This window comes from Pseudoalteromonas sp. Z9A4 (assembly GCF_011378845.1).
Taxonomy (GTDB): domain Bacteria; phylum Pseudomonadota; class Gammaproteobacteria; order Enterobacterales; family Alteromonadaceae; genus Pseudoalteromonas; species Pseudoalteromonas arctica.
In genome coordinates this window covers 1-57,671 of the sequence record NZ_WTLA01000015.1, presented here as the reverse complement: position 1 = coordinate 57,671, position 57,671 = coordinate 1, and the positions used below count along the sequence as shown (strand labels likewise).

The window sequence follows — 57,671 nt, the reverse complement described above, 5'->3', positions numbered from 1 at the left end:
ACGCTGTGATTTTTAAATACAAATACGTTGGTTGATTTGTAGACATTGGTTTAGTTAAGAGGCAACATACATAAAACAAAAAGGAGAGTGTTATGGAAGAAAATCAACAGGTTGAACCAGTTAATAAAGATGACCGTATGTGGGCTATGTTATGCCATTTGAGTGCGCTTGCCGGATTTATTGTGCCGTTTGGCTCAATAATTGGGCCATTAATTGTGTGGTTAATTAAAAGAGATGAGATGCCAGTTGTTGACGTGCACGGTAAAAAGGCGCTTAACTTTCAAATAACGATGGCAATTGCATATGTAGTTTGTTTTTTACTGATGTTTGTAGCAGTAGGCTTAATATTACTACCTATAGTGGCAATTTTTGGGTTTGTAATGGTTGTAATGGCAAGTATTAAAGCTAACGAAGGTAAAGAGTTTAATTACCCGTTTAGTTTAAATTTGATAAAATAAAACCTCAGTTATTTTTATACCAATTGCATTAAATTAGTGATCTATTATAGCGATAAGAAAATAGCTCAATAACAAGGCTAAAATTATGATACATAGTTGTTCTATATAAATAATTTTTAACGTCGTTAGTGAGTTATTTAATACGCTAGAATGATCATGTTTTTAATAAAATTGGTATTATAAACCCAGCTATAGGCTGGGTTTTTACGTTTAGCCATAAGGACATTATGCTTTATCTCACGTTATTTATTAGCGCATTTATATCTGCCACATTACTGCCTAGCTCTTCTGAGGTGATAATGGTGGGGATGATTGCCCAAGGTAAAGTTAATTTATGGCTTATGTGGTGTGTAGCAACACTTGGAAATGTATTGGGGAGCTGCGTTAATTACTGGTTAGGCACGCAGGTACTGCGTTTTAAAGATAAAAAATGGTTTCCTGTATCGCAAAAAGGGCTTGATAACGCACAAAAGCAATTTAATAAATATGGTGTATATAGTTTGTTATTTGCTTGGTTACCGGTTGTGGGAGACCCATTAACGGTGATTGGAGGCATATTTAAAGTGCGATTTAACACCTTTTTACTGTTAGTAACACTAGGCAAAGGCGCGCGCTATTTAGCGGTTATCGCCCTTGCCGTAGGATTCGAAAAGCTTTTTTAAATAAATTTTTTAAGGCCTTATTTAGCCCAATCAAGCGTTAACGACACCGAGTCGGCAAAACGCAGTGCATGCGGTTTATCAACACGTGCTTTAGCGTAATGAACACTTGGGTGTGAGTGACAAACCGCAAGAATTTCAGCCACTAATTTTTCGAGCAGTAAAAAGTGGCCTTGCTCTACTAAGCTAATTACTTCTTTGGTGATCACTTTATAATTAAGTGCTTGGTCAACTTCATCCGTTTTACACGCGTCATCAGCAGGGTAGTGAATCTCTAGGTTGATCACTACATCTTGCTTTTTTTCACGCTCATCGGGGTTAAAGCCAATAAACGTACGCAGGCGCAAATTAGTAACGTTAATAATTGCATTAGCCATAGGGTTAACCTTTTATAAGCTGCAAAAATTCGTTGCGTGTTTTAGGGTCGCTTCTAAAGTTACCTAACATTACTGATGTACGCATGCTTGAATTTTGCTTTTCTACACCACGCATCATCATACACATGTGTTTTGCTTCAACAATAACGCCCACACCTTTAGCGCCAGTAACTTCTTCAACTGCTTTAGCGATTTGATGCGTTAGCTGTTCTTGAATTTGAAAGCGGCGTGAAAACATATCAACAATACGTGCAAATTTAGACAAGCCCAATACTTTACCGTTTGGAATATAAGCAATATGGCAACGGCCAATAAAAGGTAGTAAATGATGCTCACACATAGAGTAAAGCTCTATGTCTTGCACTAACACCATGTCGTCAGCGTCAGATGTAAATACCGCTTTATTAGTTATTTCATCAAGCGTTTGACGATACCCTTGCGTTAAATATTCCATTGCTTTTGCAGCACGTTTTGGCGTATCAAGTAAGCCTTCGCGGTTAGCATCTTCGCCTACTGCGGTGATGATTTTTTCGTAACTTTCTTTTAATTCATTGTGCATAAATATCTCAGTTTATTTATATTTACTTTAAATGACGGCCGCCATCAACAGGCAAAGAGCGCCCTGTGATGTAGTGGCTTTGTAATAGTAAATCAATGCTATTGATAATTTCTTGGCATCCGGGTTCAATGCCCATTAATGATTTTTTAAGGGTCTTAGCTCGATATTGCTCATCGTCATGTTCATTAAAAATAATGAGTGATGGAGCAACCGAGTTCACTTTTATGTTTGGTGCATATTTAGCGCTAAACGATTTAGTTAAGTTATCGAGAGCTGCTTTACTTGCTGCATAAGCTAAGTGTTTAGGGCTGCCTGTTTCAACTACATAATCAGTAAGGTGAATTATATCAGCAGGTACTTTTTCACTTTGCTGATAGTTTATAAGCAGCTCAGCGCACATTAAATTAATTAAATACGGTGTTTTGGCGTGTATACGCATCATATTATCGAACAGTACTGCAAAGTCAGGATTGTTAGCTTCGCAGTCCCAGCTTGATGCATTGTGAACAACAGCGCGCAGCGATTTTGTATGCTCTTTAAGCGTATTTATAAATGCACTTATACCGTCATCGGTACTAAAATCGGCATAAATACATACAGCGCCTAGTTGCTCTAATTTATCAACAGCGTTGTGGCGAGTACGATACGTAATAATAACAGCCTGCCCTTGGGCTATATAATGCTGAGCGAGCGCTAAACCAATACGTTGGCCTGCGCCGGTAATTAAGATGGGCGATGTCATATAAGGCAGTGTTCTCTTTGGCGGGTAACTTATACCAATATTGTTAAAACATGATCGATCTATCGCTATTTTCTTAGGGCTATAATAGATCACTAATTTAACGCAATTGGTATTATAAAATTTAAAGCGTTAATTTATTAAAATATACGCAGTTTCTTAATCTGTCGATCAAAAAAGCAATTAATCCTCAAAGGCGTTAATTGCTTTATTTTATTTACTAAAACATTAATCGTAAATTGTCGGAATTGGTTGGCGCTTATGTTGTGTACGCATGTAAATACTCACAAGCTTTTGTTCAACATCATTAGACAGAGGTTTACCTTCTAAAAAGTCATCAATTTGCTCATAGCTCAAACCAAGTGCTTCTTCATCTGTTAAGCCTGGGCGGTCGCTTTCTAAATCAGCTGTAGGTGCTTTATCTACTAATAAAGCTGGGGCACCGAGTGCAGTAGCAAGTGCACGTACTTGGCGTTTTGATAAACCAAATAGCGGAGCTAAATCGCACGCGCCGTCACCAAATTTAGTATAAAAACCAGTAATGTTTTCAGCACTATGATCGGTACCCACTACTAAGCCTTGGCAAAAGCCAGCAATTTCGTACTGAGCAACCATACGTTGGCGTGCTTTAACATTACCTTTAATAAAATCTATCTGAGCTTGCTCAGGCAGTGCTTCACCACAGCCAACTACAGCAGCTATCGCTTGCTCATGCAGTGCATCAGCCGCAGGTTGTACGTTTACGGTCATACGTTTACTTGGCTGGATAAAATCAACCGCCATTTGCGCTTCGTCTTCATCGGCTTGTACGCCATAAGGTAAGCGCACAGCAATAAATTGGTATTTGTCAGTATCGTGTTCTTTATTTAGCTCGTTTACGGCAAGTTGACATAAGCGGCCACAAGTTGATGAGTCAACACCACCACTAATACCCAATATTAGTGATCGTGAGTGAGCTGCTACTAAACGTGCTTTAATAAAAGCAACCCGGCGAGTTATCTCAGTATTTACATCAATAGTTGGCTGAACCTTCATTTCAGCCATAATTTCGGCGCGCATTGCCAGATCCTTATAAAATTTAATATGTGATACGCAATAAACTTATTATGTGATTTAGTCTTAATTAATTAAAGTTTTAAATGAGCTTTTATTTTGCGAAGCTCTACTTTTAATTCTTCTACTTCTGCCAGTAAATCACTTAATTCTTTATCTTTAATTACTTCGCTTGGTAGAGCAACAAAGGCATCGGCGGGATTATTTTGTTGTTCGCCAAATAAATGAATGTATCGGCTGTCGCGTTTACCTGCTTCTCGTTCTAATTTACGGGCGTAATCGCTTTCAATCAGTTTATTGAGCGCTGTTTCTACTTCATTTACGTTATTAAAATCAGCAAGCCTAGCACTGCGAGTTCTTAATTCACCTGGGGTTTGGGCACCACGTAAAAGTAATAAACAAACAATGGCACGTTGCTGAGCAGAAAATTGCAGATTACTAAACTCAGTGTTGCAAAAGCGGTGGTCGTATTTATTTACGCGACCAGAAAGCCCTTCATCTATAGTTACCAAACGCATGTCTATTAGTTCATCAAGTGCGTTTTGCACGTCACTATCTGTAAGATTTAACACAGGATCGCGATTAGACTTTTGGTTACATGCGTTCACTAGAGCGTTTAACGATAGCGGATAATGTTCTGGCGTTGTGCTTTGTTTTTCTAGTAAGCAACCAAGAATACGTTGTTGATTTGCTGATAACTGCATAAATAATCTCAAATTAGTAAGCGTATTTTATTAGCTTACACCTTTATTGGATACCAAGCCATTGCTGGAGTTTAGGTTTTAGTGCGGCTAAATCGAGCGGCTTACTTAAATAGTCGTTCATGCCTGCTGCTAGGCATTTTTCTTTATCGCCCTGCATGGCATTGGCTGTAAGTGCAATAATAGTAATATTTTCATTACCCTTACCTGCATCGCCTTCTCTAATGGCTTTAGTGGCTTGGTAGCCATCCATTTCAGGCATTTGGCAATCCATTAAAACTAGTTTATATGGCTTACCTTGTTTTGCATTGAGTTTTACAATTGCCTCAAGCCCATTTTCAGCAATATCAAAAGTCACACCTGCTTGCTTTAAGAGCGCCGAGGCAACTACTTGGTTTATTTTATTGTCTTCAACGAGCAGTAGTTGTGGCTCTGATGAATCGAGTACCGGTGCTTTAGTTAGTTTATTTTGTAGTTGTGCTTGTTGCTGCTGTTGTTCAATGTATTTATCGTTAGTGAGTGAGTCAAACAAATCAGAAGGTGTGAGTGGTTTGAAAATCATACAGTCGACTTCCATACCTACTTTAGACTCCTCAGGTGAATAACTCATTGGCGCCATAAGAACTAGCTTGCAACTATGCATATTTATAAAGTTTTTAAGCGCAGTTATATGCGTTTGCGGCGCTTTTTCAAAAAAGTAGTAATCAACTAAAATAGCTTCAGGGTGGGTGGTTACATTATTTAAATAATCATCAACCTCAAGATAGTCATGTATGCAATTAACCTTTGCACCCCATACCGTGAGTTGTTTGCTGGCTGTATTTGCATTTAACGAGCACTCATCAATAATTAAAATATGTTTGTTTTTAATTAAATGACTCGGTAAATCTTGTTCTTTACTTAAGCGAGGCTGTATTTGTATTGTGAAAGAAAATGTACTTCCTTCACCTTGCATGCTGTTTACGCTTACTTCACCGTTCATCAGCTCACACAGTTGTTTTACTATGGCAAGGCCAAGCCCTGTGCCCCCAAACTGGCGTGTAGTTGAAGCATCGGCTTGTGTGAATGAGTCAAATAACGATGCTTGTTTTTTTGGGTCAATACCAATGCCAGTATCAATAATTGAACATTGTAGAAACGAGCCATCCGTTGTTTCATCTACTTTGGCGGTAATAACTACTTCGCCATCAATAGTAAATTTAACGGCGTTGCCAATTAAGTTGTTCAAAATTTGGCGTAAGCGGTTCGGATCACTAATTATTTCGCTAACTGTAATTTGAGTGGCATCTAAAATAAGCTTTGTATTGTTTTGCTCTACTTTTAAAGCAAACGATTCAACCACTTCTCCTAATAACCGAGGTAAATTAAATTGCACGTTTTCAATATCGAGCTTACCGGCTTCAATTTTAGAAAAGTCTAATATGTCGTTAATTATATTAAGTAAAGATTGAGCAGATGATTGAGCAAGTTCGATATGATGCTTTTGCTGCAGGTCTAGTTGCGTTTGCTTAACTATATTAAGCATGCCTAAAACACCATTCATTGGGGTGCGAATTTCGTGGCTCATACTCGCTAAAAATTCACTTTTAGCTTCAACAGCTTGTTCTGCAGTTTCTTTGGCGGCAACCAGCTTTTGTTCAGTTTCAATTCGTTGCTGGCTCGAGTGCAAGCTGCCTATTAACGCTGCAACGGCAATTAAAAAGCTTTCTTCGTTTTTAGACCAGTGGCGCTTGGATTGACATTGCTCGGCGCAAACAACGCCTATAGCACCACTTCCCGCAGGAATAATTACGCACAGCATTGATTTAATCTCGAGTGGCATTAAATACTGCTCTTTAATTGGTGCGAGTATTGGGTGTTCTAGTGCATCGGGTGCATTAAATACTGCTTGATGATCTATTGCATTGAAAAAGCCGGGGTTGTTTTTTCTTAGCCAAATAGAGTCAATTTTGTCACTAGACGAATATTTGCTATGTATGGCAAAGGGGCTTAGTTGAGACTTGTCTTCATTAAAAAACCAAATACTGGCACGTTTAATATCGAATGCTTGGCAGATTGCTTCAGTGATAATATCTTTCGATTGGCTAAGTTGCCCATTTAATATTAATTTATTAACGGTAAGAGAAGCTAAAATTTCGTTATGTAATGCGGTTTTATTATTTTCTAATTCAATTTTTTTACGGGTATCAATATTCTGTAGTGAGCCAAAAATGCGTGTGCATCGTCCATTCTTTCGTTCTGCTTCACCATGTACGAGTACCCAAACAGATTCACCTTCTGCATCCATTACTTCTAATTCAACTTCGTAGCTTTCACCATATTTTATGGCTCGTTCAATTAAAGGTTTAATTGTTTCTCGGCTAGCGCCTTTTTTAAAGTAGTTTAAATCTTTAGGCCATTCTGGTTGGTTATTTAATTGGTATTTAAATAGTTTTTTGGTCATATCAGACCAATACACTTGTTTAGTTTCTAAGTTAAATGACCATGCGCCTATTTGAGCTAGATCACTCATTGCTTCAAGCATTTTTTCGTTTTGTTGCTGACGATTAAGCATTTTCAAAAAGAATAAAAAGGCCCAAATTAATAATCCGCAAATAATAATAATCGATAACCGAAGTGGCCATATTGATGAAATAGGAGGGCTCCAACCGATTTTTGGCGCTACATATAACTGCCAGCTGCCGCCTTGAAAATTTAGAGTGAACTCAAGAGGATCTTGTTGAATAATATTTTGATTGCCGAAAAAAAACTCGCCTTTTTTACCTAAACCATTACGCCCTTGAATGGCAACGTTGTACTGTTTTTCTAATTCGTAAACACCAGAATTGATATAAACCTTGTCAATATCGAGTACAACCGACAACAACCCCCAAAACTCATTATTGGGAGGTGTATATACCGGAACCCTGGCGATTAATGCTTCCCCCCCCTGAACTAATGTTAGCGGTCCTGCCATAATAATTGTGTTGGTATCGCGAGCTCTAAGTGCATCAGTACGCTGATTTTTATTATCTAAAAAATTAAGGCCAATTGCTTTTTCGTTCCCTTTTAAAGGATAGGTCATTTGAATGACCATATTGGGAGCGCCACCAATATTACGAAGTTCATTTGATGTATCAAAAAGAGGAGCTGCGATTTGTTCAAAGCGTTCTTGTTCTAAACCCGGTTCTGCGGCAACGGCAACACCTAAACCCCGTACTAGTTGAATATTAGAAACTAAGGTTGATTCGAGTTGAGCTCTATAAGTACTTACTTCTGAAAGAATTTGTAGGCGGTGAGCATCTTTTACACGATTATAGTTAATACGATCAAGAACAACACCAACTAGTACAGTTAGCGTAAGCGATAACCAAAAGGTCAGCTTAAAGTTATGAATATTCGTTTTTTTGTTATTACTAGACGGTGGCATTAGCTACATCGTGGCGTTAATTTAGGCAAATTAACTATAGCTAATTTATGACATAAATGAAAACGGCGCATTAACAAATGCGCCGTTTATTTTTTATAATTAGTAGTTTAGCGAGTTACGAATCGCTAACTTCACGTGCCCAATGATTTTGCTTTGCTACGTGTAGCTTGCGGTAACCATCAAGTAGTGCCGCATGCTTTTTAAAGCCTTCAAGCGATAAACCTGGAAAAGTTAAACCGTTAAATTGCTTTTTACCTTCGGCAATTTCTATAGCCAGCGCTACATTATTAGCACCAAACATTAAGCCTAATGCATCTTGGTAATCAGCGTATTCGCGCTCGTCATCGTATTTAATTTCAAGAATCGCTTTTAAACAGCGGAAGTGGCGCATTGCATCTTCGTTTACTTGGCCCGTATGAAGTATCCAATCAACCCAATCAATGGCTTCTTCGCTGCCTGCGGCTAAGCATAGGTGCGCTTTAAGCTCACCTATACGCAGTGTGTGCCATGGTGTGTCGGCATCAGTTGCTAAGCCAATAAATTCTGCGGCGCGGATAATATCGCTATGACCGGCTTCTTCTAGGCTGTCGTAAATTTCCATCCATTGCTCTGCATCGTACTGATCAAGCGATAGGAATGCTTCGCGAAATTTTGCGCCTTCGTTGTTGTTGCGCCAAATAAGCTCATCAACAGGGTAAATATCTGACATGCCCGGCACTAAAATACGACATGCGTATACGTTTAAGTGCGTGTAATCCATGATGTATATATCGTGATCCATGCTGTGAATCAGGTCAGTACAGAAGTTATATTCTTGCTCTGTTGTGCCGCTAAAGTCCCAGTGTACAAATTCAAAGTCAGGTTTTGCACGGAAGAAATCATGCGAAATCAAACCGCTTGAATCAATAAAGTGCAGTTCAATGTTCTCTGGTGTTGCTACTTCATCGTTATCAAATGTTGCAGGTTGGAATACATCTAGCTGATCTAAACGACGACCTTGTAGTAACTCAGTAACGGTACGCTCAAGCGCAACTTCAAATGATGGGTGAGCACCAAAAGAAGCAAATACAGAACCATCAGTTGGGTTAATAAGCGTTACGCTCATTACTGGGTAAATACCCCCAAGCGATGCATCGGCAATACGTAAATGAAAGCCATGGCTGCGAAGCTCTTCACACGCTTCGTGAATTTTAGGATATTGCTTAACAACGTCTTCAGGCACGATTGGTAAACAAATGCCTTCGGCGATGATGCGGTTTTTAATAGCGCGTTCAAATACTTCTGATAAACCTTGTACGCGAGCTTCAAATTTTGTGTTACCTGCGCTCATACCGTTAGATACAAAAATATTACCAATAACGTTTACCGGAATGTATACGTCTTGGTTATCGCGCTGGCGCGTGTATGGCAGGGTACAAATGCCACGATCAATATTGCCTGAGTTAAAATCAAAAAGGTGTGATGCGTTAAGTTCGCGCTCTGGGTCAAAGTAATCCCATAAGCTTTCATCCATAATACCCTCTGGCACTTCATCGCCTTCAACTTTAAACCATTTTTCGGTTGGGTAATGAGTAAACTCGCCATTGGCAAATTCTTCACCTAGATAAAAGTCTGCAAAAAAGTAGTTACAGCTTAAACGCTCAAAGTATTCACCGAGTGCTGAGGCAATAGAGGCTTTGTCGGTTGCGCCTTTACCATTGGTAAACATAACACCGCAGTCACTGTCTTTTATATGAACCGAATAACAGTTAGCTACAGGATTAAGCCAAAGCGCTTCTTCAACATTAATGTGTAGGGCTTCAAGCTTGTTTTGCATGGTAGAGATTGACGATTCTAGGTCGCGGTCTTTACCTTTGATAAATGTTTTTTCAGTCATATTGATCTCAACTAGTTCTGCACGATGTGTGGAGCTGACATTATCGTGGATTTTGATGTTTATTTCACCCTTTGCGAGCAAGAACATTATTATTTAATAAAACTGTGGTTATTATATGCCCTTAACGCTTGGTCAAAACGTGCAAAGGAAAGGTTGATGTTTAAAGTAATCAAACGCTTGTTATTATTAATTGTGATTTTAGGGCTGGCAAGTACCGCCGTCGTTTATGGTGTGCTTAGTTTAAGTTTACCCGCCCTTGATGGAAACGGACGCAGTAATGCGGTAGTAGAGCCTGTAAAAATTTCGCGCGATGCACTAGGGCAAGCAGTGATAAATGCAAATAGCCGAAACGACGCCGCCTACGGTTTAGGTTATGCGCATGGGCAAGACCGATTTTTTCAAATGGATTTACTAAGGCGTAACGCCGCAGGCGAGCTAAGTGAGTTATTTGGCGAAGCCGCGTTGGGGCTCGATAAAAAGATGCGTTTTCATCAATTGCGTAAACGCAGCCAAATTATTTTACAAACGCTGCCTGATGCCGATAAGCAATTACTTAAAAGTTACGCTCAAGGTGTAAACGAAGGCTTAGCGCAAGTAGGGTATTCAAGCTTTGAATATTTACTAACAGGTGCAGCACAAAAGCCATGGCAAAGTGAAGACAGCCTACTTGTGATATTTAGCATGTACCTTGATTTGCAAAGCGCCACATTTGAACGCGACCAAGCACTTATTCAAATTGAGCAAGCGTACACAAAGCAAATGGTTGATTTTTTAACGCAACCGAGTAAGTACCAAGCCGCACTTGATGGCAGTAAATTAGCGCCTTATAACGCCGGTATACCCACCTTGCCCACTCAAACACAGCACACAGTTAAAAGCATTGAAGCCAATCAAGAGCGCGGTAGTAATAACTGGGCAGTTACAGGAACGCTTACTAAAACAGGTGCTGGTATGGTGTCGGATGATATGCATTTATCGATGGCAGTGCCGGTTATTTGGTACAGAGCACAATTAAATTATATACAAAATGGAAAAACCGCTCAGGTAACAGGTGTATCGCTGCCGGGAGCGCCTGCCATTGTGGTGGGCACTAACAATAATATTGCATGGGGATTTACTAACGGCTATTTAGATACAGCCGATTGGATTGCCTTAAATGATGACAGTAAAACATGGCAAGTTGATGAACCTATTGCATTACCCGACGGGGGAATCGAAAACTACTCATTAATACTTAGCGAATACGGACCTGTAAAATACATTAACGAAAAACCTTATGCATTGAGCTGGGCTGCACATCAGCCTTACGCCGTTAATATGCAATTATTAAAGTTAGAGCAAGCCAAAACAGTAGATGATGTACTTGCTGTAGCAAGCGATGTGGGCATTCCGGTGCAAAACCTAATGGTGGTAGATAGCCAAGGTAGCGCCGCGTGGAAAAACATGGGCGGTATACCGGCTCGTAAAACGCCAAGTGAGCTTGGCGTAAATGCCGATGACTACTCAGTGCTTTGGCAGCAAACCGAATTAGAACGTCCCTTTATTAAAAACCCACAAAGCGGCAGATTATGGACTGGCAACTCTCGCGTGGTATCGGCTGAAGATAACGCCCGTTTTGGCAATGGTGGCTATGCACTCGGTGCACGTTCGAGTCAAATCCGCGATAGATTATTTGAAAAACAAACATTTGCAGAGAGCGACTTTTACGCACTACAGCTCGATAATCAAGCTCGTTTTTTAATGCCTTGGCATGCTTTGCTGTTAAAGCAATTAAAAGCCGATAAAACTAAAAATCAGCAATATATAACAGCGCTCGAAAATTGGCAGCAATGTGCGTGTTCAACCTCCATAGGGTATACCTTAGTTAAGCGCTACCGCGATGAAGTGATTAATATTTTATTTAGTAATATTGAAAGCCAATTAAATAAACAGCAAGGCACGCTTAAATACGTAAAACGAGATTTAGAGCCCGCAGTTTGGCAGCTTATTAACAACAAACCCGACACATGGATAAACCCACAATTTAAAAATTGGGATGCACAATTACACGGTGCATTTAACCAAACTATCACTAAACTTACTGAGCAATTTGGCAATAACGTGCAAAGCTGGCAGTGGGGCAAGGTCAATGAGTTAGTGATAGAGCATCCGTTTGCAAAGCAAATGCCGTTACTTGCTAAGTTATTAAATATGCCCACAGCAGCGGGTTTTGGTGATAGCTACATGCCCGCCGTACAAGGGCGTAGTTTTGGCGCATCGCAGCGTTTTATTGCTCAACCTGGGCATTTAGAACATGCAATTTTAGCTATTCCCGGTGGGCAATCGGGGCATCCTCTTTCTGAATTTTATAGAGCGGGGTTTAGTGATTACGTAGAGGGTAAACATACACCTTTATTGCCGCAAGAATTAATACATCAAATAGTAATAAGTCCTATTAAATAACGTTTAAGTGATCAGTGAGTGAGCTTAAATAGTGATAAAAACGTTCTATATTTATTAATTCATACAACAGAGAACAAAAATGAAAAAAATACTACCCGCATTAATAACAGGTTTATTACTAAGTACAGCAGCGCAAGCAGACGAGGGTCCAGTAACAGCACAAAAGCTAAGTGAGCATGTATACGTACTATTTGGGCAAGGCGGTAATATTGCAGCAAGTGTAGGCGATGATGGCATTTACATTATTGATGATCAGTTTGCCAAGTTATCAGACGACATTAAAAAAACGATTAGCGATTTAAAGCCAGGCAGTGCAGAGTTTGTTATTAATACGCACCATCATGGCGATCATACCGGTGGTAACGAAAACTTTGCTAAAGCGGGTGCGCACGTTATAGCACACGACAATGTACATAAACGTTTAGAAGAGCAGCATGGAGAAGGGTCAGACTTTTTACCGCGCATTAGTTTTGGTAACGATTTAAAACTGCATTTTAATAATGAACACGCCCATGTAGTGCATTACGAACATGCACATACTGATGGCGACTCGGTTGTCTTTTTTAGTAACGACAACATAGTGCACATGGGCGACATTTACTTTAATTTTGGCAGCTTACCGTTTGTTGATGTAGATAGCGGCGGTAGCGTTGATGGTATTTTAGCGGCAGTAGACGATGTAGTTAAACAAATTGACGACAACACTAAAGTAATACCAGGACACGGTAAGGTAAGTGACCGTTCAGGACTGATAGCGTATGGTAAGCTAGTTCAAAATGCGAAAGATGTGATGCTAAAAGCAATGCAAAATAATGCAAGCTTAGAGCAAGTACTTAAAGCCGATCCATTGGCAGAACTTGGTCTTGAATACGCAGGCTGGTTACCAAAAGAGAAAGTAACCACACTTTTTTATCGCAGTTTAAAGTAGTACATCTAAAGTAAAAAACATGATACAAAGCTGAGTGTATTCTTGATTTAATCGAGCGTACATTCGGCTTTTATTTTCTTATGCCTAAAGGAGTTGTGTATGTCGGCAGAAAAAACCCATCTTGAAATTTGTAACTTAACCAGAGAGCAATATCCGCAAATTAAAACCTTGATGGATCAAGCGTATCCCGACTTAGGTGGTGCGTGGCCAAGTCATACCATTTTTAGATTAATAGACCAATTTCCTGAAGGGCAAATAGGTATTGTAGATGACGGTGTGCTGGTGGGCTTAGCATTAAGTGTACAAGTTGATTACACACGTTTTTCAAACCCGCATACATACGAAGACATCGCAGATGGTCACGACCGGGTATTTAGCGATACCGACGGCGATGCGCTATACGGCTTAGATGTTGCCATTAGCGAAACTCACAGAGGCATGCGCTTAGGTCGTCGCCTTTATGATGCCCGTAAAGAACTGTGCCGCCAATATAACCTACGCGCTATTTTAGCGGGTGGGCGTATTCCGCGTTATTACAATCACAGTAATGAAATGACGCCAATGGAATACATTGCAAAAGTAGATCAGAGAGAGCTATACGATCCTATTTTAAGTTTTCAGTTATCTAACGATTTTCAGGTAAAACGTTTACTTAAAAAGTACCTACCGGAGGATCAAGAGTCAGTTGGTTACGCCACTTTACTTGAGTGGAATAACATTATGTATGAACCAACCGACACGGTACTTGAGTCAACTAAATCAATTGTGCGCGTAGGTGCTGTGCAATGGCAAATGCGCTGTGTTGAATCGGTTGAAGAAATGCTAAAGCAGGTTGAATACTTTGTAGATACCGTATCTGACTACAAAAGTGACTTTATACTCTTCCCTGAGTTTTTTAACGCGCCATTAATGGGGCTAGGAAATCAAAGCAATCAAACTGAAGCGATTCGTTATTTAGCGGAATATACCGAAACGTTTAAAAACGCGATGTCGCGTATGGCAATAGAATACAACGCCAATATTATTACCGGCTCTATGCCGCTAGCCGAAGACGATAAAATTTATAACGTAAGTTATTTATGCCACCGCAGCGGTAAAATAGACGAGCAACGTAAAATACATATTACCCCGCATGAGCAAAACGATTGGGTTATTCAAGGCGGCGACAAAATTGCTGTATTTGAAACCGATGCTGGGCGTGTAGGTATTCAAATTTGTTATGACGTAGAGTTTCCTGAGCTTTCACGTATATTAGCAAAACAAGGGTTAGATATTTTGTTCGTCCCATTTTGGACTGATACTAAAAATAGCTACTTACGTGTGCGCCATTGTGCACAAGCGCGTGCAATAGAAAACGAATGTTATGTGGTTATTGCAGGCTCGGTAGGCAACTTACCACAAGTAGAAAGCCTTGATGTGCAGTACTCACAATCGGCTGTGTTAACGCCATCGGACTTTTCGTTCCCGCACGATGCAACGCTTAACGAAGCCACACCTAATACAGAAATGCTGTTATTTAGTGACCTTGATATGGATAAGCTTAAAATCCTTCACAGCGAAGGTACAGTGCGTAACTTAAAAGATCGACGTGAAGATTTATACGACGTAATTTTGAAAAAGAGAGATGTTTAATGGCGTGGATTTATTTGGTTATTGCCGGTTTACTTGAAATTGGCTGGCCGATAGGTTTAAAAGTTTCACAAAACCCAGATACTCGCTGGCAGGGCATCGCAATAGCGGTGGCATTTTTAGTCGCTAGTGGTTTTATGTTGTGGCTTGCACAAAGGCAAATATCAATGGGCACCTCATATGCCGTGTGGACAGGCATTGGCGCTGCGGGTACGTTTTTAGTGGGTATATTGTTTTATAACGATGCCGCTACATTTGGTCGTATTGCGGGAGTATTAATGATTATTAGCGGTGTGATAACACTTAAAATAAGCTCTTAATTGGTAATTTGAATAAACGCTTAATTATGAATAGCGCAGGTATAAAAGCCTGCGCTTTTTTATGTTGCCATTAATTCGGCAACATAACCAAAACAGCGGCAATGGCTATGAGTATTAAGCCTGCAGTATCTTGTTTTTTAAGTGGCTGCTTTAACCAAAGTACGGCAATTAGCATGGTAAAAAATACTTCAACCTGTCCAAGTGTTTTAACGTAAGCAACATGTTGTAAGCTCATTGCACTAAACCAGCCAATAGAGCCGATACAACTAAAAACACTAATAGCGGCTGTAGTGCCTTTGTAGTACCACAATTTACTGAGCGTTTGCGGCTCTTTTAATAATAAATAGCCCAGTAGTATTAGTGTTTGTAAGCTAATTACAAACAGCAAAACCCAAGCGGCTGAGTGTGGGAATAATAATCCTGAATTTAAGCTCGCTTCACGTACCCACAGTGAGGTAAGTGCAAAGCAAGTACCACAAGCAAGGCCTAATAATGCCGTTTTAGCATTAAAGTGTTTAACGCTTGTTATGCCGCTGAGTAGCAATACGGCAATAGCGCCAAAAAACACACCAAGCCAACCGAGTAAAGAAAGTGCCGAGCCAAAAAATAATACACCTAAAATAGCAGCCACTAACGCCTCGCTTTTGGCAAGACCAGCACCTACGGCGTAATTATTCATTTTAAATAACTTAACCATTAAACCAGTGGCAAGTATTTGCATCACACTTGCGCCTATAATAAATCCCCAAAAGGCATTATTAAACGTAGGCATGGCGGTATCTTGATATTGATAAAGGCCATATAAATACACGGCAGCAATAGGGCCTGCAATAATAAAGCGAGAGAGGGTTACGCCAGCCACACTCACATCGTTACTTAATTTACTTTGCAAGGCATTACGCCATGCTTGCATAAAGGCGGCTAAAAAAGTGAAAAATATCCAGGTCATGGTCGTCATCGTTAAAATGTAAGGCAGTAAAGTTAACAAGCTTTGTGAAGTAAAGCGATGCATTAACTATGATGTTGAATATTCATCATCTGCGACATTATGTCGCATGGGTTTGAGGATATATTTAGCTATAGTAAGCCTGATGTTATTGTTAGCCGCCAGCGTTTGTCATAAAACGTATCTGGCGGCTTTTTTATTGCGCTTATGCTAAATTATCCGAAACATCAAAAGGATAAATTATGACAACATTAGTTGTATGTGCATTACTTGCGGTATTAATGCCTTACTTTGCAAAAGTGCCGGTTGCTATAGCAATGGCAAAATTAGGTCGATACGACAATAAACATCCAAGGGCGCAACAAATAAAATTAACCGGCTTTGGTGCACGGGCGCTCGCTGCTCATCAAAACTGTTTTGAATCGCTCGCTGTTTTTGCTGTCGCTATTGCAGTTGTACTGGGCACTAACTCTGTAGGTGCAGTGACCGAAACGCTAGCGGTTACGCATATTGTGTCGCGTATTTTGTATTGCGTTTTTTACTATATGAACCTAGATATAATTCGCTCATTAGTGTGGTTTATTGGTTTGGGTACAGCCATATCCATGATTGTGGTGAGCTTATAACTTTATGGCGTAAAACCACAAAGCAAGCAGCCTAAAAGGGCGCTTGCTTTGTAGTCTTGAAAAATCTAATAAAGTTAGTGCGATACTTTAATTCGCTCTATTAAATCGGTATTAGCAACTTCATTGTTTATTGCAAAATCGAGCTGTACAAGTACGTTTTGATAACCCATTGATGAGGGTTTGTATTGCCACTGTCTTAGCGCCTTTTTAGCTTCACGGTCAAATATGGCTTCAGGCTTTGCACTAACAACAGAAACATTAGCGGTTTCACCATTGGGAGTTATATCGTACTTTAATACCACTGAGCCGCTGATGCCTTGTTGAGCTGCTTGTATTGGATAAAGGGGTTCAATACGCATTGTCGGTGAAATGTGATCCTCTTTAGTCATTGCCTCTGGTTGCTTTGCAATCGCTAATCCACTTAGCATACTTGCGGCTACAAGTAATAAGCCACCTTTAGCAAGCTTTGAACGCTCCCCACTGTGTTTTATATTAGTTAGTCGTTGTAACATGGTTTTTTTATCTCCGTAGTGTGAATAAGCCATAAGCCCTGTGGGCGCATTTGCCGCGCAGTTTATTAAGGCTTTGCTATATAAAATATGTTGTTGTGTGGTTTTATTGCTAAGTACCCGTTCATCACAAGTCAGCTCTTGTAGTCGGCGCATGCTTGCGTAACAAACCCAAGCTAGTGGGTTAAACCACAGTAAAATAGTAGGCAGTAATATAAGTGCGTTTGTTAGGTTGTCTTTGCGTTTTATGTGTACGTTTTCGTGCTCTAAAATAAGCGCTAATGTGGCTTTATCAAACTGGGTATTGTAGTTACTCGGTAACACCAGCTTGCTGTTTAAAATACCGACCACCATTGGCGTGGCTACATGTTGGCTGGTATAGACATTAATACCAGTGGCAAGAGTACCTTCAAATTGGATTAACTCAGTTAACTGCAGGCTTTTAACAAAGCGGGTATGCGTAATAAAGCTAGCTATTAATAACCCTGCGGTAATAAGTACATACATGAGCGCCCAGCTAATACCCATTTCATGTGTAAAAGGCTGGTTAGGGGTGATTAAGTAATGGCTAATATTGCTATTTTGCAGTGGTTTAATCGCATTTGGTAAATTAGCAATAACCAATGCTGCAGGTAATAGCCATGCTAATTTATATACAAACCGCGAGCCAAGGGCTTTTAAACCAAATCGCTCGAGTAAAATAAATCCACAAAACAAAATGCTTAATAGTAATTGCTGCTCAATCAACCAATTAAAACTAGTTTGAATAACCATGTTAATCCCTTACTTTTGGTTTTTTTCCCAGTCATCTATAACTTTTTTAAGCTCGTTTATATCTTGCTGAGAAAGCTGCTCCGATTTAGCAAAGCCGCTTACAAGTGGCGCAATACGTCCACTAAAAAAGCGCTCAATAAAGTTTTGGCTTTCTTTTAAGGTGTAGTCGGCGCGCTCCATACACGGCATATAAATATACTGACGACCTTCTTTTTCAAATGTAAGTGCGCCTTTTTTTACTAGTCGACCTAGTAGGGTTTTAATGGTTTTTTCGTGCCATTGCTTATCGTCGCTTAAGCGCTCAATTATTTGGCTCGCGGTGGCGGGGTAGTTAACCCAAAGTGCGTCGAGCACGTCAAACTCTGCTTTTGATAACTCAATCATGCTATTGCCTACAAATGTAATCTTTAATTAAAGACTACACCTGTAATCTGTAATTGCAAGTTTATTTTTTAAATTTTTGAGATGTAATTAAGTGACTTGGTATTAGATTTTTGAAATATCGTTTTTATTAATTTGTATATATTGGTTTTCAGGTAGGTTTAGTTTTGAAAGGGTGAGGTCACTAAATTGCACTCTAGATAAATCAATTACTTTATATCCGCAGTAATGCGCCATTTTACGTATTTGTCTGTTTAGCCCTTGTTTTAAAATAATACTAAACTGATTGCTGGCTATTTTATTTACTTCACAAGGCAGGGTTATGTGTTTATCAACGGGTACGCCTGCTGCCATTTTTTTACAAAAAGCATCGTCTAAAGGCTTATTTACGGTGACTAAATAATGTTTAGGCTGGTGGAAGTCAGGATGTATTAGTTGATTACAAAAATCCCCATCGTTGGTCAAAATAAGCAAACCGCGAGAGTCTTTATCTAATCGACCAATAGGGTAAACGCGGGTGAGTGTGGGCAAATGGTGAATAAGGCTGGCTGGGTCATCAATATTTAATTTGCAGTCAATACCTACTGGTTTGTGGTACGCAAAATAAACTAAATCGGCAGCACCTTTAATTTCTTTTTCATTCACTATTACAATGTCTTGCTCATCAACGTGATCTATATGATTCGCTGGGCGATTATTTACAGTCACCACACCTTCATCAATTAAACGCGATGCCTGTTTACGAGAACAAATACCTGCATGGGCAATATATTTAGCGAGTCGGATTTTTGTGCTCATAACGTGTGACGCCAGCGGCTAATAAAAATTTGATCGAGATTATAGCAAAGCTGCGTATCGATAATGTTAAATAACCAGAACTCAGGTTAAATATAAAAAGGTAGCCAAGATGGGTATTAAATTTTCACAGTTAAAAAAGCACGAGCCGCTACAAAAAGTCATTGTTCACTCGTTAGATATGGCGCTTTATCAAGTATCAGTAATGATTAATAACGTTGAATACTATGTAACAGAAGACAGCGGTGAGTTTTTAAGAGCGCTAAGCCCACTGCATGTTCAAAAGCGTTTTGACAAAATAGCGTATGCCGAAATGGTACTGCGCCAAACAAGCGCTTACGACGAAATGTGCGGTCAGCCAGAAAAAACCGGTAGCAATATGCTTGAAGTACCTTACGGTAAAAATAATCTTTATTGATTGAGCTAATTTGCTAGTATCTGCTTTTTAAGGGCGATAAATGTATCAATTAAAAGTAGATAATACCGATGCGTTAAACTCAGCGCTTCGCGCACAAATGGTTGAATTTAACGCCCAGCATTTTGATGCGCAAAGAGTGCCATTAGGCTATAAATTTACTGATGAGCAAGGCGAGCTTGTTGCCGGTATTAGTGGGTGTGTGTTTGGAAATTGGCTGATGATTAGTTGGCTTTGGTGTAGCGATAGTGCACGAGGTAAAGGGCTTGCAGATAAATTGCTAACGGCACTTGAGCAAGCTGCTATTGAGCTAGGAGCAACAACTGCTCAGCTTGATACACTTGATTTTCAAGCAAAACCTTTTTACGAAAAGCGCGGTTATAGTGTTAAGTATCAACTTAATAATTACCCACGCTCAGGTACGCGTTACTTTATGGAAAAGCCACTTTAATTTTTGCTGGCTATTTTTCTTTTAGTGGCTCGCCTTCAAAGGTAATACCTAAAAAAGGTGTTGCCTCTGGTGCTAACATAAAAGTGCGAATATTTAGGTGATCATCGCCTTTTGGGTTTTGCAGCACGTCTTGTCGGTAAAACTTACCAAAGCAATCTAACGTATTTTGTTTACTTAAATCGTTTAATTTAGCAAACGCAAAAATTTTACATGAGCCGTTGTTCTCACTCGCAGCGCTAAGTAATCCATGGTTATTAAAGCCACATGCAGTAAAGTCGTAATTTGCTTCAATCACCGCCATTGTATCGGTAAATTGAATGCTTTTTGAGTTTTCTGCAAGTGCTTTTAAATAGTTATTTAGTGTCATGTGTTACCTTTGGATTTTTAATTATTTAGCGCTCAACTCTAGCTCATCTGTTTGCTGATTTATATTGAATTTAAATCGCGATAAAAAGTTCATCCCTAGCAAACCTTGTCCGCGTGTGTTTTCAATGCTCAACACTTCAAAACCATAAATAATTTGCGAGCCCACTTTAAACGATTCAATTTGATAACGTTTTACAACAATTTGACCATTCGCTGTATTTACCGTTACATCGCCTAAATACAAAGGCTGTGGCGAAATTTGCTCAATTATACTTGTAGGTAGTGAGGTTACGCTTGCGCCTGTATCAATCATTAATTCGGTCGATAGATTGTTATTTATTTCGGTGTTTATTAAGTAATGCGCGCCGTAAGGCGTTAAAGCAACAAAGTCGTCTTGCGATTGCGCTTTATTGATCATAGCTTGCAGTGTTTGCACTTGGCTTTTTAGATTGTGCTGGTTTGCCATTCGATCAAGGGTTGCTTGTGCGCTAATTAAATCGCCTTGCTGAAAGTAGGCGTACGCAAGCGGATATAAAAACTGCGCGTTATCGCTTTTATAATCAAGCCAAATTTGTGTTTGCTCAATAATAGCTTGCCAATTTTGTTGCTCAGTTAATGTGTGTAATTCGTTTTTAGTGAGCGTATTTAAACGTGTATTTACGTTGTTTTGCTGATCAGCAGGTAGTAATGAATTCAGCTCAAATAAAGCAATAATGGCGTTTTGTGTTTGCTCGCTATTTATTAAATACTCAACCTGTAAATTAAGTAATTCTACGTTATAAGGGCTGTTATTTAATAGCGCATTGAGAAATGACTCGCTAAGTAATAAATTGCTATTTAGCCATATTTTAAGCTGCACTAGCCACGATGAATAAAGTTTTTTTGCACTTTCTGGATTGCTGTTTTTGAGTTGTTGATAGCTACTAAGTGTGGCTTCAAATTGGTGTTGTTTAAATTGCTGCTTTGCCGTATTTAGTAACGTATCTTGTTGTTTAGGCGATATGCTTTGCTGGGCACTTTGCGTTTTTTGTGGTGTAGTTAACGCAGGCTGCGGCCATAATAAATAAGCGTTAAGGCTAAGCGAGCCAATTAATAGCAAGGTGATTAGCTTGGTATAGTGGCTCATTGTGACCTCTTATTTTTAAACGAGTAGGTTATTTAATAAAGTGCGTTAAAGCATGGATGTTGACTATTTCAATATCAGCCAGCCCTTTATAAGCATAATTGGCGCCTTGATCGTTTAACCATACCGATTGGCAACCGGCATTATTTGCGCCTTGTACGTCGGTATCTAGGCTATCGCCAATGTGTAAAATTTCACTTTTAGCAACGTTTAAATGTGTGGCTGCTTTATCAAATAAGGTGCTGTGAGGTTTTGCTTTACCGTGCATACCTGCTTGCAGTACGAGTTCAAATTTATCGTGTAAGTTAAAGCGTTCAATTTCAACGTTACCGTTAGTAATCGCAACAAGCGTAAAGTGTTTGGCTAGGTTATCTAGTAAGTTTAGTACGTCATCGCTTACGACTATGTTGCTGCGCGCATCGGCAAAGGCGTTATAGGCGGCATTTGCATGGCGCTCTACTTCATCTGCGGTAAACCCAAGTTTAGAAAGCGCTAAACGTAGGGTGTGTTTGCGCCATTTAGTTACATCATCCGCGAGATCTGGGTTTTGTATTACGGCAAGTTCTCGGCATAGTTGCCAGTACTTTGGACCTTGCTCTTGATAGCCAGGTAGTGCGTTTAAATAATTTTGTTGGGCTTTAACGGCTGCTTTTATAATAGGGTGGTTACTGTATAACGTGTCATCTAAATCAAAGCTCATGACAGAAAATGGCTTAATAGCACGATTAAATCGGATCATATTTATTTTCCTAATCAGTTCGTTTTTTTGCGCGAGGGTGGGTGTTGTCGTACACCTTGGCTAAATGTTGAAAATCTAAATGTGTATATACTTGTGTAGCCGACAAACTGCTGTGCCCTAGTAATTCTTGCACGGCGCGTAAATCACCAGACGATTCTAAAATATGTGACGCAAACGAGTGGCGCAACTTATGCGGATGAACCTGCGAGCTAATGCCTTGTTTTATTCCCCACTCTTGCATGCGTAGGCGCACTTGGCGAATAGAAATACGTTTTTTTTGGCTACTTAAAAATACTGCTATTTCATCGGGCTTTGCAAACTGAGGGCGTATTGTGAGCCATTTTTTTAATGCATCTAACGCTTTTTTGCCCACCGGAATTAATCGCTCTTTATTGCCTTTACCACGCACTAAAATTTCGCCATTGGCAGCACTAATATCTTGCATGTTAGCGCCAACTAACTCGCTTATACGCAGCCCTGATGAATACATAAGCTCCATCATTGCTTTATCTCTAATTGCGAGAGGTTCGTCGTCGGGTATTTCGAGCAAGCGTGCCATTTGATCCACATCGAGATTTTTAGGTAGGGGCTTTGCAAACTTAGGACCTTTTATACCCACCGCCGGATTATGGTAATGCGATTGCTCGGCAATATTTTTTGCTTTTAAAAACTTATACAAACTACGAATACAACTGAGCTTTAAGCTAATTGTACGGCCACTTAATTGTTTTGATCGCAGTGCCATGCTGTAGCGGCGAATATGTTCGCCTTGTACGCCAAACCAGTCATCACATAGTTTGCTAAAATAAAGGGCTGCAAAGCCAAGCTGGCTTACATATTGGTTTACGGTGTGCGCTGAATATTGTTTTTCAAACTTTAAATAATCGCTAAATAGCGTTATGGGTGTACGCCAATTGTCGCTTAACTGGGTAGTATTAGGCGCATCGTCACTCATGCTAGTTTTTGCAACCGCAGGTGTAATGCGTTTATAAAGTCGAGTACAAAGAGGTTATCTTGAGCGGGCTCAAAATGGTTTACGTTACTGCTACCAAACGCCAAAATAGCGATAGGGTGTTTAGTGTCGCCAATTAAATAAATCGCGACAGATTGTGTATCTTCACTAAATAATAATTCGCGCTCTTGCTGATTAATACGCCCTAAATAATGCCCAGAATGAGTAAGGCGATGTGAAATAAGTTCGTCGTAATCGGGATTATATTTCACTAATTTGCAGTCGTTAACATCTTCACTTGAGCAAATTATATTGCGTAGATTATTTGCAAGAGCGTTAAAATCGTCATGATTCCAAAGCTGGCGATGACACTGGCTAAACAAACGATATACAAGCTCGTTTTGCGATGCATGCTTGCTCATAGCGTCTATTTGGCTTTTTAAAAGCGTGTTGTGCTCGCGTAATTGGCGTTGCTGAATATGTACCAGCGACGTTGCACCTTGAGCTTGCTGTTGCAGCTCAAGTTGTGCGAGTAGCTCCGGGTGTTGAACCAAAAAATCAGGATGTTGATGTAAGTAATCAATAACCTGTTCTTTACTTAGCTCGCTCATAGCGCTACTTGCCCGTCGAACACATGTTCTGCGGGGCCAGTCATGCGTACTGGGTGACCTTCGCCACTCCAACGTACTTGTAAGCTACCGCCTGGTAAATCTACTTGAACAGTTGTTGATAACTTATTTTGCATATGACCAATCACCATTGCTGCACACGCACCTGTGCCACAGGCTAGGGTTTCGTTAACGCCGCGCTCCCACACTCTTAATTTAATGTGTTCATGCGATACAACTTGCATAAAGCCAATGTTCGCTTTTTGCGGAAAACGTTCGTGGTTTTCAAGTAATGGACCCAATATATCAACTTGCGCGGTGGTTACGTCGTCAACTTCTAGCACGCAATGCGGGTTACCCATAGATACCGCGCCACTAAATACAGTGTGTTCTTGCGTTCTAATAATATAAGTAAGCTCACGCTTGCTCGCTTTTAAAGGGATTTTACTTGGCTCAAAATTTGGATGACCCATGTTAACCGTTACTTGACCGTCTTTTTCTATGTAGAGCGTTAAGTTGCCCGACTTGGTCGACACAGTGATTTTATGCTTGTTAGTAAGGCCCTTCATACGTACAAAGCGGGCAAAACAGCGTGCGCCGTTACCGCATTGTTCTACTTCGGTACCATCGGCATTAAATATTCGATAATGAAAGTCGAGATCAGGAGAGTACGGCGCTTCAACCATCAGCAATTGGTCAAAGCCAATGCCAAAATGGCGATCTGCCAGTTTTTTGATTTGATCTCGCGACAAAAAAACATTTTGTGTAATGTTATCAATCACAACAAAGTCGTTGCCTAAGCCGTGCATTTTGGAAAAATTAACTAACATAGCGCTCTAATTCGGTTTTGCTCTGTGCTAATCATGCCACAGAGCAGCTAGTAGACAAAAACGTTTATGGTAAAACTTTCTCACCTTGATAAAGGCTTTCAATAGTTTCGCGTTCACGAATAAGATGATGCTGCTGACCATCTACCATTATTTCTGCAACACGCGGGCGCGAGTTGTAGTTTGAACTCATGGTAAAGCCATATGCACCAGCACTTCGCTGTGCGAGTAAGTCGCCTTGTTTAAGCGCTAGTTCACGATCTTTTCCTAAAAAGTCGCCGGTTTCGCACACCGGACCCACAATATCAAAGTTGTGAGTAGGTGTTTCGTCGTCGCGAACTGATACCGGAATGATTTTCTGCCACGCTTGATAAAGCGCAGGGCGAAGCATGTCGTTCATACCTGCATCTACAATGGCAAAAAATTTGTCTTGGTTTTGTTTAATAAATTCAACTTGAGTAACTAAAATACCTGCGTTAGCTGCAATAGCGCGCCCTGGTTCAAAAATTAGTTCAAGGTGTTTATAGTTAGCTAAGCGCTCGGTAACTTGCGCTGCATATTCACTTGGGTGCGGTGGTTGCTCATTGTTATATGGCACGCCTAAACCGCCACCAATATCTAAGTGAGTTAGCTCAATACCGTTGGTTTTTAGCTCATCAATAAGCGCCATGAGTTTATCAAGGGCTTCTAAAAATGGTCTTACTTCAGTTAATTGAGAGCCAATATGGCAATCAACACCAATAATTTTTAAACCAGGTAAAGCAGCTGCTTGTTGATAAACACTTACAGCAGTTTGTATATCAATACCAAATTTATTTTCTTTTAAACCAGTAGAAATATACGGATGTGTTTTTGCATCTATGTCGGGGTTTACGCGAATAGAAATAGGCGCTTCTAGGTTAAGCTCGCAAGCCACTTCAGAAATACGCTCAAGCTCAGAGGCTGATTCAACGTTAAAACATTTAATGCCCAGTTTTAATGCGTAAGCTATTTCGTCAGACGTTTTCGCCACGCCCGAAAAAACAACTTTAGAAGCATCGCCTCCCGCTTTAATTACACGCGCAAGTTCGCCTTTGGATACAATATCGAAACCCGCTCCTAAGCGCGCTAATATATTAAGCACGGCTATATTTGAGTTTGCTTTAACGGCGTAACATACCAAGCTTTTATGATTTTTAGTGGCGTTAGCAAACGCTAAATAATGGCGTTCAAATGTAGCACGCGAGTACACATAACACGGCGTGCCGTATTGCTGCGCTATGCTTGCCACACTTACGTCTTCGGCAAATAATTGGTTGTTTTTGTAGTTAAAATAATCCATTTATTGCTCCTGACTTTGCGATGTTTTGACTTGCTCAGCGGTAGTGGCTGGTTTAGCTGTATTTTGAGGTTGGTTGTGCTCTGTTTGTTGCTCTGGTAAATATAACGGACCGCTTTGTCCGCAGCCAGCTAAGGCGCTTAACAGTACAGTGCTTATTAATAGTTTTTTTAATTGTAAGGTATGTGTCGCTTTCATTAGATTAATACGGTTGCTGGCTTTATAATCGCAGAGTAACAGAATATCTAAAAAATGCAGCTATTCGCGGATGATTTTATTCCTGTTACACTAGGACTTGTTTATCTCTCGAGGTTGAATTTGCGCTGCCCGTTGGGTTCGTCCTAGGAACGATTTACTCTTTGTTGCTCGGTTTTAACTTAGTCCACTAGGTTACAAATCTCGCGCCGCGATTAAATCGCCCCTAGATAGAACAAATTTCAATCCTGAAAGGTTAACAGGCCCTAGCTGCACATTTTTAAAGCTAATTCAAAGCTAAAACGTACCCAATATTAGGCGGCTCGCCTGCAAAGGAAATAACAATGACTGAACACGAATATCACCAATTAGCCGAAGCTCTTATGTTCACTATTGAAGAGCAGGTTGATGATTGCGAAGCTGATTTAGATTACGAATCGGCACAAGGTATTTTAGAAATTATTTTTCCTGATAAAAGTAAAATAGTGATTAACAAGCAAGCACCTCTTCATCAAGTATGGGTTGCGACTAAGTTTAACGGACATCATTTTGAAATGCGTGATGGGTTATGGATTGATAACCGTTCTGGCGCTGAATTTTGGGCGTTTATAAATGAAGCCTCAACTCGCCAAGCAGGCCAAGAAGTTAAGTGGCAATCATCACTATGAGTTTAGAATTTGTAGAATATGCAGCCCAAAGTGAGCACAAAGCAACGGTTATTTGGTTACATGGTTTAGGTGACTCTGGGGATGGTTTTGCGCCAGTAGCTCCGCAGCTTAATTTACCAAGTGAGCTTGGTATACGGTTTGTTTTTCCGCATGCGCCAGTACAACCGGTCACCATAAATGGTGGCATGGAAATGCGCTCTTGGTACGATATTAAATCTATAGAATTAGATAAGCGTGCCGATGAACAAGGCGTAAGGGATTCGGCTGCAAAGGTAGAAGAGTTAATTAATAAAGAAATTGCTAATGGTATACCTGCTAATAAAATTATTTTAGCTGGCTTTTCTCAAGGTGGTGTTGTGTCTCTGCATTTAGCGCCGCGCTTTGAGCAAAAGCTTGGGGGTGTTATGGCGCTTTCTACTTATATGTGTGTGCCGCAAAAATTTGCTGATGAAGCAAAGCATACTGATTTAAACGTATTTATGGCTCATGGTAGCCAAGATAACGTTGTACCGCATAGTGCGGGAAGAAGTGCGTTTGAAGTATTAACAGCACATAACATGGATGTAAGCTGGCAAGAATACCCAATGGCTCACCAAGTTTGCGCAGAAGAATTGCAAGCTATTCGCCAATGGTTAATTGCTCGTTTAAGCTAATTTTGGAACCGCTGAGGTTAATATGAGTCAAAAAATAGTTATTAAAGCAAATGTTAAACGCGAACTACAAGAGAGTGTACCAACGGTAAGCTACGAGTGGAATTGGCGTCGTATTGTGAGTATTGCTATGTTGGTATTAATGACCTCTGCAGCAGTTGTGTATGGCTTAACAACGTCAGCCAGTGCAGAGCAAGGTGAGCATCCAAATGAGCAGGAGCAATTTTTAAGCTTTAGCAATAACGCTCAAAACCAGACAAACGTTGAAGTAACGTATGTTGAGCCTGAATCATCAGTAAACAATACCCATAATGAGCCTGAGCTTGTAAATAATCCCCCTGTTTTATTGGCTAACAACGATAGTGTTACTGAACAAAGCGAAAGTATTAATACAGAGTTAAACTCAAACCTTGATAATGATGTGCAAGAAGAAACCGCAGAAGCTCAAAACGTAGCTAAGCCAGCCAGTCAAAGCGACTTACTTTTAGAGTTAGAAAGTGATGATGGCGCATTGAGTGGCACTGAAGGTTTTTCGCCGACAGCACAAGTGGCAAGTGTGGCTTTGGGCGCGCAAATAGACACGGGTAAAATTAGCCGTGCGGTACTTACTCGTAAAGTAAGTAAGCGTGAGCCCACTAATGTGTTTGCTGCTGATATTCGATTAAGTCAGTTTGATGAAGGTGTATCGTTTTTTAGTGAGATTAAAAACCTTCAAGGCCAGCAAGTTAAGCATGTTTGGTCGTTTGAGGGTGAGACTATGGCTGAAATTACACTTAATGTTACTTCGCCTCGCTACAGAACGTACTCAACAAAAAATATCATGGACACACAGACAGGCCATTGGCGTGTTGATGTAGTTGATGAGCAAGGTAATTTAATTGCCCAAAAAGAATTTAGAATTTTAGCTGACTAAAACTAGCTAAACGCAGTAATTAATTGGATACCCCTATGACAGAAAAAACAAAATTAGTACGCATCGCAACGCGCAAAAGCGCCTTAGCACTTTGGCAGGCCGAATTTGTAAAAGCAGAGCTTGAGCGTTTTCATGCAGATGTGCGCGTAGAATTAGTCCCAATGTCGACGCAAGGGGATATAATTTTAGATACGCCATTGGCTAAAATTGGCGGTAAAGGCTTATTTGTTAAAGAGCTAGAGCAAGCTATGTTAGATGGCCGAGCTGATATTGCCGTGCATTCTATGAAGGACGTGCCAGTAGAGTTCCCAGAAGGATTAGAGCTGTATACTATTTGTGAGCGTGAAGATCCGCGTGATGCGTTTGTATCAAACAATTTTGCAAATTTAAACGAGCTACCACAGGGCGCCATTGTGGGTACTTCGAGCTTACGCCGCCAGTGCCAAATTAAAGCACTTCGCCCTGATTTAGATATTCGTGATTTGCGCGGTAATGTAAATACGCGTTTAGGTAAATTAGATGATGGCCAATACGATGCTATTATTTTAGCTGCAGCAGGGCTTATTCGCTTAGAAATGGAGTCGCGTATTGCTGACTACATTGAGCCAGAAGTGTCATTACCGGCAAATGGTCAAGGCGCTGTAGGTATTGAGTGCCGTATTGATGATGAAGTAACAAAAGCATTACTTGCACCACTTGAGCATACTCAAACACGTATTCGCGTAAATGCAGAGCGTGCGATGAATCGCCATTTAGAAGGTGGTTGCCAAGTGCCTATTGGTGCTTATGCATTAGTTGATGGCGAGCAGGTACATTTGCGTGGTTTAGTGGGTGCTGTTGATGGCAGCGAAATTTTACGCGACGAAGTAACTGGTCATGTAAATGATGCAGAAAAACTAGGCATTGAGCTTGCTAAAAAATTACTAGCTCAAGGCGCAGACAAAATATTAGCTGAAGTTTATAGAGACGCATAAATGACACATATTCTGATAACTCGGCCCGAAGGAAAAGGCGCAGCCCTTGCACAGCAACTTGAGCAAGCGGGTTATCAGGCGTCTTTATTTCCGGTATTAAAAATAACGCATTTAACACCCTCCAGCACTGAACTTAGTCCGCTGTTAAATGCAGATAAAATAATATTTATATCGCAAGATGCAGTCAGTGCACTTTCGCAATTAAAACCCGATATAAATACCAAAGCGCAGTTTTATGCGGTTGGACAACAAACAGCCGACATTATATATGAGCAATTTGGTGTGCGCGCAGCAGTACCAAAGCAGTATGATTCAGAAGGGTTACTTGCGCTCAAATCACTCGCCGAGGTTGATGGCAGTAATATAGTGTTAGTTAAGGGGCAAGGTGGCCGCCCTGAGTTAGCTAAAACGCTAAAAGAGCGTGGAGCTTTTTTAAATAATTGTGTTGTGTACAAACGTGAACCCACAGAGAGTATCACCCCTAACTGGACAGACCACTGGAAAAGCCAGAATGTACACGGTATAGTCATAACAAGTAATGCAGCAGTTGATGCTATATTTAAAAGCCTTACTGCACACCAACTACAATGGTTACAACAGTGCCGATTTTATGTTGCAAGCGAGCGGATAGCCGCTTATTTAAAGTTGCAACAGGTAAGTTCGGCTAATATACACATTGCAGCAGGGGCTAGCGATAATGCTATGTTTACCTGCATAAATCAGCAAGGTAGCAACATGAGCGAACAGTCAAAGCCAGTTACGGCAGAAAAAGCCACATCAACAATAGCTAACCCGGCCTCAGCTAAATCAGCTAAGCAAGAGCCAGCAGCTACAAAAAATACGACAGAAAAAAACAAACAAAAGGTAAGTAAGGTTGCAGCACTTGCGCTTCTTATTTCGTTAATTGTGGCCTCTGGTGTTGGATACGAGTTTTATCAAAAATTAAATGCTGGTAAGGCGCAAAACCTAGCCGTTAATGAGTTAAGCGAGCAAAATAAGTTACTCGTTCAAGAGCTGCAAGCACTTAAATCGGCGCAATCTAATTTGCAGCAAGCGCTGTTTAATAGTGAGAAAAAAGTAGCCGCAACCCTAAGTGAAAGTGCAGCTCAAAATCAGCAAGAACTAAAAGCAGCCCTGCAAAAAGCGCAGCAACAAGGCTCGTCTTTAAACCCACAAGAAGTAACCAGCTTACAGCGTATGGCTGAATTTAAACTATGGGCTGAAAAAGATTACCAAGGCACTAGTGCTGTTTTAAAGCGCTTAGATGCATTACTTAGCGAACACCCAGGAACAGTTGAAGTTCGCCAAGCTATTATGCAAGACATACAAACACTTGATAGCCTTAAACCTATAGCAACAGAGGCTATTTATTTACAGCTAAACAGTGCACTTAATAGCGTTGATAATTTAGTTTTTAATGCGGTTAACTTGCCAGAAGAAGCGGCTGCAATAGATGAAAATGCTTTAAGTGATGACGTGAGTGATTGGCAGCAAAACCTGAGTAATAGCTGGAATAAAATTGTGGATAGCTTTATTACTATTCGCCAGCACGAAGGTGTTTCCATTGAGCCATTACTTACAGATCAAGAGCGCCATTTAATTAATCAACGAATCAAGCTTAATATAACTCAGGCACAAGATGCACTTATGAGTAAGCAGGCGAGTATTTTCTTTAGCGCCTTAAGTGAAGCAAAACGTTTAGTTGGTGAGTACTTTAAGCAAGACGATGATGCAACCAAAACGGTACTTAAAGCGTTGTCTAAACTCGAAAAAGAGCAGCTTAATTTTAATCCAAAAATAACCTTAAATAGTACACAAAAGGTTAAGGAGTGGGCGCAATGATAGGGCTAATTATTTTAATTGTAGCTATTGTTGTTGTACTAGCGGTTACTCCATTTGTGCTAGATGAAAAAGGTTATGTACTTATTTCATTTAACAATACGACGATAGAAGGCACGATAGTATCGTTTTGTATAATGGCAGTCATTACCGCTGTTGTTTTATATTTAACATATAAGCTAATTCGCTACTTATTATCGATTTATCATAATACTAAACATGGCTTTTTTGCACGTAGCCAAGAGCGTAAACAAGCAGCGATTGAACAGGCGTTGTGGAGTGCTATTAACGATGACTATGAGCATGTAGAGCAGGCTCTATCGGGTAATAGCGTACCAGATAAGTTTGAAGATATACGCTTAGCATTACTTGCAAAAGCAGCGCTTGCTAATAATCAAGCAGATAAAGCACTTGAGCGTTTATTTGAAATAAGCCCAGAGCATCAATTAAAAGTAGCAAAGCTATGGTTGGCAAGTGGCGACAGTAGTGCGATTGAGTCACAAATGCGTATTAGCGCAGAAGCTAAAAAAGCCACCGCACTTGAGTTAAAACTTTATGCAGAAGTATTAGTACAGCAACAACACTTTAGTGCGCTGGAAGATTTTTTGCCGCGTTTATTACGCAAAAAAGCACTTACTGATGCACAGTGGACGCAGTTATTTAGTGCCTACTTTAATGCGTTAGATGCAGACAATCTGAGTGAAAAATATAAACAGCTTCCTAAAAAGCTGCAAGCTCATGCACACACTGCCTATTTAATGCAAATGGCGCAAGCAGGTCAACTGGCTGTTATTGAGGGTGACCTAATTAAAATGGTTAAACACAACGAACAGCATGCGCAACTGGCTAATATATTAAGTAAAGCGACGTCTGCTGATGCAGCTAAACTGCAAGTAAGCATTCAAGATCGTCTTAAAAAAGATGATTCAAATAATTCATTATTACTTGCATTGGCTTGCCTGGCTAACGCGCAAGGTGATTATGACTTAGCAGCTAGAATTTTTGATAAAGCACTGAATATGGAAAATAAAAAACAGTTTTCTGAACAAGCTGTTTTGAGTTATAAAAATAGTGCACAGGCAGAAAAGGCACTCGTTTTATATCAATAAATGACTACACTATAGCTACTTAGCATTTTTGTAGTTCAGGAGCACAAGCTTTGAGAAAGTTTTTAATATTAACCCTTAGTTTGGCTTGTGCTTATTTTTTTACTGGGTATTTTAGTAACTCACTTCTTGCTGTTGATGGCTATGCGGTCGCCTCTTGGCCGCCCTCAGGAATTGCTTTAGCGAGCTTTTTAATTTGGGGACGTAAGTCATTTATTGGCCTTATTATTGGTGCTTTTTGTACTAACTTAATTCACCTTGATAACGCAGTCGATATTCTTCACTTTAATGTTTTTTTACAGGCCATTTGCGTTACTTTAGCCTCTGTTTTACAGGCTTGGGTTGGCCGTCAAATTATAGTAAATGTTATAAAAGCGCCACTGGACCTATCTTCTTTAAAACACAGTATACAGAGCTTAATAGTTGCAGGACCAATATGCTGCGTTATTGCAGCAGGTGTAGGAACTAGCTTATTAGCATTGAATAATGTGATCCCTATGCATGCTATTTTTGATAGCTTTATAGCATGGTGGATTGGTGACAGTATCGGTGTACTTATATTTACTCCACTCATGCTCGCAGCCTTTAATTACACGCAAGTACGCCACCGTATGTTGGTAATTTTACCTTCACTATTAATTTATATACTGATCAGCGTTAGTTTTTATGGCGCTGCCAGTGTTAAAAAAGAAAAAGACATTCAAAAGCAAGAAGCCAAAATACTTACTGTGCAAAATGCTATAAGCCAAAAGCTCGACGGTATTACTGCTCACTTAGGATTACTAGCGGCATATTTTGCTAGTAGTGATGACGTTAATTTTAAAGAGTTTAAACAATTTACTTCAAAGCAGTTGGACTATAGCCAAGAAATTTTAGCATTTGAATGGATACCTTATGTACCAGCAAATAAGCTCGCAGATTTTGAAATACATGAAAATACAGCCACAGGAAAACCTTTATACATAAAAGAAAAATCACTTGATGGAGGTTGGCAACCTGCAGGTACTCGTAGTAATTACTTTCCTGTAAAATATGTATATCCCTTAAAAGATAATGAAGGTGTTTTAGGGTTTGATTTAGCTTCTAGTAAAGTAAGAGGTGCAGCGCTTAGCAAAGCGAAAGAGCTTAATGAACTTGCGCTAAGTGAGCCAATTAATTTAGTCCAAAATACAGCCGAACAGGGTGTACTCTTTTTATATCCAGTTTTTGGCGAGTTGTCTACCGAAGATGATTTTCAAGGTTTTGTAGCAGCGATTGTCAGCCCTAAACGCTTATCGCAAACACTATTATTTGATCACAACAACTCAATTTCAGCCAGTTTTTTTGATACAACGATACCAGGGAAAAAGCAGCCAATTTATATGGCTGACATAAATAATTCGCAAACGCTTTTTAAAGAGTATCAATTATTAATTGGCAAGCGCATGTGGCAGGTCGAGTTATACGAACCAATAGTTAGAACGTCTTGGCTAGTTTATTGGCTTGCACAAATAGTGGGTATGTTATTTGTGTGGTTACTGATTACATTTTTGATTTCGGTTACTGGTACAAATATACAAATTCGCGAACAAGTGGCTAAGCAAACACGTACTTTACGTAAAGAAAAACAAAAAGCAGATGAAGCGAGTCATATTAAGGGACAGTTTTTAGCGAATATGAGCCACGAAGTGCGTACCCCTATTAACGGCATAAAGGGGCTGCATTATTTAGCGCTACAGCAAAACGATTGGCAACAAGCTAGGAGCTACATAGAGCAAGCAGATGGTGCATTAGGTGTTTTACTGCGGGTATTAAACGATGTACTCGACTTTTCAAAAATGGAAGCAGGCAAGCTAGACTTAATGCAAGAGCCTATTAATGTAGCGAGTTTAGCGGATGAAATGCTTAATTTACTTCAGTTTGAAGCTGACATTAAATCAATAAAGTTAAGTCTCGATTTTGATAAAACATCAAATTTGGTCATTGATACCGATCCAATCCGCTTAAAACAAGTGCTGCTGAATCTGCTCAATAATGCGGTTAAATTTACAGGGGAAGGTGAGATCACTCTGAAAATTTGGCAGTCGAAAAAAATGACTTACTTTAGTATTAACGATACGGGTATTGGTATTAGTAGCGAAGCACAAAAACAATTGTTTAAACCATTTGCCCAAGCTGATAGCTCAACCTCACGTCAATATGGTGGCACGGGCTTAGGGTTAAGTATTTGCAGAAAGCTGGTTGAGTTAATGGGTGGTGCAATTGATTTAGTCAGTTATGAAGGTAAAGGTTCTACATTTACATTTAGTTTGCCGCTTATATCGCCTTTACCAAAGGCAGAGCAAATTCAACAGCAATACGACGAAATAGATGTAAGTACCTTATCATTCGTAAACTATAAGTTACTTTTAGTCGAAGATAACCCACTTAACCAGCATGTTGCCAGTGCAATTTTAAAAACAAAAGGGTGTATTGCCGACATTGCTAATGATGGTTTTGAAGCCATAGAAAAGCTAACCGAAAATAGCTACGATATTGTTTTGATGGATATTCAGATGCCAAAAATGGATGGACTCCAAGCAACAAAAGTAATTAGAAATGACTTAGGGTTAATTGATTTACCAATAATTGGCTTGTCGGCGAATGCCCATGACGATGACGTTAAAAAGGCATTAGCCTCTGGAATGAATAGTTATATTACCAAACCTATTGATGCAAATACGCTTTTTAAAACTCTTTGGCATTATTTATCAAATAAATAAGTAACGTTATTTTTTGCACAAAAAGCAGACATATGACCGCTTAAACTTAACGCAAACCATATAGACTTGAAAAATAACTATATCTGCGTATCATGCGCGCAAATTTAACTAAACTGGGTTGCTATTATGATCAATAGAAAATTACCTTTGCTAGATATTCACCGTCATTTAGATGGTAATGTACGTGCGCAAACCATATTAGAACTTGGTCGTCAGTTTAATATAGAGTTACCTGCAGATAACGTTGAGGCATTAATTCCTCATGTTCAAGTTATTGACCCTGAGCCAAACCTTATGGCTTTTTTACAAAAGTTAGATTGGGGTGTCACTGTACTTGGCGACTACGATGCGTGTAGACGCATAGCGATTGAAAACATTGAAGATGCACAAGCACAAGGCCTTGATTATGTAGAGCTTCGATTTAGCCCTTACTACATGGCACAAAGCCAAGGTTTACACCCAGAAGGGGTTGTAGAGGCGGTTGTTGATGGTATTAAATCAGCAACAAAGGATGCAAATATAAAAGCTAACTTGATTGGTATTTTATCGCGTACTTATGGCGTAAAAACATGTCAAAAAGAGCTTGATGCTTTACTCGCATTTAAAAATGATTTAGTCGCTGTTGATTTAGCCGGTGACGAAATTGGCTTTCCTGGTGAGTTGTTTGTAGAGCACTTTAAACAAGTACGAAATGCTTATTTAGCTTCGACTATTCATGCTGGAGAGGCACTCGGTGCTCCAAGTATTTGGCAAGCAATTAATGAGTTAGGTGCAAGCCGAATAGGGCATGGCGTTAAAGCTATTGAAGATCCAAAACTAATGGATTACTTACGCGATAACCGTATTGGTATTGAGTCGTGCTTAACAAGTAATATTCAAACCAGTACAGTAAACGATTTAGCTAAGCACCCACTTAAACAGTTTTTAGATCACGGTATTTTAGCGTGTATTAATACTGATGACCCTGCGGTTGAAGGCATTGAAATTGAGTACGAATATACCGTTGCAGCACCTAAAGCGGGCTTATCTCAAGCTGATATGGAAAAAGCCCAAAAAAATGCATTAGAAATAGCATTTTTAAGCGATGGCGATAAAAAAGAACTTTCAGCAATCGTTAGCGCACGTTAACTCTATTTAATACACATTAAAAATGCCGCTTTATAAGCGGCATTTTGTTATCTGCAATTTAGTGTGTTTGGCAGCTCATGTAATTATCGTAAAGTGCTTTAAGTACATCTGCTCGGCTGATCATGCCGATTACTTTAACACCCTCTACAACAGGGTAGTTTTTTGGTTTACCGGGCTGCATTTGCTCTGCAAGCTCAATAATATTGGTATCGCCGCTAACGGTCACTACCTTTGTTTGCATAAGTTGCGATACTTTAACCATCCCATCACAAAAATAACTGCTTTGCGTAAGTGGTTTTAATAGTTCTTGCTCAGATATAAATCCGACTAGGCATTTATCTTTATCAAATACTGGTGCGCCAAGTAGTTTAAATTTTTGTAGTTCTGCTATGGCTGTTGTCATTTCTGTATCTGGTGTGATATTTGGCAACTTGCGTTGCATAAAATCTTTTACTTTTGTATTTAGCATTTGGGTCTCTCCCGCTGATGTTCTATACAAAGTATGGTTTATAGATAGGGATTTAGGAAATTGTTTATGTTGATGAGATTGATAGGTTTTAACTATTAAGTATTTGTTGTTATATAAAATAAAAGCACCGATTAGGTGCCTTTATTCATAACTGAAAGTTAATTTCAATTATTTGATAAATGCGAATGCATCTGCGTACATGTTTTCACGAATTGCACCATGAGTAATAAAGTCATCACGGACAATACCTATCATGTCAAAACGACCGGCCATATAAATATCGTATGGTTCAAGTGATACAATATCTTGCATTACCGCTTTATGTACATAGCCAGTGTGACCTTGCCAATTAGCAGATGGATTTTCTACCACAGGGATAAACTCAAAGTTTTTGTGGCTATCGGCCCATGTTTGCATTTCTGTATGTGCGTATAAAGCTGACTCTTCTTTTACACCCCAGTAAAATAATACAGGACGGTCGCACTTAATTTCAGCTAAGTGATCAGCCATTGATTTTGCGTATGAAAAACCAGTGCCACCGGCAAGTAAAATAATAGGGCGCTCACATTGCAGGCGCAACTGTGAAATACCCAAGCCAGCTTCAATGTCTACTAACTGCCCAGTGGTATGCGCGTTTCGTAAATGTTCCAGCGATTGCATTGCATACGAATCGGCACCTGACGCGCCAATATGCAGTTCTATTGCATCGCACTGTGAAGGGCGACTAGCTATAGAAAAAGCACGTTTGTCTTTTTCGCCCAATACGAGTTGCATGTATTGGCCAGCTTCAAAGGTCACAGGTTGTTGTGGCTTTAAAATTACTTTGTGAACAAATTCTGTAAGTGGGCTGATAGCTACAACTTCAGCTTTTAATGTTTGCATTTTTTACCTTTTAGCAGCGCTTTAAACAGCAGATACGCAATCGAATGACTCGATTCTAGCATATCTGCAGGGTTATTTTATAGCCTGTTATGTACTTACATATAAACACTTAAAGAATATTAAGGCTTTCCCAAATATCATCTACGCGGTCTTTGGTGTCTTTATCCATAACAATAGGCTCGCCCCATTCGCGGGTGGTTTCGCCAGGCCATTTATTGGTGGCATCCATTCCCATTTTTGAACCCAGGCCAGAGACTGGCGATGCAAAATCGAGATAATCAATAGGTGTGTTTTCTATTAATGTTGTATCGCGAGCAGGATCCATTCGGGTTGTTATAGCCCAAATAACATCTTCCCAATCACGGGCATTAATATCGTCATCGCACACAATTACAAACTTGGTATACATAAACTGACGTAAGAACGACCAAACCCCCATCATCACGCGCTTGGCATGGCCAGGATATTGTTTTTTCATTGTTACAATCGCCATACGGTACGAGCACCCTTCAGGCGGCAGATAAAAGTCGACGATTTCAGGAAACTGCTTTTGTAATATCGGCACAAACACTTCATTAAGTGCTACACCTAAAATCGCAGGCTCATCAGGCGGTCGGCCAGTAAATGTGCTGTGATAAATAGGATCTTTACGATGCGTTAAGTGAGTGACCGTCATAACTGGAAAGTCATCTACTTCATTATAGTAACCAGTATGATCGCCATAAGGGCCTTCAGGTGCGATTTCACCTGGCATAATGTAACCTTCAAGTACTATTTCTGCACTGGCAGGGACTTGCAAGTCATTGGAAATAGATTTTACAACTTCGGTTCTGCTACCACGTAATAAACCAGCAAATGCATATTCGCTTAATGTGTCGGGTACAGGCGTTACTGCACCTAATATAGTAGCTGGATCGGCACCTAGTGCTACCGAGACAGGGTAAGGCTGTCCTGGGTTTTCTTTACACCATTCTTGAAAATCAAGCGCGCCACCACGATGCGACAACCAACGCATAATTATTTTATTTTTACCTAATAATTGCTGGCGATAAATGCCTAAATTTTGGCGCTTTTTATAAGGCCCTTTAGTAACTGTAAGGCCCCAAGTAATTAATGGCGCTGCATCACCTGGCCAACAATGTTGAATAGGTAATTTAGTTAAGTCTACATCATCACCTTCAAAAACTACTTGTTGGCAAGGCGCTTTTTTAACTTCTTTTGCAGGCATATTAAGCACTTGCTTAAAAATAGGTATAGCACCTAGAGCTTCTTTAATACCCTTTGGTGGATCAGGTTCTTTTAAAAAAGCGAGTAGCTTACCCACTTCGCGAAGCTCGCTAACATCTGTTTGGCCCATGCCCATTGCTACGCGTTTTGGTGTACCAAATAGGTTGGTAAGCACCGGCATATCGTAGCCTTTTGGATTTTCGAATAATAACGCAGGGCCTTTTGCACGCAATGTGCGATCAGATATTTCGGTCATTTCAAGATACGGGTCGATTTCTTGGGTGATACGTTTAAGTTCGCCTTTTTTTTCAAGCAAATCGATAAAATCACGTAGATCTTTATATTTCATTGTGGGCCGCTATTAAGCAAAAGAGTTGAAGTATTATACCCATTTCATGCAAGCCAAGTCATTACTTGCACTTAAAACTTAAAGCGCTCTACGGCACTTGTTAAGGAGTGTGCAAGTTGATTTACGTCTTCACTTTCGCTTGCTAGGGTTGTCGCGTTTTTGGCATTCAAGGTTGCTTGCTCTGTCACCTTGGCCATTATTTGTTGAATGTCGTTACTGTTAGTCAATTGCTCATGTGATGCATGAGCAATCTGCTCACTCATCTGATTAACAGACAACAATGTGCTTTTAATACGCTCTACGGCTTTATTTAGTTCAGTGCTGTTTTTAACACATTGCTTGGCTTGGTGTTGGCCATCGGTAATGTGTTCTTGAGTTGTTTGAGTGTGCTGTTGCAATGTTTGGATCATGGTGTTTATTTCGCTAGTCGAGGTCTGTGTACGTGCAGCTAATGATCGAACCTCATCAGCAACTACAGCAAACCCGCGTCCGTTTTCACCCGCTCGCGCTGCTTCAATTGCAGCATTGAGTGCCAATAAGTTGGTCTGCTCGGCAATGCTGCTAATTGTTTCAACAATGGCTTCAATAAGCTGAGTGTGTTGGGCTAGTTCCTCAGTGCTGCCTACTGCTTTATCAAGGCGCTGTAATAAAGTTTCTATACTTAGACTATTTTTATTAGCAATCTTGTTTACGTCATTGGCGAATTGCGATGCATTGGTTATTTCACTTGATGTTTTATCTGCTTGTTCATAAACCGCTTGTGAGTTGGTTAGCATATTTTGTGCAAGCGATGTTGCCTGCGTGCTTCGCTCCAACTGCTGTTGTGCAACAACCGTCATTTGCTGACCTTTTTCACTGGTTTTAATAGCGTTGCGGTCTAGTTCATGGGCGTCGCTACTAATTGCGCCAATTAACTGGGTAAGGTCTTCACTGAGTTTATTTATGTTATTTAGCAAAGTACCAAATTCATCTTTACTGCGCGGATGGCTTCGCTTTGATAAATCACCTGAGGCGATTCGGGCTAAATCGCGGTTTACTTTTTTTAGCGGTCTTAGCATTGCGCGAGTTGTAAAAATAGAGATAGCGATAATCAATATAATTAAAACAAGCGTAATAATTATTACAGAACGAATCCCTGTATTTATGGCGGCCTTTGCATTAGTTTGTAAGGCATTAAAGCGCTCATCAGCCAATTTATTAAGTTCAATAAGCTGACCTTCTGTTGTTATAAATTGCTGTTGAAAGTGTTCAAAATTTTGAGCCGCAGCAATAGTACTTTTGAGTACTTTATTTTGTTGGGCATAAATTCCTGTATCGTTGTTAAGTAACTCTCTTAATTGATTAAATTTAGTCGTTAAATTTTTAGCATTAAACGCATTATTAAAGGGTAGCGCTTGTTGCTCTAAATAGGTGAAATTAGGTTGGATGTTATCTAGTAGAAATAGAGTATCTTGCTGATGACTATTTAAATCATTGATACTTGTAGTTTGAGTAATGCTTTTTATATTATTGCTTAAGTTAAACAATAAATCATCTATACGGGTCGCTGTTCCAAACATCGCATTAAGTAGCGCCTGCTGTTTTGCAGGCACTTCTAAAAGTTCTATATCAAGTAAGTTAGAACTTAAATTGTAAAGTTGCTCGTTAAACGTTGCTGATAATTCTATAGTGGAATTTTGCGCTACAAACTTACTCTCTTTAGCGCTAAACATTGCGACACTTACTTTAGTCAGTTGCTCAAAGCCTTCGTTGGTACTGGCGAGTAAATTTTGCATTGTTATTTGTTGATTTAGTTGAGTGCTTAACGAATTGAGCATATCGCTAAATTGTTGTTGCTCAGCTTGCGCCTGTTTTTTATTTTGTTGAAGTAAATCAAGGTTTTCTTGGCTGTAAGCTAAGGCATTAAATTTGGTAATAGACAGTAATGATAGCCTTAAATCTTTACTGAACTGCTGTACCGGAACTGCTAATTTTTCGGTTCGGGTATTGTTAACGCTAATTTTGTTTAATGACCAATAAAAAAACACACTACTTGTTAGCACCAATAAACCAATGGCTGTAAAAGCTAAAATTATTTTATGTTTGATCGCAATTGAACGCATAACTTCATCACAATAATGGGTCTTTAATTATTGTAGCATTGCTGTAATTTATTGGTTAGTTTTGTATTAAACCTTGATGCACTGTCTTTTTTTACCAGCAATGATTAGCATGGCCTCATTTCCCTTACCCCAAAACAGTACCTCTTCACTTATATATTTATTCCCTGATGCACTTTTTTCGTGATTAAGTACATGCACTTTATTGTTAAAGATAAGTTCGGCTTCAGAATTATTAATAATATTGAGTTTTACGCTCTCATCATCGCATTGGTAAGCAGTACTGGTTTGTAAATCACTACATGCGGTTAAGCTTAGTAAAATAGCGACTAATGCTAAATATACTTTCATTTTTCCTCCCATCCTCTTTAAAAATAAGTTAAAACACAGGGCAAAATTTTAATCTAATGTAAGAATAACAAAGCAAAATTAACCGTTGGTGAAAGTAGCGCTTTACGTTATGTTTATAGCAATATTTTTTGAGCTCGGAAGCTTTATGGCAGGCACTAACCTTTTAACGTTATTAGACGATATAACCACTTTACTTGATGACATTGCGACAATGAGTAAGGTAGCAACAAAAAAAACAGCGGGTGTATTAGGCGATGACTTAGCGCTCAATGCACAGCAGGTTACAGGTGTTGCAGCAGAGCGTGAATTACCGGTTGTTTGGGCTGTGGCAAAGGGCTCATTTTTAAATAAAGCGATACTCGTACCCGCCGCTTTATTAATAAGCGTATGGCTGCCTTGGTTAATAACACCGCTTTTAATGATGGGTGGTTTGTTTTTATGTTTTGAGGGAGCTGAAAAAGTATTTGCTAAGTTTTTGCCTCATCACAATGAAGTGGTAGATGAAGATGAGAAATTAGATTTAGTTGAGTATGAAAAACAAAAAATAAAAGGAGCAATAAGAACCGACTTTATTCTTTCTGCCGAAATTATTGTGATTACTTTAGGTACTGTGGCAGGTGCTACATTGCTTAATCAAGCTTTAGTGCTTTGTGTTATCGCAATTATAATGACGATTGGCGTTTATGGCTTAGTGGCCGGTATTGTAAAACTGGATGATGCCGGGCTTTATTTACTCAACCAATCAAAGATAACAGCTAATAAATTTAAAGAATTACTTGGGAAAGGCTTACTCGCAGCAGCGCCTAGGTTGATGCAGTTTTTAGCATTTGCGGGCACCATTGCAATGTTTTTAGTAGGCGGCGGGATTTTAGTACATGGTGTTGAGTTACTGCATCATACTCAAGTCGATGTAACCAGCTATGCTCAATCTGTTGCTGGCGGCACAGGAGAAGTATTAGCGCCTCTATTGTTTGATGGTTTGCTAGGCGTGATTGCTGGCTTAGTTGTTGTGCTTATACATGTAGGTTATACAAAGTTATTTAAAAAATAGTTTATAGCTGGCGTACTTGTTGCGCCAGCTATATTTAAATTCACTCATTCACAGTTAGCTATTTTACAAAGCGATTCTAATTCAAATTGTGCTTTAGTATTTTTTTGCTCAATGGCCTTTTTATACCAATAAATAGCCTGTTGATAATTTTGAGCTACTCCCTGACCATCACGATACATTTGCGCTAAATTTAATTGCCCCCATTGAGAACCCGCTTCAGCAGCTAGCTTAAAGCTATTAAATGCTTCAAAAAACAACTTATCTTTAAAATAAATAATGCCTTGTTGATTGTTTTTATCGAGTTTTAAACCTTTATATAGTGGCTTAGGTTTGGGAGGAAACATCACAAACCCGCCATAAAGGCTGTTGGCATAAGGTCGCAGCACGTCATAAATAGCTTCGTCTTTATACAAACGCTTTACTTCATCACGAGGGAGAGTGATTGTTTTAGTGGAGAAGTAATTGTCTTGAATTAGTTGGCTGGTACGCATTGCCAAGGTAATACTATTATTACGTTTATAGCTGTAGTTGCTTATCTGAAAGGTAATAAACTGCTTATCAAAACTTAAAACTTGAGCAATTCTTAAATTGGTTAGGGTCCAGGGTTCGTGTGTAAATTTGTCGGCGTGTACTAAGTAGGTGTCATATATTTTAGGTGTATTCAAATAGCTTTGCTTTTGAGTCTCGGTATCAAGGTGTTGTTGATAAAAAAAAGAAACAATCCAAAGCAATAAAAATACGCCAATAAAGTATTTAGGTAGGCTTAGTTTTTCTATTAACGGTAGTTGCGGTATTTTAACAGGTTCGCTTTTTCCGCATTGATAGCACTCGCGTTTATAGCTTAATTTTAAGGCAAGCATAGGTAAAATGCTAAATCGTAAATAGCGGCTTTTATTTACTAAATGGTAGGCGTCGCTTTGGCAGTGAGGGCAGCGTGTTATTTGTGCAAAATGTGGAAATGATTCACTCGTGTTGAAAAGTAACATAAAGCACGCTCCTTGTTTAATTACCTAAAGGTAAAACAAGAAGCGTGTTAGTTAAAGCTACAAACTGTAAGTAAGTATGTCTGTTATTACTTATTTTGAGCTTTAGGCTTGATAGTGGTTTTTGCATCGGCAGCCATTAGAGCAAATACAGCATATGCAGCGGTATTTTGACGAAGCTTAGCAGGTGTCACTTTATCAAGCGTATCGTCAGCTGTATGGTGGTAATCAAAGTAATCTGTTCCATCTTGAGCAAGTTCAAAAATAGGCGCTGACGTTGCTGCTTTAAGTGGAATTAGATCGGGGCCACCATTCGCTTGGTTTTTACCAATGTGCTCAATATTTAACGGCGCAAGTTCTTTTGCTATAGCGCGAACTACAGGAAGTGACTCTGCGCTTACGTTCGATTCAAAAGCATATACAACATCGGCGCCAAAATCAGACTCAGCGGCTGCAACAATATTGCTTAGCTCGTTTTTATGCTCTGCAAAATAAGCTTTTGCACCCCAAAGACCTAGCTCTTCAGCTGCAAAAAGTACCACACGAATACTGCGCTTAGGACGTTTTACATCGCTAATATGTTTAGCGGCTGCCATTGTTAGTGCAACGCCTGCGCCGTCATCTAATGCGCCAGTCCCTAAGTCCCAAGAATCTAAATGCCCCCCAATTAATACATATTGCTCAGGGTTTTCGGTACCATTAAATTGGCCAATAACGTTATAACCAGTGCCTTCACCAAGGCTTTCGGTTTGCACATTAATATTTACCGATACGTCTTTATTTAAAGCGACTAAGCGTGCTATTTGATCTGCATCTGGGTTAGCAATTGTTACGTTAGGTATTTTTGTAACACCTTCTTTATAGTAACTACCACCGGTGTGTGCAAAGCGATGATGACCGGTACTAACAGAGCGCATCATGTAGGCAACAGCGCCTTTTTTAGACGCTTCTATAGCGCCTGTACCTCGTGCTTTTACAGCAGGTCCGTAACCATTCCCGTCTATGTCGCGGTTCATGCGGTAATTAATATATGCAATTTTACCTTTTAAACTGTTTGCCGGTGCGGCTTTTAATTCATCAAGTGTTTCGAATAATACAACCGGCGCTGTAATCCCATCTTTTGGCGTGCTTATACTGTTACCTAATGCAGTTAAGTGCAGTGGTTGCTCGCTTGGTGTTAGTATTTTTCCGCTTTCGCTATAACGGCGCCATTCAGGAAATGTCGCTTCTTCAAGCCATACTTTATCAAAACCAAGCTCATTAAATTTAGCTTTAGCCCATGCCACGGCTTTTTTATCGTTTTTAGTGCCGGGTAAGCGAGGGCCTACTTCAGTTGTTAATGACTCTAGTAATTTATAACTTAAATCACTATTTAGTGCAGAGGTGCGCACTTCGTCTACTTGTTGTAATTGCTTTTGGGTAAATTCGGCGCTGTTAGCGTTTGCAGCCATACTGCTAGTAAGCAGCAGTGCGGTAATTAATTTTTTCATTTTGGTAGGCCTTTTTAATAATTAGCGCTATTAGAGCATGTAACAAACATGATAAAAAATAGATGAGATGAATAGGCTTTGTAATAGGTTTAATGCTGTTAGGTATAAACGTTTAGATATAAAAAAAGCCCGCGTAAATGTACGCGGGCTATATTTTAACACTGTCATTTAAGGCATTTATTTAAAAGCTAAATTGCGCTGCTAAACGAAGATTTGTACCCTCGCCAACAGTTACATTACTCGTGCTGCCACCACCTAAATAGCTGTTATCAAATAAGTTTTTGATGTTAAGGCGTAAGTTAATATCGGTATTGCTTAAGTTAAACTTATAAGTGGCGCCTACATCAACACGTGTATATGCATCTTTAGTAATTGTATTATCGCTATCTGCAAAGCGCTCGCCTTCATAAAAAGCACCAGCGTTAAAAGCAATCGCATCATTTAGCTCATAACGAGTCCACAGAGATGCTGACCATTTAGGTGCGTCGGTTGGGCGTTTACCTTGCAGCTCCTCATTCGCTCTTTCATAGTTCGCATCTAAATACATCGCAGAGGCCATTACAAATAAACGATCTGTTGCAGCGCCTTGTGCTGCAACTTCAAAGCCTTTGTGGCGTTGTTCGCCAACCTGATTTGTCTCGGTTGTAACTGAGCCAATAGGAGCCTCAAGGTCTTCAGTGACCAGCGTTCCGTTTTTACTTATATCGAAAACGGCACCACTAAGCAGTAAACGGTCATCAAGCAGTTGCCACTTTATGCCAAGTTCTCTTTGTTCAGAGGTAACAGCATCTATTTCCATACCGAAGTTAATATCAGTTTCGTCGGTGATGGTCTCATTTTGTGGCTCAAAGCCTTCTGAGTAACTAGCGTATATAGTTGCAGAAGCATTTGGGTGATAAAGCACACCTACTTTTGGTACAAATGATTCGTTATTTTGGCCTTCACGCGTTTGCTTATCGTAACGGCCACCTAGCGATAATTGCCACTCTGGTGAGAACGAAATTAAGTCTTGGACGTAAATACCGTAGTAGTCGTATTCAGTTTCGCTTATTGTATCATCTGTTTTATAGCTTATTGATGGACGAGATGGCTCGTCTTGACCTGCTGAATAGTAAAGGTATTCTTCTTTAGGCAGTGCTGTGCGTAATTGCCCGTAGTAGTAATCAAGCGAGTTAGCGCCTACTAATAACTGGTGTTGAATGCCCGCGGTTTCAAACTCACCAATAAAATCAATAAATGCAGTTTTAAATTGCCAATCATCAAAGCGATCGTAAGGGCGAGATTCATAGCTGTCACCTTCAGCAAAGCCATTAGGCATGCGAGGTGCTGACTCAAAGCGTTGGCGTTCAAATGTTTGTTCGTTATAGCCAAGTTTTACTTGCCAGTTATCGGTTAAAAATACCTCTAGGTCTACACCTAGGTTTTCTACGGTAATATCGGTGAACGCCCAAGACATATCACGGATTGTTTTATCATCACCAATTACATTGGCATTATCGTCTATCCATGCGCCAGTATCTAAACCTGCTTCGTCGTCCGTGCGGTCGTAATGCACACGTACTAATGCGTTATCGCTAATATCGTAATCTACAACTAATGCACCTAAAAAGCGGTCGCGTTCACGATTTTCACCATTTTGGTATTCACGCCAGTAGTCAACGTCTTGCTTTACTAAAATACCACGAGCACGTAAATCTTCAGATTCAGTTAATGCGCCTGCAGCATCTACCATAAAGCGAGTTGAACCATGCTGATCTACATCGGCACTGGCATTAAATAGTGTTTGTGCTGTAGGTTTTTTAGTTACCATGTTAACCAAGCCACCCGGGCCTGACTGACCATATAAAATGCTTGATGGACCTTTAATTACTTCAACTTGTTGCAAAATTTCGATGGGTTGTTGATAGTGTGACCAATGTTGATGCCCGTCGCGTAAATAACCCGTAGATGAGCTTAGCTCAAACCCACGTAAGTTAAATACCTCACGATTTCGTTGTTGTGAGCCTGCAGTTAAGCTTGCGTCATTTGTGAGTACTTCGCCAAGGGTAGTGGCAAGTTGCTCACTAATAATAGTGTCGGTTATTACGGTTACAGATTGTGCGGTTTCAAGTAATGAAGCTGATGTTCTCATTGCGCCATTAGCGTTATCTACTTTGTAATCGTTAAAGTAGCTACCTTTTACTTCTATACGCTCAAGGTCAGTAGTGTTTGCGTATGTGTTTGTTGTAATGCTTGCTAATAGTGCTATGTAAAGAGAATTCAGTTTCATTGTTTGCTTCCAGCAGTGATATGTAAAAAACAATCGCGATCTTAATGCAAACTACTATCATTTTCAACACCTTTTGTTAACGTGCTTTATTATGTGTTTGTTAATGGTTGCTAATTACGAATTCTGCTATTATTAGCAGCATATTTAGTGGGGCTTTCCCCCACGTTATTTTTATTGCTATGGAACTTACTGTGACTTCAACTGCTTTTTCATCTTTGGCTTTACCAGCTGGACTCGTTGATAATTTATCAACACTTGGTTATGCGCATATGACACCTGTACAAGCGCAAAGTTTACCGCCTGTACTTGCTGGTAAAGACATCATTGCTCAGGCAAAAACCGGTTCAGGTAAAACTGCTGCGTTTAGCTTGGGTGTGTTAGCTAAATTAAACGTAAAACGCTTTCGTATTCAATCTTTAGTCTTGTGTCCTACTCGTGAGCTTGCCGAGCAGGTTGCGGTTGAAATGCGTAAATTAGCGCGCGGTATCCATAACATTAAAATATTAACGTTATGTGGCGGTGTATCAATTGGTCCACAAATAGGCTCACTTGAACATGGCGCGCATATTATTGTTGGCACACCTGGGCGTGTTGATGACCATATTCGTAAAGGTACTTTACGTTTAGATGATGTTGAAACATTGGTACTTGATGAAGCCGATCAAATGCTTGATATGGGTTTTCAAGATACACTTGATGCAATTATTGAGCGTATCCCACAAAATCGTCAAACATTGTTATTTAGTGCAACATTCCCAAGAGCTATTGAAGCAATTGCTAAGCGTGTACTTAAAAATCCAGAAATGGTTAAAGTAGAAGAAGAGCAAGCCAAAAGCACAATTAAGCAGTACTTCTACAAAATGGATAATAATAAGCAGCGCTACCCAACGCTAAAATTATTATTACTTAAATTTACACCACAAAGCTGTGTTGTGTTTTGTAATACTAAAGTAGAAACACAACAAGTGTGTGACGATTTAGCTGATGAAGGCTTTAGTGCTGTTTCGCTACACGGTGATTTAGAACAGCGCGATCGTGAACGTACGTTAATTCACTTTTCAAATAAAAGTGCTTCAATACTTGTTGCAACCGATGTTGCTGCACGTGGTTTAGATATTGACGACATGGATATGGTGATTAACTACCATTTAGCACATGACACGCAAACACATGTGCATCGTGTTGGTCGTACAGGTCGCGCTGGTAAAAAGGGCATTGCATGTTCTATTTACGGTGAAGCAGAAGCGTTTAAAATTGCTCAAATAGGCGAACATTACGAACGTGATATTACTCCAGAGCAAATGCCACCATTTAATTTATTAGACAAGCCACCGTACCGCCCTGAAATGGTTACTTTGATGATTGATTCAGGTAAAAAACAAAAAGTACGTGCAGGTGATATTTTAGGTGCTTTAACGGGTAAAGATGGGGTTGCAGGTCGTCAGGTGGGTAAAATTAACGTACTTGATAACGTAGCGTTTGTTGCTGTTGAGCGTAACTCATTAAAACCTGCGCTTCGTAAATTAACCGAAGGCAATATTAAAGGGCGTAAAATACGCGCACGCCGCCTTACTCGTTAATTTAAACTTCTAAATTAATAGATTAACGAGCAGCTACCTTTAGCTGCTCGTATTGTATTTTTATTTTTTTAAACTCAACTTCACAGCCATTTGGTTTATCTGGGTGCACTTGTAATGCAAGTTGTCTCCAGCGCTTTTGAACATTTTTAAGAGTGAAATTTTCAGGTAACTTCCATTCTAAAGCCAACGCTTTAAATTCATTTTCATTTAAAGCCTGTTGTGGTGATATCGTTTTTAACTGACGCCAAAAGCTATTTAAAAGCTCATCAATATGCTCTTCACTGGTATCGTAATTATGCCAATCTAAATAATAATCTCGCAAATTTTCGCTTGTTGTTACTAAACTATTATCTCCTTTTTCTAAAAGCTCGATATGCAGAGCTGAAATGAGTAAACTCTGAGGGCGTAATTGTGCCTGCAGTTGGTACAGTGCATTCATAATTAAAAAGTTACGTTTAAATAAATCACGTTCAGGACTTTTATCGAGAGTTGTCATAGCGCTGCGATTTTTCAGTTCTGCTGCTAAAGTATGAACTTGCCAAACCTGCTCTGTTAGTATTAGCTCAAAAATCTCATCAATCAGTGGGTTAAGCATTGTTTAGGCCCTAGTAGTTGGTGTATCTTCAATAAAGATTACGCTGATATAAGTAACGGTTTGAAGGATTAAAATTATGCTGGGCAAGTTAAAATGCCTCTTATTTACTATATGCTGTTTGCTAATAGCTCCTAGCTATGCCCAAAGTAATGATTCGTTATTTGAGCAATTCAAAAGCGAAGTGCAGTGGGAGCCTAAATTACAATTAGCAAACACGCTACTTAATAATAAAAACATCTCTAAAAAAGAGCGTGTTGCTGTTTATTCTGCATTGGGTAATAGTGCGTTATCGGCTGATAATTTTAAAGAGTCTTTACACTTTTTTGAATTACTAGAACAATACACTTCAGATACTTTCTTCCCTGATGAGTACTTTCGTGCAATTAAAATGCAAGGTGTGGTGCTTTTTTATCAAGGCTTATTTCAAAAAGCAATTATTGAATACACTCGAACTCTTGCATTAGCTGAAAAAAATGAACAACTACTAGAGCAAGCTAACTTATTAAATAACATTGGCTTAGCTTATTTTAATATGAATAAATTAGGTTTGACGTTAGAGTTTTATTTGAAAGCTAAAGCTATTTATGAAGAGCATGGCAGTGAGCAAGATAAAACCGATATATTGCTTAATATAGCAGGCGTTTATATTCGTTTATCAAGATACGATAGTGCGTTTGGTCTTTATCAAGAGGTGCTTAAAGTTTATCAGCGATTAGATGATAAAAGCGGTATTGCGCAGGTATATAATAATATGGGTGTAGCTCATATGGAGAGTAACCAATTTGACTTAGCACTGCATTATTATCAGTTAGCGCTGCGTTATTATATTTCCGCTAGTGATTACAATAAGTTATCTACGCAATATACTAATTTGGCGAATACTAATTTAGTATTAAAAAAAGTGGATGAAGCATATGAACAAGCTAAATTAGGTGAGTATTATGCGCTCAAAATAGATAATCATAATTTAGAGCTCAATGCGCTACATGCGTTGGCTAAAATTCAGTTTGTTAAGGGTAACTTTGAAGAGGCACAAGTAAATTTAGATAGAGCTATTTCACTTGCCCATGAATATGGCAGTGAGCGAATAATTAGGGAGGGTTTAGGGACTAAAGCGCTTCTGGAAGCGAGTAAAGGCGATTATTCAAGTGCAATGGCTCTGCAGCAAAAATATATTAGTGAGCAACGAAAACTTAGAAGTTCGTCAATTATTAACGCGTTAGCGGTACTTCAGCATCAATTTAAGGCAACGCAATTAAATCAAGAAATAGAAAAGCTTAAACAAGATCACCGTGTGCAAGAGCTAAAAATGTCACAGCGTTCTCAGCTTACTTTGTTCTCTTTTTTATTATTGCTTTTAGTTGTAGTAACCGGTATTGCACTTTATCGTCGTGGTGCAGAAAAACGCGCTAAGCAGCAGTTAACAGAACAAGTTACGCAACGTACTGCCGAGTTACAGGCGATTGCACATGAGCTGAGAGAAGCGAATGATGTTAAAAGTCAGTTTTTGGCTAACATTAGTCATGAAATTCGCACCCCTCTTACGGCTATATTAGGTCAAACAGATGCCCTAATTAATGAATTATATGAGCCTGAATCACTTAAAGATGAGTTAAGAGTCATTCAGCGACACAGCGACCACTTAAAAAGCCTGATAAACGACGTACTCGATTTAAGTAAAATTGAAGCTAATAGATTAGAGTTAAATATTTCGTGCTTTGATATTGTCGAGCTCGTAAATGACGTACATGCAATGTTTATTACCCAAGCAAAAGCAAAAAATCTGCACCTTATTTTAGATAATCAAGTGGGTAATGAGTTTTACACTAAGCTCGACTTAATTCGTGTAAAGCAGATTATTATAAACTTATGTTCAAATGCTATTAAGTTTACACACTCTGGGCAAGTCATCATTGCTTTAAATAAAACTGAGCAAGGACTGGTTATTATTGTAAAAGATACAGGCATCGGTATGAGCTCTAAGCAGCTGAAGCTTATTTTTGAATGCTTTAGCCAGGCCGATAACAGTATAAGTCGTCGCTTTGGTGGTACGGGGCTAGGGCTTAGTTTATCGCAGCAGCTTGCGTCTATGATGGGCGGTTACATAAGTGTGCAAAGTGAATATAAAAAAGGCAGTCAGTTTTCGTTCTTCTTGCCATGTGCTGAGGTAGATAAATCGCAAAGTGTAGTTACAGTACAAAGTGCTCCTAAGGCAAATAAGCAATTAGCGGGACGTGTTGTACTTGCGGAAGATCATCCTGATAATCGTAGGTTAATAAGTCGCTATTTACGCTCAATGGGACTCGAGGTTATTGCTGTTGAAAATGGTGAGCAAGCGGTAGAACAGTGCTTAAAAGAATATCCAGATTTGGTATTGCTCGATATTCAAATGCCAGTGATGGATGGGCGTTCTGCTTTTCAGCTATTAAAACAATGTGGTTTTGAGCGACCTATTTTTGCTTTAACGGCAAATGCTATGAGTCATGAGGTGGATGGTTATTTAGAGTTAGGGTTTACTGGTTACTTAGGTAAACCGATAGACAAAGAGTCATTTTATAAAGCGCTTTCTAGTCACCTACATAATACAGAAGATCAGCCAACTACAAAGCAAAATGAAGTTGATATGAGCGATCTTGTAATTAGTTTCAAGCAGAGCTTTGCTTTGGAGAGTGAAACGATTACGCAGCATTTTATAAGCGAAGATTTAGATGCGTTACAAAAAGATAGCCATCGCATTTTAGGGGCTGCACAAATGTTTGGTTTGGATGAAATTGCGCAATCGGCTAAATATTTAGACAGAGCACTTCTACGCAGAAGCCAAAAAAGCAGTGCAAATGACTTTAAAGCGCTCGTTGATACGCTGCAGGGTGTACTTAAAAAGTATAATGAAAGTTAAACTGTATTTATTCCAGACACAAAAAAAGCGCCTAAGGCGCTTTTTTATTCAATTAAAACGCTTTTATTGGCGTCTCATCGAATCAAAAAATTCATCATTGGTTTTGCTCATCGATAGTTTATCGATTAAGAATTCCATTGCATCAATTTCTGACATGTCATGAACAATTTTACGTAAAATCCAAAGCTTTTGAAGTTCATCTGGTTTTGTTAGTAATTCTTCACGACGAGTACCTGAGCGGTTAAAGTCGATAGCTGGGAATACACGTCTCTCCGCAATTTTACGGTTAAGGTGAAGTTCCATGTTACCAGTACCTTTAAACTCTTCGTAGATAACTTCATCCATTTTAGAGCCAGTATCGATAAGAGCTGTAGCTATGATTGTTAAGCTACCACCTTCCTCAACGTTACGTGCAGCACCAAAGAAGCGCTTAGGTTTATGTAATGCGTTAGCGTCAACACCACCAGTAAGTACTTTACCTGATGAAGGAATAACGGTGTTATAAGCACGTGCTAAACGAGTGATTGAATCTAATAAGATAACAACATCTTTTTTATGTTCAACTAGGCGTTTTGCTTTTTCGATAACCATTTCGGCAACTTGTACGTGACGAGAAGCTGGTTCATCGAACGTTGATGCAATAACTTCACCTTTAACTAGGCGTTGCATCTCTGTTACTTCTTCCGGACGTTCATCAATAAGTAAAACCATTAATGTTACATCAGGATGGTTGTGCGTAATTGATTGTGCAATATTTTGAAGTAGCATTGTTTTACCCGCTTTTGGCGGAGCTACTAACAAACCACGTTGGCCGCGGCCAATAGGAGATGCTAAATCAAGTACACGGGCTGTAATATCTTCTTTACTGCCGTTACCACGTTCCATACGAAAACGTTCGTTTGCATGTAATGGGGTAAGGTTTTCAAAAAGAATTTTAGTTCGAGAGTTTTCAGGTTTATCAAAGTTAACTTCATTTACTTTAAGTAAAGCAAAGTAACGTTCACCGTCTTTAGGTGGACGAATAAGACCTGAAATTGAATCGCCAGTACGCATGCTGAAACGGCGAATTTGGCTAGGTGAAACATAAATGTCATCTGGGCCAGCTAAGTAAGAGGCTTCTGATGATCTTAAGAAGCCGAAACCATCTTGTAAAATCTCTAATACACCGCCGCCGAAGATATTCTCTCCGCCTTTGGCATGGGATTTAAGAATGGCAAAAATGATATCTTGCTTTCTTAAGCGGGCTACGTTTTCGAGCCCCATGGACTCAGCTAAGTCTACAAGCTCTTTAATGGACTTGTCTTTTAATTCGCGTAAATGCATATTGGTGGGTTCTTTATTACAGTTGTCATACTCAAAATCGCTTTGATCGTTGAGTGAGGTTTGTTGAATATAACTAAGGATTAGTTGGCTTTATAAACTAGCAGTTCACTGGCAAAGCGTCCAGTCTTTATACAAAATAAATTTAAAAAAGGGCAAAAAGCCCTTTTTATTGTTCTAGCTTACAGTTAGATGTTGTTTTCTAAAAACTCGATAAGTTGAGTTTTTGAAAGAGCACCTACTTTCGTTGCAGCTACTTGGCCATCTTTAAAAAGAAGTAAAGTAGGGATACCACGAATACCAAATTTTGGCGGTGTGCCAGCATTTTGGTCAATGTTTAATTTAGCAACAGTCACACGGCTGTCGTATTCATCAGCAACTTCGTGAAGAATAGGGGCGATCATTTTACAAGGTCCACACCATTCAGCCCAGAAATCTACTAGTACTGGTTTGTCAGATTGTAATACGTCAGCTTCAAAGCTATCGTCAGTAATTTGGATTATTTTCTCGCTCATTGCGCTCTCCGATTTAGTTAGGCGAAATATTTAGTGCGTATTTAAACACTCTTGTTTCTTATTGCAAGTTTAAACGTTATGCTTAAACGCTATGACTAAGACACATTTAACCGATAAAAAGTTTTCAGACTTTGCTATCGCACCGGAAGTGGTTGCCGGTTTAACCGAGAATGGGTTTGAATATTGCACACCTATTCAAGCAAGATGCCTACCTTTTATTTGTGATGGACGCGATATCGCGGGCCAAGCTCAAACAGGTACAGGCAAAACGTTGGCGTTTTTAACTGCCACGTGCCATCGGTTATTACAATCTAGCAAAGCACCTAGTAAACATCCAAGAGCCCTGATCATGGCCCCTACTCGGGAGCTTGCGATTCAGATACACAAAGATGCTAAAATTTTAGCGCCGCACTGTAATCTTAACTTAGGTTTAGTATATGGTGGCGAAGATTACGAAAAACAACGTGCACAACTAGAAAAAGGCGTTGATATTTTAATTGGTACTACAGGTCGTCTAATTGATCTGTATAAGCAAGGCTGTTACACCCTTAATGAAATTGAGGTAGTCGTGCTTGACGAAGCTGATCGTATGTTCGATTTAGGTTTTATCAAAGATATTCGCTATATGTTCGATCGTATGCCAGATACATCAAAGCGTTTAAACTTATTATTTTCTGCCACATTATCGTATCGCGTACAAGAATTAGCTTTTGAGCACATGACAAACCCAGAACATGTTCAAATTGAACCTGACGTTAAAACGGGTAAACGTATTCAAGAAGAGCTATTTCATCCTTCGCAAGAAGATAAAATTAAGCTGTTGCTAACCTTAATTGAAGAAGAATGGCCAGAGAAAGCAATCGTGTTTGCAAATACTAAGCACAGTTGTGAAACAGTATATGCTTGGCTTAAGTCAGACGGCCATCGTGTAGGTATGCTTACTGGTGATGTTAACCAGAAAAAACGCCAAACTATACTAGCGCAATTCAGTAAAGGCGACTTAGACTTTTTAGTTGCGACTGATGTTGCAGCGCGTGGTCTTCATATTCCAGAAGTAAGTCATGTATTTAATTTTGATTTACCTGACGATTGTGAAGATTATGTCCACCGTATTGGTCGTACTGGCCGTGCTGGTGCATCAGGCCACGCAATTAGTTTTGCATGTGAGCAATATGCATATAACCTGCATGAAATTGAAGAATATATAGAGCACAGCATTCCTTTATCACATTATGATAAAACGGCATTGCTAGATGATTTAACTCAGCCTATTATTCAAAGAAAGCGCAACTATTCAACAGGTCCACGTAACCGTAGTAATAACAGCGGACGTCGCCCAAATAATAGTTACCAAAAAGGACGGTCGTAAACGACCGTTTGTATAAGTAGTAGTAACTAGAGGTTTTTGAACGGTGGGGCAACTTAAACCGCAAAAAAATGTGTACGCAGTTATTGATTTGGGCTCAAATAGCTTTCATATGCTTATAGCCAAATCAATTGCTGGCGGTCTACAAACAATTGGACGTGTTAAACGCAAAGTCCGATTAGCCGCAGGGCTTGATAAAGATAACGTATTGAGCACTGAAGCAATGCAGCGAGGCTGGGAATGCCTTGCCCTTTTTGCTGAGCGTCTACAAGATATCCCAGATAAAAACATCACCATAGTAGCAACAGCCACCTTACGGCTAGCCACTAACGCCGAAGTATTCAAAAATCATGCAGAAAAGATTCTTGGCCATAACATTAATGTTATTAGCGGAGAATTAGAAGCGCGTACAATTTATAAAGGTGTTGCTCATACTTCATCTTGTACTGGCAAACAGCTTGTTATTGATATTGGTGGTGCAAGTACCGAAGTTGTAATTGGTAAAGCATTTGATGCCTTACATTACAAAAGCCTCAATATGGGGTGTGTTACCTATCTTGAACGCTATTTCAAAGACTGCCAATTAAGTAAGAGTAACTTTAACGCAGCCATAAAAGCAGCTCGTACAGTCATTGATGAAATTTCGCCAGAATATAAAACAGCGGGATGGCAAATTGCATCTGGTGCTTCTGGCACAGTGCAAGCAATTCAAGAAATTATGGTCGCTCAAAATCTTGACGATTTACTTACGCTTGAAAAGCTCAACACTATAAAAGAGCAAGCAATTGCATTTAGCACTATTGCAGCGCTAGACCTTCCTGGATTAAGTGAAGACCGTCGACTGGTATTTGTATCAGGGCTCGCAATCTTAATCGCACTATTTGAATCTCTTGAAATAGAAAAAATGGGATTGGCGGGTGGAGCACTGCGTGAAGGTGTTTTATATAGCATGGTTCCGGAGTTTCATAATAACGACATTCGTAAACGCACAGTTGATGGGTTTATGAGTCGTTATCACGTTGATCAAAAACAAGCGTGTCGGGTTTCAAGCTTAGCTATGCAGTTAGCGGTAAGTATTGATAAAGATTGGCCAATTGAAAGTTTAAATGGGTTACCACTATTAAAAGCGGTAGCGCAGCTTCATGAGATTGGATTACTAATAGAATATAAGCAGTACCATAAACACACCGCTTATATTTTGGAAAATACCGATATGCCTGGTTTTTCACAGTCAGAGCATAAATTAATAGTAGCGGTAGCAGATGCGCATCGTTCTGATTTTCCAAAAGGCTGTTTTAATTCACTCGGCGTAAATAGTCTATTAGCGCAATATATAGTGAGATTACTACGGATAGCAGTCATCTTATCAATGCGCAGACAAGATGATGTACTGCCTATGTTTGAGTTAACTGCTAAAAATGAAGTGTTAGACCTTAAGTTTGAAAGTAACTGGTTAAAAGATCATCCATTAATGGCCAGCGAGCTACAACAAGAGTCTAAACAGCAAGGTAAACTTGGGTGGAAGCTCATAGTAAACTAATTAAAAAGGCCCATCAGGGCCTTTTTAGTGTTTAAAGTAACCATTTCGATGAAAATATGTGCGAACAGCACATTATTTCAAGTTTTCTTCAAAAAAGGGTTGATCTGTTTTCGGATCTCCCTATAATGCGACCCCACTGAGACGGGAAACGCCAACGCATAGCGAGGCACGAACAACTCAGAGAGTTAAATAAGACTTCGGTTTTAAATTATCTAAAAAAGAAAGTTTAAAACTAAGTGTTGACTCGAAAAATAAAGGGTGTATTATTCGCATCCCTTGAGGCGCTAAAGCGACTCAAAACGTTCTTTAACAATATAAAGCAATCATCTGTGTGGGCACTCGTACAGATTGAGTTCTAACAGCCAACCTACTTACTCTTTATGGGTAATTAGCGAGGCAAACAAATTTAGAGTCTCAATTGAAAACTGAGTGACCAACAGAATAGTTATTTCGGTAATTATTCGGCACAGTCAATTCAATATCGAAAGATATTAA

The 57,671-nt window shown here is 39.6% G+C and carries 52 protein-coding genes; 22 read left to right on the top strand and 30 right to left on the bottom strand.

Annotated elements, in window-relative coordinates; translation table 11 throughout:
- Positions 1-92 precede the first annotated feature (92 nt).
- A complete protein-coding gene (locus GQR54_RS12160) occupies positions 93-458 on the top strand; it encodes a DUF4870 domain-containing protein (protein WP_007580507.1) in 366 nt (121 codons plus the stop codon).
- A 227-nt stretch (positions 459-685) separates the two neighbouring features.
- Positions 686-1,120, top strand: a complete 435-nt coding sequence (locus GQR54_RS12155) for a YqaA family protein (RefSeq protein WP_024607729.1) — start codon at positions 686-688, stop codon at positions 1,118-1,120.
- 17 nt (positions 1,121-1,137) lie between these two features.
- On the opposite strand, the gene folX is transcribed toward GQR54_RS12155, so the two are convergent.
- The 7 genes from folX to ycaO form a co-directional block, all read right to left on the bottom strand.
- A complete protein-coding gene (gene folX / locus GQR54_RS12150) occupies positions 1,138-1,494 on the bottom strand; it encodes a dihydroneopterin triphosphate 2'-epimerase (protein WP_007377309.1) in 357 nt (118 codons plus the stop codon).
- Between the two features lie 4 nt (positions 1,495-1,498).
- Positions 1,499-2,053, bottom strand: a complete 555-nt coding sequence (folE, locus tag GQR54_RS12145; RefSeq protein ID WP_002962341.1) for a GTP cyclohydrolase I FolE — start codon at positions 2,051-2,053, stop codon at positions 1,499-1,501.
- 22 nt (positions 2,054-2,075) lie between these two features.
- Positions 2,076-2,795, bottom strand: coding sequence for a dihydromonapterin reductase (folM, locus tag GQR54_RS12140; RefSeq protein WP_166377897.1), 720 nt, complete (start codon positions 2,793-2,795; stop codon positions 2,076-2,078).
- Positions 2,796-3,020: 225 nt separating this feature from the next.
- A complete protein-coding gene (nadE, locus tag GQR54_RS12135) occupies positions 3,021-3,851 on the bottom strand; it encodes an ammonia-dependent NAD(+) synthetase (protein ID WP_166377895.1) in 831 nt (276 codons plus the stop codon).
- 68 nt (positions 3,852-3,919) lie between these two features.
- Positions 3,920-4,549 (bottom strand): YceH family protein, encoded by a 630-nt coding sequence (locus GQR54_RS12130; RefSeq protein WP_007580511.1) that lies wholly within the window; start codon positions 4,547-4,549, stop codon positions 3,920-3,922.
- Between the two features lie 43 nt (positions 4,550-4,592).
- Entirely contained in the window at positions 4,593-7,955 is a 3,363-nt protein-coding gene (locus GQR54_RS12125; RefSeq protein WP_166377892.1) for an ATP-binding protein, read from the bottom strand.
- A gap of 115 nt (positions 7,956-8,070) precedes the next feature.
- Positions 8,071-9,831 (bottom strand): 30S ribosomal protein S12 methylthiotransferase accessory factor YcaO, encoded by a 1,761-nt coding sequence (ycaO, locus tag GQR54_RS12120; RefSeq protein WP_166377890.1) that lies wholly within the window; start codon positions 9,829-9,831, stop codon positions 8,071-8,073.
- Positions 9,832-9,987: 156 nt separating this feature from the next.
- Between ycaO and GQR54_RS12115 the strand changes: the two genes are divergently transcribed.
- From GQR54_RS12115 to GQR54_RS12100, 4 genes are all read left to right on the top strand, one after another.
- Positions 9,988-12,273 (top strand): penicillin acylase family protein, encoded by a 2,286-nt coding sequence (locus GQR54_RS12115; RefSeq protein WP_166377888.1) that lies wholly within the window; start codon positions 9,988-9,990, stop codon positions 12,271-12,273.
- A 79-nt stretch (positions 12,274-12,352) separates the two neighbouring features.
- Complete coding sequence (locus GQR54_RS12110) at positions 12,353-13,201, top strand: MBL fold metallo-hydrolase (RefSeq protein WP_166377886.1); 849 nt, start codon at positions 12,353-12,355, stop codon at positions 13,199-13,201.
- Between the two features lie 99 nt (positions 13,202-13,300).
- The gene (locus GQR54_RS12105) at positions 13,301-14,833 is read left to right on the top strand and encodes a bifunctional GNAT family N-acetyltransferase/carbon-nitrogen hydrolase family protein (protein WP_166112624.1); all 1,533 of its coding nucleotides are present in this window, start codon (positions 13,301-13,303) and stop codon (positions 14,831-14,833) included.
- On the top strand, positions 14,833-15,150 hold the full coding sequence (locus tag GQR54_RS12100) for a multidrug efflux SMR transporter (RefSeq protein ID WP_166377884.1): 318 nt from the start codon (positions 14,833-14,835) through the stop codon (positions 15,148-15,150). The genes GQR54_RS12105 and GQR54_RS12100 overlap by 1 nt, the downstream gene beginning before the upstream one ends.
- A gap of 70 nt (positions 15,151-15,220) precedes the next feature.
- Here GQR54_RS12100 and GQR54_RS12095 read toward each other — a convergent pair whose 3' ends face one another.
- Positions 15,221-16,099, bottom strand: coding sequence for a DMT family transporter (locus GQR54_RS12095; protein ID WP_197193212.1), 879 nt, complete (start codon positions 16,097-16,099; stop codon positions 15,221-15,223).
- Positions 16,100-16,338: 239 nt separating this feature from the next.
- Between GQR54_RS12095 and GQR54_RS12090 the strand changes: the two genes are divergently transcribed.
- The gene (locus GQR54_RS12090) at positions 16,339-16,722 is read left to right on the top strand and encodes an MAPEG family protein (protein ID WP_166377882.1); all 384 of its coding nucleotides are present in this window, start codon (positions 16,339-16,341) and stop codon (positions 16,720-16,722) included.
- Positions 16,723-16,796: 74 nt separating this feature from the next.
- On the opposite strand, the gene GQR54_RS12085 is transcribed toward GQR54_RS12090, so the two are convergent.
- The 3 genes from GQR54_RS12085 to GQR54_RS12075 all read right to left on the bottom strand — a co-directional run bounded on the left by GQR54_RS12085 (position 16,797) and on the right by GQR54_RS12075 (position 19,184).
- Positions 16,797-18,005 (bottom strand): M56 family metallopeptidase, encoded by a 1,209-nt coding sequence (locus tag GQR54_RS12085; protein ID WP_166377880.1) that lies wholly within the window; start codon positions 18,003-18,005, stop codon positions 16,797-16,799.
- Positions 18,006-18,014: 9 nt separating this feature from the next.
- Positions 18,015-18,389, bottom strand: a complete 375-nt coding sequence (locus GQR54_RS12080) for a BlaI/MecI/CopY family transcriptional regulator (RefSeq protein ID WP_166377878.1) — start codon at positions 18,387-18,389, stop codon at positions 18,015-18,017.
- Positions 18,390-18,491: 102 nt separating this feature from the next.
- Positions 18,492-19,184 (bottom strand): pseudouridine synthase, encoded by a 693-nt coding sequence (locus GQR54_RS12075; protein ID WP_166377876.1) that lies wholly within the window; start codon positions 19,182-19,184, stop codon positions 18,492-18,494.
- A 109-nt stretch (positions 19,185-19,293) separates the two neighbouring features.
- Between GQR54_RS12075 and GQR54_RS12070 the strand changes: the two genes are divergently transcribed.
- Positions 19,294-19,599: a DUF6482 family protein gene (locus tag GQR54_RS12070; protein WP_024589642.1), complete on the top strand. Its 306-nt coding sequence runs from the start codon at positions 19,294-19,296 to the stop codon at positions 19,597-19,599.
- 40 nt (positions 19,600-19,639) lie between these two features.
- The gene (locus tag GQR54_RS12065) at positions 19,640-20,047 is read left to right on the top strand and encodes a GNAT family N-acetyltransferase (protein ID WP_165722702.1); all 408 of its coding nucleotides are present in this window, start codon (positions 19,640-19,642) and stop codon (positions 20,045-20,047) included.
- Between the two features lie 10 nt (positions 20,048-20,057).
- Here the strand turns inward: GQR54_RS12065 and GQR54_RS12060 are convergent, their stop codons facing one another.
- The 8 genes from GQR54_RS12060 to GQR54_RS12025 form a co-directional block, all read right to left on the bottom strand.
- Complete coding sequence (locus tag GQR54_RS12060) at positions 20,058-20,414, bottom strand: HopJ type III effector protein (RefSeq protein ID WP_166377874.1); 357 nt, start codon at positions 20,412-20,414, stop codon at positions 20,058-20,060.
- Between the two features lie 21 nt (positions 20,415-20,435).
- Positions 20,436-21,539: a retroviral-like aspartic protease family protein gene (locus GQR54_RS12055; RefSeq protein ID WP_166377872.1), complete on the bottom strand. Its 1,104-nt coding sequence runs from the start codon at positions 21,537-21,539 to the stop codon at positions 20,436-20,438.
- 28 nt (positions 21,540-21,567) lie between these two features.
- Positions 21,568-22,275: an HAD-IA family hydrolase gene (locus GQR54_RS12050; protein ID WP_166377870.1), complete on the bottom strand. Its 708-nt coding sequence runs from the start codon at positions 22,273-22,275 to the stop codon at positions 21,568-21,570.
- Positions 22,276-22,285: 10 nt separating this feature from the next.
- Positions 22,286-23,230, bottom strand: a complete 945-nt coding sequence (locus tag GQR54_RS12045; protein WP_166377868.1) for a tyrosine recombinase XerC — start codon at positions 23,228-23,230, stop codon at positions 22,286-22,288.
- On the bottom strand, positions 23,227-23,838 hold the full coding sequence (locus tag GQR54_RS12040) for a DUF484 family protein (RefSeq protein WP_166377866.1): 612 nt from the start codon (positions 23,836-23,838) through the stop codon (positions 23,227-23,229). Before GQR54_RS12040 ends, GQR54_RS12045 begins: the two co-directional genes overlap by 4 nt.
- A complete protein-coding gene (gene dapF, locus GQR54_RS12035) occupies positions 23,835-24,665 on the bottom strand; it encodes a diaminopimelate epimerase (RefSeq protein ID WP_166377864.1) in 831 nt (276 codons plus the stop codon). Before dapF ends, GQR54_RS12040 begins: the two co-directional genes overlap by 4 nt.
- 64 nt (positions 24,666-24,729) lie before the next feature.
- Positions 24,730-25,983, bottom strand: coding sequence for a diaminopimelate decarboxylase (gene lysA / locus GQR54_RS12030; protein ID WP_166377862.1), 1,254 nt, complete (start codon positions 25,981-25,983; stop codon positions 24,730-24,732).
- On the bottom strand, positions 25,984-26,178 hold the full coding sequence (locus GQR54_RS12025; RefSeq protein WP_166377860.1) for a lipoprotein: 195 nt from the start codon (positions 26,176-26,178) through the stop codon (positions 25,984-25,986).
- 341 nt (positions 26,179-26,519) lie between these two features.
- Here GQR54_RS12025 and cyaY point away from each other — a divergent pair, with 341 nt between their 5' ends.
- The 8 genes from cyaY (at position 26,520) to add (ending at position 36,194) form a co-directional block, all read left to right on the top strand.
- Positions 26,520-26,843 carry an iron donor protein CyaY gene (cyaY, locus tag GQR54_RS12020; RefSeq protein WP_002960979.1) on the top strand — a complete coding sequence of 108 codons (324 nt, stop codon included), beginning with the start codon at positions 26,520-26,522 and terminating at the stop codon, positions 26,841-26,843.
- Positions 26,840-27,496 carry a dienelactone hydrolase family protein gene (locus tag GQR54_RS12015; RefSeq protein WP_007580555.1) on the top strand — a complete coding sequence of 219 codons (657 nt, stop codon included), beginning with the start codon at positions 26,840-26,842 and terminating at the stop codon, positions 27,494-27,496. Before cyaY ends, GQR54_RS12015 begins: the two co-directional genes overlap by 4 nt.
- A 22-nt stretch (positions 27,497-27,518) precedes the next feature.
- Entirely contained in the window at positions 27,519-28,406 is an 888-nt protein-coding gene (locus GQR54_RS12010) for a DUF2914 domain-containing protein (RefSeq protein WP_166377858.1), read from the top strand.
- A 35-nt stretch (positions 28,407-28,441) separates the two neighbouring features.
- A complete protein-coding gene (gene hemC / locus GQR54_RS12005) occupies positions 28,442-29,380 on the top strand; it encodes a hydroxymethylbilane synthase (protein WP_166377856.1) in 939 nt (312 codons plus the stop codon).
- Positions 29,381-31,222 carry a uroporphyrinogen-III C-methyltransferase gene (locus GQR54_RS12000; RefSeq protein WP_010554569.1) on the top strand — a complete coding sequence of 614 codons (1,842 nt, stop codon included), beginning with the start codon at positions 29,381-29,383 and terminating at the stop codon, positions 31,220-31,222.
- Positions 31,219-32,328, top strand: coding sequence for a heme biosynthesis HemY N-terminal domain-containing protein (locus tag GQR54_RS11995; RefSeq protein ID WP_166377854.1), 1,110 nt, complete (start codon positions 31,219-31,221; stop codon positions 32,326-32,328). Before GQR54_RS12000 ends, GQR54_RS11995 begins: the two co-directional genes overlap by 4 nt.
- Before the next feature lie 50 nt (positions 32,329-32,378).
- Positions 32,379-35,066: a CHASE domain-containing protein gene (locus GQR54_RS11990; protein WP_166377852.1), complete on the top strand. Its 2,688-nt coding sequence runs from the start codon at positions 32,379-32,381 to the stop codon at positions 35,064-35,066.
- Positions 35,067-35,192: 126 nt separating this feature from the next.
- Positions 35,193-36,194: an adenosine deaminase gene (gene add / locus GQR54_RS11985; protein ID WP_024592609.1), complete on the top strand. Its 1,002-nt coding sequence runs from the start codon at positions 35,193-35,195 to the stop codon at positions 36,192-36,194.
- A 58-nt stretch (positions 36,195-36,252) separates the two neighbouring features.
- Here the strand turns inward: add and GQR54_RS11980 are convergent, their stop codons facing one another.
- The 5 genes from GQR54_RS11980 to GQR54_RS11960 form a co-directional block, all read right to left on the bottom strand.
- Positions 36,253-36,663, bottom strand: a complete 411-nt coding sequence (locus tag GQR54_RS11980; RefSeq protein WP_007580571.1) for a CBS domain-containing protein — start codon at positions 36,661-36,663, stop codon at positions 36,253-36,255.
- Positions 36,664-36,831: 168 nt separating this feature from the next.
- Complete coding sequence (fre, locus tag GQR54_RS11975; RefSeq protein ID WP_024589658.1) at positions 36,832-37,545, bottom strand: NAD(P)H-flavin reductase; 714 nt, start codon at positions 37,543-37,545, stop codon at positions 36,832-36,834.
- A 109-nt stretch (positions 37,546-37,654) separates the two neighbouring features.
- On the bottom strand, positions 37,655-39,121 hold the full coding sequence (gene ubiD, locus GQR54_RS11970; RefSeq protein WP_166377850.1) for a 4-hydroxy-3-polyprenylbenzoate decarboxylase: 1,467 nt from the start codon (positions 39,119-39,121) through the stop codon (positions 37,655-37,657).
- 71 nt (positions 39,122-39,192) lie between these two features.
- Entirely contained in the window at positions 39,193-41,223 is a 2,031-nt protein-coding gene (locus GQR54_RS11965; protein WP_166377848.1) for a methyl-accepting chemotaxis protein, read from the bottom strand.
- A 66-nt stretch (positions 41,224-41,289) separates the two neighbouring features.
- Positions 41,290-41,571, bottom strand: a complete 282-nt coding sequence (locus GQR54_RS11960; RefSeq protein WP_166377846.1) for an MliC family protein — start codon at positions 41,569-41,571, stop codon at positions 41,290-41,292.
- 145 nt (positions 41,572-41,716) lie between these two features.
- Here GQR54_RS11960 and GQR54_RS11955 point away from each other — a divergent pair, with 145 nt between their 5' ends.
- Positions 41,717-42,622 carry a DUF808 domain-containing protein gene (locus tag GQR54_RS11955; RefSeq protein WP_166377844.1) on the top strand — a complete coding sequence of 302 codons (906 nt, stop codon included), beginning with the start codon at positions 41,717-41,719 and terminating at the stop codon, positions 42,620-42,622.
- Between the two features lie 44 nt (positions 42,623-42,666).
- Here the strand turns inward: GQR54_RS11955 and GQR54_RS11950 are convergent, their stop codons facing one another.
- The 3 genes from GQR54_RS11950 to GQR54_RS11940 all read right to left on the bottom strand — a co-directional run bounded on the left by GQR54_RS11950 (position 42,667) and on the right by GQR54_RS11940 (position 47,364).
- Positions 42,667-43,608, bottom strand: a complete 942-nt coding sequence (locus GQR54_RS11950; RefSeq protein WP_166377842.1) for a tetratricopeptide repeat protein — start codon at positions 43,606-43,608, stop codon at positions 42,667-42,669.
- 86 nt (positions 43,609-43,694) lie between these two features.
- Positions 43,695-45,095 (bottom strand): M20/M25/M40 family metallo-hydrolase, encoded by a 1,401-nt coding sequence (locus GQR54_RS11945; protein ID WP_101217683.1) that lies wholly within the window; start codon positions 45,093-45,095, stop codon positions 43,695-43,697.
- A 181-nt stretch (positions 45,096-45,276) separates the two neighbouring features.
- Positions 45,277-47,364, bottom strand: a complete 2,088-nt coding sequence (locus GQR54_RS11940) for a TonB-dependent receptor (protein ID WP_166377840.1) — start codon at positions 47,362-47,364, stop codon at positions 45,277-45,279.
- A 191-nt stretch (positions 47,365-47,555) separates the two neighbouring features.
- Here GQR54_RS11940 and dbpA point away from each other — a divergent pair, with 191 nt between their 5' ends.
- Complete coding sequence (gene dbpA, locus GQR54_RS11935) at positions 47,556-48,944, top strand: ATP-dependent RNA helicase DbpA (RefSeq protein WP_007580581.1); 1,389 nt, start codon at positions 47,556-47,558, stop codon at positions 48,942-48,944.
- 22 nt (positions 48,945-48,966) lie between these two features.
- Here dbpA and GQR54_RS11930 read toward each other — a convergent pair whose 3' ends face one another.
- Positions 48,967-49,539 (bottom strand): DNA-J related domain-containing protein, encoded by a 573-nt coding sequence (locus tag GQR54_RS11930; RefSeq protein WP_166377838.1) that lies wholly within the window; start codon positions 49,537-49,539, stop codon positions 48,967-48,969.
- Between the two features lie 76 nt (positions 49,540-49,615).
- On the opposite strand from GQR54_RS11930, the gene GQR54_RS11925 reads away from it, so the two are divergent.
- Positions 49,616-52,435: an ATP-binding protein gene (locus GQR54_RS11925; protein ID WP_166377836.1), complete on the top strand. Its 2,820-nt coding sequence runs from the start codon at positions 49,616-49,618 to the stop codon at positions 52,433-52,435.
- A 63-nt stretch (positions 52,436-52,498) separates the two neighbouring features.
- Here GQR54_RS11925 and rho read toward each other — a convergent pair whose 3' ends face one another.
- Together rho and trxA are read right to left on the bottom strand one after the other, a co-directional pair.
- On the bottom strand, positions 52,499-53,758 hold the full coding sequence (rho, locus tag GQR54_RS11920; protein ID WP_002960945.1) for a transcription termination factor Rho: 1,260 nt from the start codon (positions 53,756-53,758) through the stop codon (positions 52,499-52,501).
- Positions 53,759-53,943: 185 nt separating this feature from the next.
- Positions 53,944-54,270, bottom strand: a complete 327-nt coding sequence (gene trxA, locus GQR54_RS11915) for a thioredoxin TrxA (RefSeq protein ID WP_002960942.1) — start codon at positions 54,268-54,270, stop codon at positions 53,944-53,946.
- Positions 54,271-54,361: 91 nt separating this feature from the next.
- Here trxA and rhlB point away from each other — a divergent pair, with 91 nt between their 5' ends.
- Together rhlB and gppA are read left to right on the top strand one after the other, a co-directional pair.
- Positions 54,362-55,639, top strand: coding sequence for an ATP-dependent RNA helicase RhlB (rhlB, locus tag GQR54_RS11910; RefSeq protein WP_166377834.1), 1,278 nt, complete (start codon positions 54,362-54,364; stop codon positions 55,637-55,639).
- A 43-nt stretch (positions 55,640-55,682) separates the two neighbouring features.
- Positions 55,683-57,176 (top strand): guanosine-5'-triphosphate,3'-diphosphate diphosphatase, encoded by a 1,494-nt coding sequence (gene gppA / locus GQR54_RS11905; RefSeq protein ID WP_166377832.1) that lies wholly within the window; start codon positions 55,683-55,685, stop codon positions 57,174-57,176.
- The last annotated feature ends 495 nt before the right edge of the window (positions 57,177-57,671 follow it).

Coding starts and splice junctions, on each gene's coding strand:
- GQR54_RS12160 (WP_007580507.1), top strand. CDS start 93: ATGGAAGAAAATCAACAGGTTGAACCAGTTAATAAAGATGACCGTATG.
- GQR54_RS12155 (WP_024607729.1), top strand. CDS start 686: ATGCTTTATCTCACGTTATTTATTAGCGCATTTATATCTGCCACATTA.
- folX (WP_007377309.1), bottom strand. CDS start 1,494: ATGGCTAATGCAATTATTAACGTTACTAATTTGCGCCTGCGTACGTTT.
- folE (WP_002962341.1), bottom strand. CDS start 2,053: ATGCACAATGAATTAAAAGAAAGTTACGAAAAAATCATCACCGCAGTA.
- folM (WP_166377897.1), bottom strand. CDS start 2,795: ATGACATCGCCCATCTTAATTACCGGCGCAGGCCAACGTATTGGTTTA.
- nadE (WP_166377895.1), bottom strand. CDS start 3,851: ATGCGCGCCGAAATTATGGCTGAAATGAAGGTTCAGCCAACTATTGAT.
- GQR54_RS12130 (WP_007580511.1), bottom strand. CDS start 4,549: ATGCAGTTATCAGCAAATCAACAACGTATTCTTGGTTGCTTACTAGAA.
- GQR54_RS12125 (WP_166377892.1), bottom strand. CDS start 7,955: ATGCCACCGTCTAGTAATAACAAAAAAACGAATATTCATAACTTTAAG.
- ycaO (WP_166377890.1), bottom strand. CDS start 9,831: ATGACTGAAAAAACATTTATCAAAGGTAAAGACCGCGACCTAGAATCG.
- GQR54_RS12115 (WP_166377888.1), top strand. CDS start 9,988: ATGTTTAAAGTAATCAAACGCTTGTTATTATTAATTGTGATTTTAGGG.
- GQR54_RS12110 (WP_166377886.1), top strand. CDS start 12,353: ATGAAAAAAATACTACCCGCATTAATAACAGGTTTATTACTAAGTACA.
- GQR54_RS12105 (WP_166112624.1), top strand. CDS start 13,301: ATGTCGGCAGAAAAAACCCATCTTGAAATTTGTAACTTAACCAGAGAG.
- GQR54_RS12100 (WP_166377884.1), top strand. CDS start 14,833: ATGGCGTGGATTTATTTGGTTATTGCCGGTTTACTTGAAATTGGCTGG.
- GQR54_RS12095 (WP_197193212.1), bottom strand. CDS start 16,099: ATGACCTGGATATTTTTCACTTTTTTAGCCGCCTTTATGCAAGCATGG.
- GQR54_RS12090 (WP_166377882.1), top strand. CDS start 16,339: ATGACAACATTAGTTGTATGTGCATTACTTGCGGTATTAATGCCTTAC.
- GQR54_RS12085 (WP_166377880.1), bottom strand. CDS start 18,005: ATGGTTATTCAAACTAGTTTTAATTGGTTGATTGAGCAGCAATTACTA.
- GQR54_RS12080 (WP_166377878.1), bottom strand. CDS start 18,389: ATGATTGAGTTATCAAAAGCAGAGTTTGACGTGCTCGACGCACTTTGG.
- GQR54_RS12075 (WP_166377876.1), bottom strand. CDS start 19,184: ATGAGCACAAAAATCCGACTCGCTAAATATATTGCCCATGCAGGTATT.
- GQR54_RS12070 (WP_024589642.1), top strand. CDS start 19,294: ATGGGTATTAAATTTTCACAGTTAAAAAAGCACGAGCCGCTACAAAAA.
- GQR54_RS12065 (WP_165722702.1), top strand. CDS start 19,640: ATGTATCAATTAAAAGTAGATAATACCGATGCGTTAAACTCAGCGCTT.
- GQR54_RS12060 (WP_166377874.1), bottom strand. CDS start 20,414: ATGACACTAAATAACTATTTAAAAGCACTTGCAGAAAACTCAAAAAGC.
- GQR54_RS12055 (WP_166377872.1), bottom strand. CDS start 21,539: ATGAGCCACTATACCAAGCTAATCACCTTGCTATTAATTGGCTCGCTT.
- GQR54_RS12050 (WP_166377870.1), bottom strand. CDS start 22,275: ATGATCCGATTTAATCGTGCTATTAAGCCATTTTCTGTCATGAGCTTT.
- GQR54_RS12045 (WP_166377868.1), bottom strand. CDS start 23,230: ATGAGTGACGATGCGCCTAATACTACCCAGTTAAGCGACAATTGGCGT.
- GQR54_RS12040 (WP_166377866.1), bottom strand. CDS start 23,838: ATGAGCGAGCTAAGTAAAGAACAGGTTATTGATTACTTACATCAACAT.
- dapF (WP_166377864.1), bottom strand. CDS start 24,665: ATGTTAGTTAATTTTTCCAAAATGCACGGCTTAGGCAACGACTTTGTT.
- lysA (WP_166377862.1), bottom strand. CDS start 25,983: ATGGATTATTTTAACTACAAAAACAACCAATTATTTGCCGAAGACGTA.
- GQR54_RS12025 (WP_166377860.1), bottom strand. CDS start 26,178: ATGAAAGCGACACATACCTTACAATTAAAAAAACTATTAATAAGCACT.
- cyaY (WP_002960979.1), top strand. CDS start 26,520: ATGACTGAACACGAATATCACCAATTAGCCGAAGCTCTTATGTTCACT.
- GQR54_RS12015 (WP_007580555.1), top strand. CDS start 26,840: ATGAGTTTAGAATTTGTAGAATATGCAGCCCAAAGTGAGCACAAAGCA.
- GQR54_RS12010 (WP_166377858.1), top strand. CDS start 27,519: ATGAGTCAAAAAATAGTTATTAAAGCAAATGTTAAACGCGAACTACAA.
- hemC (WP_166377856.1), top strand. CDS start 28,442: ATGACAGAAAAAACAAAATTAGTACGCATCGCAACGCGCAAAAGCGCC.
- GQR54_RS12000 (WP_010554569.1), top strand. CDS start 29,381: ATGACACATATTCTGATAACTCGGCCCGAAGGAAAAGGCGCAGCCCTT.
- GQR54_RS11995 (WP_166377854.1), top strand. CDS start 31,219: ATGATAGGGCTAATTATTTTAATTGTAGCTATTGTTGTTGTACTAGCG.
- add (WP_024592609.1), top strand. CDS start 35,193: ATGATCAATAGAAAATTACCTTTGCTAGATATTCACCGTCATTTAGAT.
- GQR54_RS11980 (WP_007580571.1), bottom strand. CDS start 36,663: ATGCTAAATACAAAAGTAAAAGATTTTATGCAACGCAAGTTGCCAAAT.
- fre (WP_024589658.1), bottom strand. CDS start 37,545: ATGCAAACATTAAAAGCTGAAGTTGTAGCTATCAGCCCACTTACAGAA.
- ubiD (WP_166377850.1), bottom strand. CDS start 39,121: ATGAAATATAAAGATCTACGTGATTTTATCGATTTGCTTGAAAAAAAA.
- GQR54_RS11965 (WP_166377848.1), bottom strand. CDS start 41,223: ATGCGTTCAATTGCGATCAAACATAAAATAATTTTAGCTTTTACAGCC.
- GQR54_RS11960 (WP_166377846.1), bottom strand. CDS start 41,571: ATGAAAGTATATTTAGCATTAGTCGCTATTTTACTAAGCTTAACCGCA.
- GQR54_RS11955 (WP_166377844.1), top strand. CDS start 41,717: ATGGCAGGCACTAACCTTTTAACGTTATTAGACGATATAACCACTTTA.
- GQR54_RS11950 (WP_166377842.1), bottom strand. CDS start 43,608: ATGTTACTTTTCAACACGAGTGAATCATTTCCACATTTTGCACAAATA.
- GQR54_RS11945 (WP_101217683.1), bottom strand. CDS start 45,095: ATGAAAAAATTAATTACCGCACTGCTGCTTACTAGCAGTATGGCTGCA.
- GQR54_RS11940 (WP_166377840.1), bottom strand. CDS start 47,364: ATGAAACTGAATTCTCTTTACATAGCACTATTAGCAAGCATTACAACA.
- GQR54_RS11930 (WP_166377838.1), bottom strand. CDS start 49,539: ATGCTTAACCCACTGATTGATGAGATTTTTGAGCTAATACTAACAGAG.
- GQR54_RS11925 (WP_166377836.1), top strand. CDS start 49,616: ATGCTGGGCAAGTTAAAATGCCTCTTATTTACTATATGCTGTTTGCTA.
- rho (WP_002960945.1), bottom strand. CDS start 53,758: ATGCATTTACGCGAATTAAAAGACAAGTCCATTAAAGAGCTTGTAGAC.
- trxA (WP_002960942.1), bottom strand. CDS start 54,270: ATGAGCGAGAAAATAATCCAAATTACTGACGATAGCTTTGAAGCTGAC.
- rhlB (WP_166377834.1), top strand. CDS start 54,362: ATGACTAAGACACATTTAACCGATAAAAAGTTTTCAGACTTTGCTATC.